The organism is Serratia sp. NCCP-200 (assembly GCF_059697885.1).
This window is the reverse complement of sequence record NZ_BAAKUJ010000006.1, coordinates 272653-329874: the sequence shown is the minus strand read 5'-3', so window position 1 is coordinate 329874 and position 57222 is coordinate 272653. Positions and strand designations below refer to the sequence as shown.

Sequence of the window (57222 nt, the reverse complement as noted above, 5' to 3'; positions counted from 1 at the left end):
CGTTGCAGCGTCTCTTGGCGGGAGGCAGTTTCAAGCTGTGCCTGCTGTAAAGACTGTTCCAGCAGACGCATGTCGGTTTCATGTTGCGCGCCGTGCTGTTGCGCACGCAGGCTGGCGATCAGCCACCCCAGCAGTAAACCTATCGCTACGCCACCAATACCGTAAACCAAACTGGTATCCACCCTGCCTCCTGTCATGCATGCACTTGCGGCGCGTTTTACGCCTGTTGCCTGCCACGTTAAAGGGAGCCTGTATGGATGTCCAGTCTGTTTTTATGTGTAAGTGAGCACGGTAACCAAGGCATTACCGTGCAGATAAGGCGGATTAAAACAGTTTGAAGCGATATTCGGCGATAAACTCGCCGGACAACGAGTGGGAGGTCTGGGAATGCCCATCCACCAGTATCGGCGTTTTATTGCTGTTCTTATAAGACCAGCCCGGCCCAGCCATGGCGAATACCGTCAGGTTTTTCAGCTTGGGATGGGAGGGAGCCCAACGGCCAAAGACGTTGATCTCACCGGTACGCACCGCAGCACCTTGGTAGCTGAACTGGCCAACGTTGCCCGCCAGCCCGGCGGTAAACTCAGGCGTGATGCGATACTCGGCCATGGTGGCCAACATGGTTTCGCCATCGCGCATATAGTCTTCACCGGCATAGGCCATGGAGGTAAAGGTGCCGCGTGAGTTTTTGGACATATGACGAGGATAGAAGCCAAGCTGACCGTCACCCTTCGGCGCTCGCGTATGGGCGATGCCGACCTTGACGCTCCACAGCGGCTCCTGCCATTTGGCATCCAGCGCATAGTGGTTGGCGTTATGATCGAAGTTGCGCTTGCTCAGCGCCATCTGTTTATAGTCATCCAGCGCCTGAGTGGTGTAAATCTGGCTGCCCAGGCTGAGTTTCTCATTGGCTTTGTACCCCACCCGCAAGATCTGGCGGCGTAAATAGTCCTGAGATTCCCCATAGGCCAGTTGCCCATTAAATTGTTTATTCTCATAGCCCAACTCCGCGCTGGCAAGATGGTTGATATAGCGGCCATCGTTGGTCTGCAAGCGCAGGCTGTCAGGGGAGTTACGATCCATAGAACGTTCAATATACGCGCCGCGCAAAGAGAGCCCGGCACCGGCTACGCCACCGGACCAACCCAGGTAAGTCGTAGGCGACAGGCGAGTGGAGGTGGAAATCACGCCGTAGTTACGCAACATCTGCCAGCCTGCCTGCGCATTCAGCGCCGCGCCGCCCACGTCGCCTTTCAGCTTGATATAGCGCTGGCCCACCTTGCTGTAGCCAGCAGCATTCTCTTTGCTGTTGCCGGGGCCGTTGTTGTACAGCACCCCACGAGTATTGAAGTAATCACTGGCACCCAGCTTTACCGCGCTGTAGTAATCGAGATTAACGCCGATAAAGTCCGCCAGATAGCCGGACTGATAGCCCAGCGCCAACCCTTGCCCCCAGGCGTTATGCACCTCTTTTGGATTGGCGGCATCTTCCTTGAGGTACTTCCAGTAGTTTTTCAGCGACAATTCAGCGTGGCTGTCGCTGAAAAAGGGCGAATTCAGGACGTCATCAACACTGGCCTGGGCCGCGGTTGAGAATAGCGAAATAGCGACCAGACAGCTTAAAGCAGAACGTTTCATTATTGTTATCCCCGAAAAAGGTATAGAAAATCCCTGCCGAGGCGATATGCTATCGCCCCAGATAATATCCCCGAGCCAAAAGGGTGGGTTATTTTTATTGGGTAATAATCAAGGTGCTTTATTTAGTAACGCTTTCCCTTTAGCGACATAAGTCATATCGCCAATATCGGTTACGGTATATTTTCCGTCTTTATAAGTCATCTTGACGACGGCCGCATTAGTCAGTGGCTTATTTTTGTTCGGATTATCGGTCATATCGGAAATCATCATCTGCATCGAGAGCCCGGAAGAGACCGCCAGAATGTTTTTATCCCCATTCTTCACCGCATTCTGCACCATGGTATGCAAGGCTCGTTGCATACGGGTTTTGACCTGCTGCGCACTTTCCGCCTCTTGCTTATCATCGCTTTGCGTGATGGCATCCACCATTGGGATCAGGCTGATCTTGCCTTCGCCCATTTGCTTGAACATCTCGCCACCAGAGGCCAGGCCCAGCTTCTTGGCAGCAGCGTCGGCCATCTCTGCATTAGCACGCCCTTCAAAACCGCCGAAGAACATTTCGCGCAGGTCGGTCAGTTCCGTGACCTTGGCGTCCGACTTGCCCATTTCCTTGAGGATCACCTGCATCGTTTCACGCTGGCGGCCAGCGTCGCTGGTGTAGAAGCTATCGAAAGGGATCCCCTTCAACCCGGCACCCAGATAGCGCGCGGTTTCGATCCCGGCCGGTGTCAGCGGTGAGTCAGCCCAGCCCTGCACGCGATCGTAGGTATTGAGCAGCGTTTTACCGTGGCGAGCAAAATAGATATCGACGCTGTCGCTTTGCGCGGCAGTTACGTTGAAGGCCGCAGCAGAGGAAACGGCGAGTACGGAGGCCAGTAGCCAGGTTTTAATTTTCATTAATTTTTCCTTAGTGAACAAAATAACGCCTATAGGTTAATTTTTTTAATCATCGGCAGATCATTTGCCAAAATAAGGGCGAAAAAAAACCCAAACCCATGACATTGGTTCGTCAACGGGTTTGGGTTTTGCCTGTTTATTCACAGTAACAATCCACTTATTGGGAAAATAACACTGTTAAAAAAATAAGGGAATTTAAAAACGCTGGTTAAGGATAAATTCGTGATCGAATTCTCACTGTGACGCGGAATAATTAAAATATGAGGTTATTGGCAAGGCACCGGTTCATGCCATCCACTGGGTAAACCATTTGATACCAAAGGCGCCTGGCGCCAGGATGCCGAAGGCCCAGACCATTGCCGAGGCCACATTAGCAATCTGGAACGCGGTTTGCGGCATGGCACAGATCCCCCCCACCAGCGGTACCACGGCTCGCAACGGCCCGAAGAAACGCCCAAAGAAGATGCCCAGCACGCCCCAGCGCTCAAAAAACGCATGGCCACGCACCAACAGCTGTGGATTGCGTGACAGCGGCCACATATGGGCGACGCGCCCCTGATAGTGATAGCCGACCCAATAAGAGAGCCAGTCACCAAAGAAGGCACCGGCGGCAGCGGCAGCCCAGATCGGCCAGAAGGCAATGCCGCTCTCGCCAATCAACGCCCCCAACCCCAGCAGAATAACCGTGGCAGGCAACAACAACGAGAGGAATGCCAGCGACTCGCCAAACGCCAGAAAGAAGACGATCGGCATCGCCCAGGCTTCATGCTGGCGCACTGTTTCGCTAACCCAGTTAATCACGTCATTGAGGTTCATAACCTGCTCCTTTTGAGAACGGATCCGGCCTCAAGGATACGCAGTACCCTACCTCACTGGCTAAACTCCGGTTAAACATGGCGCCGTTATTCCAGATAGAGCGCCTGCAACGTCTCGAGCTGGCTTTGCCCCAGCCCATATTCGGCCTCCAACCAACGGTTGGTGGAGCCATATTGCTCATGAATGCAACCCAACGCAGTCGCCAGGAACTCTTCACGTGCGCTGAGCACATAGGCAAACTGCGCCACCGAGGCGTCGTTCAGGCGGCTGGAGATCTGATCCAGCATGTGTTCACGGTAGCTCGCCAGCGTGGTTTCCGTCAGCAGATAATCTTCCATTACCGTAGCCTCATCCGCGCCCAGCGCCAGCAGTACCATCGCCGAACCAACTCCGGTACGGTCTTTGCCTACCGCACAGTGCTGCACAATCGCACCGCCTTCAGGCTGAGCCAGCAGCTGCGCCAGTTGGCTATAGGCGGCGTTATTGAACGGCAGGCGGCGGTACAGCTCCAGCATAAAGGCCCGGGCATCAAACTTGGCCAGCGTTTCGTCGGTGAGTTTTTCAAGGTTGGCATTCACTTCGCTGCTGAGCGGGTTGGCCGGCACGTGGTAATAGTCGGCTCCCGACCATAGCACGTCAGGTTTAGCCTGCACTTCGTCGAAGTCGCGGTAATCCAGCACCGAACGCATTGGCATCTGAGCCAGGTAGCTACAGTCGTTTTCACTCAAGCGATCCAGAGCGCCGGAACGAAACAGCAGCCCGCGTTTGATACGGCGGCCATCGGCCACGCTGTTGCCGCCTAAATCGCGGAAGTTGATGCCGCCGTCTAACGGCGCAAGTGAAGGATGGAGCAGGATCTGAGCGGTCATAAGACGTCCTTACATTGATTGTCTCGAGATATGCCGCCACATCAGCCAGCAATCGGCAAACACAGACAACAGAAGGCCAGCAGCATGACGCAGAGGGGGATAACCGTAACAGAAGGAGAAACGGGCCGTCAAACGGCCCGCTTTTAACGGGGATTACAGCAGACGGCGAGCAGCCTCAACGACGATTTGCACCGCCTGGCTTTCAGTCTTCTTCATGGTTTCCGCATTCGGGATCTCTTGCTGGGTGCGGTTAACGATCACACCGGCAACCATCCCTGCACGCAGGCCCTGGCTGGCGCACATGGTCAGCAGGGTGGCGGATTCCATTTCATAGTTCATCACGCCCATCGACTGCCACTCTTCCATCGAGCCTTTAAAGCGGCTGACCACACGGCCGGAATAGGTGTCGTAACGTTCCTGACCTGGGTAGAAGGTATCGGAAGAGGCGGTTACGCCGATATGCGTGGTAGCACCGCTGGCCTTGGCGGCTTCAACCAGCGCAGTGGTACAGGCAAAGTCCGCCACTGCCGGGAATTCCATTGGGGCAAAGTGCAAGCTGGCACCGTCGAGGCGCACAGCAGCGGTTGTCACCAGCACGTCGCCCACGTTGATATTGGCCTGAATGGCACCGGTCGTGCCGATACGCAGGAAGGTACGGATACCCAGCTGTGCCAACTCTTCAACGGCGATCGAGGTAGACGGGCCACCGATACCGGTTGAGCACACGATCACTGCCTTGCCATCCAGTTCTGCACGCCAAGAAGTAAATTCGCGGTGGGAAGCCAGGTGAACCGGGTTTTCCATCAGCTTGGCAATTTTCTCAACACGCTGCGGATCGCCAGGGACGATGGCCAATGTAGCGCCTTGCAGATCGTTTTTAGTGAGACCGAGGTGGAAAACGTCAGACTGAGACATGGGGGACTCCTCATGGATACGGTTTTTGGGAGGAACAAACAGAGATTCTACTGACAATCGCTGTTAAATTTCGTGATGATCATCACTTTGAATAAAGAAACAGAAATTCATCTACATTATTTTTGTGATTTAAATCACATAAAAAACCCTGACACGCTTAATCTCCACTCAGTTTATACCAAGTTGCTGTCTGAGCAGCCAATGCTATCCTGCGCGAAAATTCGCCATGCGATGCTAATAAGCGCTAATCTGCCTATAGTTAACTGCCGCGCTTTTTCTCTAACGCATGGAGCCTGCAATCAATGAAAACAGAACAACAAATGACGTTAAAACAGGCCAAAGGGGGATTTACCCCTGCCGTCGCACCGTTGGCCACCTCAACCATTCTGACCGATGTGCAGGATATACACGTGGGGGAAACCACCATCCCTTCGCAGGGGGACGATCTGCCAGCCTATATCGCCAAACCGGCCCATCATCAAGGGCCGTTCCCCATTGTGCTGGTCGTGCAGGAAATCTTTGGCGTGCATGAGCACATTCAGGATCTGTGCCGCCGCCTGGCCAAGCAGGGTTATCTGGCTATCGCTCCAGAACTCTATTTCCGCCAAGGCGATGCCAGAGAGTACAGCGAAATCAGCGAGCTGATGCAAAAGCTGGTCAGCAAGGTGCCTGACAGCCAGGTATTGGCCGATCTGGATCACGCTGCGCATTGGGCAACGCGCCACGGCGGCGATGCCGGCAAGTTGGCGATCACCGGTTTCTGCTGGGGCGGTCGCATCACCTGGCTGTATGCCGCGCATAATCCGCAGCTGAAAGCGGCAGTGGCCTGGTACGGTAAGCTAGTGGGGGAGAAAACCTTGAATTCGCCGAAGCATCCGGTTGATATCGCCACCGATCTTTCGGCGCCGGTACTTGGGCTATACGGTGGCCAGGATGGCAGCATTCCGCAGGAAACGGTGGAAACCATGCGCCAGGCGATCCGTGCAGCCAATGCCGATGCGGAAATCGTGGTGTATCCAGAAGCGGGTCACGCTTTCCACGCCGATTACCGGCCAAGCTATAACGCGGAGGCTTCCGCCGACGGTTGGCAGCGCATGTTGGCCTGGTTCAGCCAGCATGGCGTGGCAGGTGTGAAGTAATCGTCAGGGGCAGTGTGTCACCAATCTCCCCTCACCCCAACCCTCTCCCAATGTACAAACTGAGGATGTCATGGGCTTTTGTGTAGGGAGAGGGAGCCAGTTCGGTGCTGCGTTCAGGTACAAGAGTTAATCTATGGCAGGGTTGATGTCGAGGACGAATACCCTAATCAAATAGAGGCACTTTCGGTCCCCTCTCCCTGTGGGAGAGGGTTAGGGTGAGGGGCGTCTTATCTTAGCTCAGTGACAAAGTGCCGAACGCCCCGTGCCAATCGTGCTCGAACTTCTCAACCGCCGCCTGCACCGCCGGGGCGCTGATAAACTGCTCTGCGACATCGACCGGTAAGGTAATAGCTTCACAACCTGCCAACAGGCACTCCAGTGCCTGACGTGGAGTCTTGAAGCTGGCGGCCAGCACCTTGGCCTGCGGGGCGTGCAGTTCTAACAAGTGCTGTAACTCCTGCACGGTAGCAATGCCATTGCCACCCTGGGCATCCACGCGGTTGACGTAAGGTGCCACATACTTCGCCCCTGCCAAGGCAGAAAGCAGCCCCTGTGCTGCCCCATACACTGCCGTCCCCAGCGTTGGAACAGCCAAGCCTTGCAGGATTTTGATCGCGGCCAGCCCTTCACTCGTCACCGGTACTTTCACCACCACGCCAGGAACGCGCTGGTGAAGCATGACCGCCTCTTCAACCATCTGCTCGGCCGTGGTCGCCATCACCTGGGCAAACAGCTTCCCTTCACCACCGATGATATCGCGTAAAGCAGGCAGCACTTCCCATAGCGACGTGCGTGACGCTGCCACAATGCTCGGGTTAGTTGTCACCCCTTGCAACGGCAACACACGTGCCAGACGTTTCACCGCATTGATGTCGGCAGTATCCAGATAGAGTTCCATAGTTGCTCCTCAAGGCTAAAAATGAAGGGCGCCGCAGCGCCCAAAAATGGATTACAGTTCAAGCTCTTGTTTCAGCAACGCTTCTACCTGTTGGGCAGACACTGCGTTTACCAGTGCGTCACGGAAACCTTCATGCATGATGCGCCGCGCCAGCTTGGAGAAAATCCGCATATGCTGGTCGCCGGCGGCATGTTTATTAAGGGTCAGCATGATCACGAACTGCGCCTCTTCATCGCCCCAAACAACCGGCTGCGCCAGCTTGGCCACGCTGATGGTGGACTGTTCAATATGTTCAGATTTGGTATGCGGAATGGCAAAGCCAAAGCCCAGGCCGGTGGAGAATACCGCCTCACGCGCCCACAAATCGGCGGCAAGGTTACGTGGGTAACGGCAACGCCCGGCCAGCAGCAGGTTATCCGCCATCCCTTTGATCACCTCTTCTTTGCTGCGCCAATCTGCCCCCAGGGCAATGCATTCCGGCGTGATCAGCGGCGCATCACTTTGCTCCATACGGAACTGGGCCAGCAGGTGTTCCACTTCCAGCGAAGTACGGCAGGCCATGGCCCGGTTGAGCAGCAAACGGCATTCGCGGCTGTCCAGCTTGGCCAGGCGGGTTTTGGTGGCGGCAATGGAAGGCGCGCTCATGCTGATCTCATCCAGCCCCATACCCACCAGCAGTGGCAACACCGAACCTTTCGCCCCCAGCTCGCCACACAGGCCGATCCATTTGCCATGTCGGTGCACTTCACGCACCGCATGATCCAACCCACGCAGGAACGCCGGGTTCAGGCTGTTGTAGTGCTTGATGACCTTGGCATTATCACGATCCACCGCCAGCAGGTACTGCGTCAGATCGTTGCTGCCGATACTGAAGAAGTCGATCTCCTCACAACACTGGTCGATGATAAACAGCACCGAAGGTACTTCCAGCATGATGCCGAGCGGGATTTTTTCGTCGAACGGGATCTGCCCGGCACGCAGCGATTGCTTCACTTCGGCCAGTTGATCCTTCACCCACAGGATCTCTTCCATTGAGGAGATCATCGGGATCATGATCTTCAGCGGACCGTGTGCCGAAGCACGCAGGATCGAGCGTAGCTGGGTGCGGAACAGCGGCAGGAATTCCTGATAGATACGCACCGCCCGGTAACCGAGGAACGGGTTGTTTTCGGCCGGGATGTTCAGATAATCCACCGGCTTGTCGCCGCCGATATCCATGGTACGCACGATGATCGTCTTGCCTGCTGCGGCTTCCACTGCCTGGCAGTAAATGTTGTATAGCTCATCTTCAGAAGGCGCTGTCAGGCGATCCATATACAGCATTTCGGTACGGAACAGGCCTACTGCCTCTGCACCGTTGCTGAAGGCCGCCTCCGCTTCTACCGCATGGGCGATATTGGCGGCAACTTCCATCCGCACACCGTCGGCCGTACGCCCCGGTTGATCAAGATAGGCGCTTTGCTGGCTGCGGATCTGCTCGCTCAACCACTGCTCCTGCTGATAATAGCGACGAACCGGTTCGCTGAGATCGCAGGCCACCAGCCCAAGATCGCCGTCGATCTGCACCGATTGATTCAAATATGGCAGCATTGCGGCGGCATCAACGCCAACCAGGGTTGGAATGTTAAAGGAGCGCGCCAGGATCACCGTATGCGAGGTGCTACCACCGCTGCCCAGCAACAGGCCTTTCAAATAACGCTTGTCCAGCTCCAGGAATTGGCTAGGGGTCAGCTCATCGGTGATGCAGATGCTGTCAACGCTCAGCGCCTGCTGCGCCGGGAAGCTCTGCTCGCCATAAATTTGCTGTAACAGCTGGAAGCTGACATCACGAATATCCAGTTCGCGCTCGCGCAGATAGGCACTGGCAGACTGTGCCAGTTGCTGGCTGAAGTGGGCTGCAGTGGCCACAATGGCAGCGGCACAACTTTCCCCTGCCAGCACGCCATCAAGCAGGTGCTGGCGGAATGCGCCGTCACGTAGCAAGGAGCGATGCGCTTCCAGCACCGCCGTAGTGGTGCCGTTACCGCCCATCAGTTGCAGATCCAGCGCCTTGCCAAAGCGCGTCAACCCTTCGGCCAACTGCTGCTGCTCCTGTTCAACAGATTGCGTAGGCGGCAACGTCAGGGCGTTTAAATCCACCCGCGCCAGATGCACCAGTTTCCCATTGGCGGTGCCTTGGTTGACGGAGCGAGCGCGTACCAACGTTGGGTTCAGGTTAGCCAGAGACTGCGGGATAGGCTCCTGCTCCGCCTGGTCATTCACCTGTGGCAGCGCTTCGTCGCAGTGCGGGAATTCATGTTGGATAAACTGGCTCAGGCGCTCAAACGCCGCCTGTTCATCTTCCCCTTCGATGGTGATGCGGCATTCATCACCCAGCAAAGTATCGGTCCCGATCAGTGACAGCACGCTTTTGCCGTCGCCACGCAGGCCGCTACGCGAGTTGTGCCATTCAAAGCGGGAACGGAAACCGTTGCACAGGGTTTCGATATGGCTGGCTGGGCGGGCATGTACCCCGTTGGGCAGCGCGCAGGTAAACGTCACTATTTTCGCCATCACTCTTTCCTCATACCAAAAGCAGCGGTGAACAACACCGGTTTGCCACAAGGATAAAAGCGCAGCGCGGCCCAGAGCTATCGGATAAAAATGTCAAACACTGGACAAATGTATCCTGACGGCATAAATGCGATGCCGCTCACAAAGCCCGTTGCCACAAGCCCGGTTTATTCTGTCGCACACTTTGAGTTAGATCGCACTTTTCTCCTGACAATACAAAAATCCAGTAAATGGCAATTTTATCCACTGTTGATAGTACCGCCAGATGCCTATTGTGATAGCCAACAACCTTTATCCATCAGGGGTCATTCCCCGGTGGTTTTATCTCAGAAGCACGCTGGTTGCGGCCAGGGAGTGAACGATGAAAGAGCTACTCAATATTCTAAGAAACACACGCCAGCACTTGATGACCGGCGTCTCCCATATGATCCCGTTTGTGGTCGCCGGCGGCATTTTGCTGGCTATCTCCGTGATGCTGTATGGCAAAGGGGCTGTCCCCGATGCGGCGACGGACCCTAACCTGAAAAAACTGTTTGATATCGGCGTGGCCGGATTGACGTTGATGGTGCCTTTCCTGGCGGCCTATATCGGCTACTCCATCTCGGATCGCTCCGCGCTGGCTCCCTCGGCGATTGGGGCCTGGGTAGGCGCATCCTTCGGGGCTGGTTTCTTCGGGGCGATCATCGCTGGCCTGCTGGGCGGGATTATTGTGTTCTATCTCAAGAAGATCCCGGTGCCGAAGATCCTGCGCTCGGTGATGCCGATCTTCGTGATCCCAATCATCGGCACTCTGCTTACCGCTGGCATCATGATGTGGGGCCTGGGCGAACCGGTTGGCGCGCTGACCAACGGCCTGACCCACTGGCTGCAAGGTATGCAGCAGGGCAGCATCGTCGTGCTGGCCATCATCATGGGCCTGATGTTGGCGTTTGACATGGGCGGCCCGGTTAACAAGGTGGCCTACGCCTTTATGCTGATCTGCGTCGCTCAGGGCGTGTATTCGGTGGTCGCCATCGCTGCCGTTGCCATCGCCACCCCACCGCTCGGCCTGGGATTCGCCACGCTGATTGGCCGCAAATACTACACCCCGGAAGAGCGCGAAGCGGGTAAAGCTGCACTGCTGATGGGCTGCGTCGGCGTTACCGAAGGGGCTATCCCGTTCGCCGCTGCCGATCCGCTGCGCGTGATCCCCTCCATCATGATTGGTTCTGCCTGCGCCGCCGTGACGGCCGCGTTGGTGGGGGCACAGTGCTACGCCGGTTGGGGTGGTCTGATTGTGCTGCCAGTCGTTGAAGGCAAGCTGGGCTACGTAGCCGCGCTGCTGGTGGGCATGGTGGTCACCGCCCTGCTGGTTAACCTGCTGAAAAGCTTTGCTGCCAAGAAACAGGCTACTAAAGTCGCCCAGGATGATCTGGACTTGGATTTCGAAATTAACTGAATAAATACGCCTGCAAGCTGCCGCTAATCACAGTGCAGCTTGCAAGACACGCATACCATTTTGAGGAGTTTTCCATGACCATGATTATCGCTGTAACCGCTTGTCCATCTGGCGTTGCCCATACCTACATGGCTGCCGAGGCCATCGAGCGTTCCGCCAAAGCCCAAGGCTGGCAGTGCAAAGTTGAAACCCAAGGCTCCATCGGCCTGGAAAACGAACTGACGGCCGAAGACGTGGCAGCCGCCGACGTGGTGATCCTGACCAAGGATATCGGCATCAAGTTTGAAGAACGTTTTAAAGGGAAAACCGTGGTACGCGTGGCCATCAGCGACGCGGTAAAACGAGCCGATGCCATCATGGAGAAGATTGCCGCCCATTTAGCGCAAAAGGCTTAACCGCACAGCCAGCCCGGCACGACGTGCCGGGTTTTCCCGCCCCCACTACCGCACAAAAGGAAAATGTGATGATCTCCCGGATCGAACGTCTAAAAGCCGCCCTGTTCTCCGCTCCGCGTGAAATTTCACTCGAACGCGCACTGCTCTATACCGCCAGCCACCGGCAGACCGAGGGAGACCCCACCATCATCCGCCGTGCCAAGGCAACCGCCTATATTCTCGATCACGTGGCAATCACCCTGCGGGAAGACGAACTGATTGCCGGTAACCGTACGGTGAAGCCGCGGGCCGGGATCGTGTCGCCAGAGATGGACCCTTACTGGCTGCTGAAAGAACTGGATGCTTTCCCAACCCGTCCGCAGGATCGCTTTGCCATTTCCGAAGCGGACAAGCAGGTGTATCGCGAGCAGCTTTACCCTTATTGGGAAAAACGTTCGATGAAGGATTTCATCAACGGCCAGATGTCAGAGGAGGTTAAAACCGCTACCCAGACCCAGATTTTCAGCGTCAACCAGACGGACAAGGGCCAGGGGCATATCATCATCGATTATCCGCGCCTGCTGAATAACGGCCTGGATAGCCTGCTAGCCGAACTGCAAAGTCATGCTGATCAGCAGCCAGACAACGCGTTTTATGCTGCAGCATTGTTGCTGTTACAAGCCTCACAGCGCCATATCCTGCGCTATGCCAGCCTGGCACGCCAAATGGCGGAGCAATGTAGCGATGAGACTCGCCGCACCGAGCTGCTGCGCATCGCCGAGATCTCCAGCCACAACGCCCACCACAAGCCGCAGGATTTCTACCAGGCGTGCCAGCTGTTCTGGTATATGAACATCATTTTGCAGTATGAATCCAACGCCAGCTCACTGTCGCTGGGCCGCTTCGATCAATATATGCTGCCGTTTTATCAAGCCTCCCTCAATCAGGGGCAGGATCCGGCGTTCCTGAAGGAGCTGTTGGAAAGCCTGTGGGTGAAATGCAACGACATCGTGCTGCTGCGCTCTACTTCCAGTGCTCGTTATTTCGCAGGGTTCCCTACCGGCTATACCATCTTGCTGGGCGGCCTGACGGAAACCGGCCGCAGCGCGGTCAACGTGCTGTCTTTCCTGTGCCTGGATGCCTACCAGAATATCCGCCTGCCACAGCCGAACCTGGGCGTGCGGGTCAATGAGTTCATCGATCGGCCATTCCTGCTGAAAACCGCCGAAACCATCCGCCTCGGCACCGGTATTCCGCAAATCTTTAACGATGAGGTGGTGGTGCCAGCGTTCCTGAACCGTGGCGTCTCACTGGAAGATGCGCGTGATTATGCGGTAGTGGGCTGTGTTGAGCTGTCGATCCCAGGGCGCACCTACGGCCTGCACGACATTGCCATGTTCAACCTGCTGAAAGTGATGGAGTTGACGCTGCTGGATAACGAAGGCAACGCCAGCCTCACCTACCCACAGTTGCTGGATCACATTCGCGAAAAGATCCGCCATTACGTCCGGCTGATGGCCGAAGGCAGCAACATCTGCGATATCGGCCACCGCGACTGGGCACCGGTGCCGCTGCTGTCTTCCTTTATCGATGACTGCCTGCAAAACGGCAAAGACATCACCGAAGGCGGCGCACGCTACAACTTCTCCGGGGTACAAGGTATCGGCATCGCCAACCTGAGCGATTCGCTGTTTGCCCTGAAAGGCCTGGTGTTCGATCAACAGCGCCTGAGCTTTGATGAGCTACTGGCCACGCTGAAGGCCAACTTCGCCACGCCGGAAGGGGAAAAGATCCGCGCACGGTTGATCAACCGCTTCGACAAATACGGCAATGATATCGACGAAGTTGACCTGATCAGCGCCGATTTGCTGCGATTTTACTGCAAAGAGGTAGAACAGTACCGTAACCCGCGCGGCGGTCAATTTACACCGGGCTCTTATACCGTTTCTGCCCACGTGCCATTGGGGGCGGTGGTGGGAGCCACACCAGACGGGCGCTATGCAGGGGAACAATTGGCGGACGGCGGACTTTCGCCAATGCTCGGCCAGGATGGCCAAGGGCCGACGGCGGTGCTGAAATCGGTGAGCAAGCTGGATAACTACCTGCTCTCCAACGGTACGCTGCTAAACGTAAAATTCACCCCAAGCACGCTGGAAGGCCAGCAAGGGCTGAACAAACTGGCTGATTTCCTCGGAGCCTTTACCAAGCTCAAGCTACAGCACGTGCAGTTCAACGTAGTGAATGCCGAAACGCTGAAGGAAGCGCAGGCCAGGCCACAGGACTTCGCCGGGCTGGTGGTGCGTGTTGCCGGCTATAGCGCATTCTTCGTGGAGCTGTCGAAGGAGATCCAGGATGACATCATCCGCCGTACAGCGCATCAACTGTAACCTGATCACGCCCGGGTTTTCCCGGGCGACACCGGCGGAGCCAATGGCCCGGATCTTCAATATTCAGCGTTATTCGCTGAACGACGGCCACGGCATCCGCACCGTAGTGTTTTTCAAAGGCTGCCCACATAGCTGCCCTTGGTGCGCCAACCCGGAGTCGATGTCCGGCAAAATCCATCGCGTGCGGCGCGAGGCCAAATGCCTGCGCTGCCAGCCCTGCCTGAACGACGCACAGGAGTGCCCAAGCGGAGCAATGGAATTGATCGGGCAAAACATCACGCTGGAGGCGCTGTTACAGCAAATCCTCAAGGATGAGGTGTTTTATCGCACCTCCGGCGGCGGGGTGACGCTTTCCGGTGGCGAAGTGCTGATGCAGGCCGAGTTTGCCACCCAACTGTTGCAGCGCTTGCAGGCGTTGGGCATCAATACCGCCGTCGAAACCGCCGGAGATGCCTCGCAGGCCCAGGTGCTGGCCCTGGCAGAACACTGCGATCAAATCCTGTTCGACCTGAAAATCATGGATGCCGAGGCCGCCAAAAATCTGTTGAACATCAATCTGCCACGGGTGCTGGCAAACTTTACTGCGCTGGTGAAGCGCGGAGTTAACCTGATCCCTCGCCTGCCGTTAATACCCGGCTACACTTTGAGCACGGAGAATATGGCGCAGGTGCTGGCATTCCTGGCGCCTTTTGGGCTACAAGAGATCCATCTGCTGCCTTTTCATCAGTATGGCGAGGCGAAATATACCCTGCTGGGACGAGAATATGCCATGCGCGGCGTAGCGGCCCCAACGGAACTACAGATCGCTCCCTTACAGGCGATGGCGCAACAGGCGGGTTACCGGGTGATCATTGGCGGTTGAACAGCAGCAAAAGGGGCTGACATGACGATAAAACTCGTAGCGGTAACGGCTTGTATCAGTGGGGTCGCCCATACCTACATGGCTGCCGAGCGGCTGGAAAAACTGTGCGCGCAGGAGAAATGGCCGGTCAAAGTAGAAACCCAGGGTGCATTGGGGATTGAAAATTCGCTGACGGCGGACGATCTTGCCCAGGCCGACGTGGTGCTGTTGATCAGCGATATTCTGCTGGCGGAAAGTGAGCGTTTTGAGCACCACCGCTGCGTGCAGATCGGCATCAACACCTTTCTGCGCACGCCGGAGAAGGCGCTCAGTGCAGTACGCAAGGCCGCCGCGTCACCCCAGGAAACGCATATCCGCGTAGTTTAACTACGGTGTTAGCCCCCCTCACCCTAACCCTCTCCCCAAGGAGAGGGGACCGATCGAGTGTGCTTGAAATTGCAGTGACTCACCTTGGATGGGGAGTAAATAAGGGACCCAAACGGCACATCCCTGCGAAAATAACGGCTTTGTTAGATTAACTCCCACTCCTGATCGAGTGTGCTTGAAATTGCAGTGACTCACCTTGGATGGGGGTAAATAAGGGACCCAAACGGCACATCCCTGCGAAAATAACGGCTTTGTTAGATTAACTCCCACACCTGATCGAGTGTGCTTGAAATTGCAGTGACTCACCTTGGATGAGGGGACGATAGCATTTGCTGATATGGACTCTATACTTCCAAAAGCGCAAGGGCTATCAGCTCCCTCTCCCTGTGGGAGAGGGTTGGGGTGAGGGGCCCAGCTCACTGTGGTATTGACCGCGATACTCCGACGGGGAACGTTCGGTGTTCTTGCGAAACAGGCGGCAGAAATAGTTACTGTCGACAAACCCGCAGGCGTGCGCCACCTCTTTCACCTTCATGTCATAACGTTTGAGCAGGTGTTTCGCCTGCTCCAGCCGCACGTGATTGAGATATTCGTTAAACCCGATGCCACCGGCCTTCTGGAACAGATGAGAAAGGTAATTCGGTGAGATATAAAACGCCTGGGCCACCGACTCGCGGGTAAGCGGCTCGCGATAATGTTCCTCCAGGTGACCCCGCACCGCATCAAACAGCGCCTGGCTGCGCGAGGCGGTTCTCACCGAGGTGCCAAACAGATCGAGCGCATGGCTCAGCAAGCCCTTTACCAGGAAACGCGCGGTAGGCTGATCGCTCTGATGCCAGGAGAGTTCGTTAAGCGCCTGCAACATGAACGACCCCACACGCGGGCCACGGCGCGCCACGTTATCCTTACCCAGCGGCAGCATGTTTTCCCCATCCCAGCCCAGCAGGCTATAGCCGAGTTGCTGCTTACCAAACAACAGGCTGAGCGTGGTTGTCGGTTGCTGCCAACGCGGTCTGTTCCAGCCTTGCGCCGGGACAAACAACACATCCCCCGGCAGCAGTATCTGTTGTTGCCGCACTCCCTGGCTGCCCTCCCACTCCATTTCCTGCTCACCGTCCACCACCAGCTCAAGGCGTGGAAAGCCTACCTGATAAGCCAGCTCCGGGGCCGGATGTTGGTTACCGGCAAAATAAACCTGCCGGATCCCCTGCCCGTCATCGAGCAGCGGAGCCAACACGGCCACCAGCGGGTGTTTCATCGGGAATAATCCTTCAAACCAAGTGAACAACGAGACTTGATAATAACCAATAGCGGCGAGGAAAACGCGGGAGTAGAACAAGAAAAGGGCGCCGAAGCGCCCTTGGATAAAACATCGTGTTTGGATCAGACAACCTGGTCGCGCAGACGCTGAGCCGCTAATACCATGTTGGCCAGCGACTGGCGGGTTTCTGGCCAACCACGGGTTTTCAGGCCGCAGTCCGGGTTCACCCACAGGCGTTCCGCCGGGATATTCTGTGCCGCTTTACGCAGCAGCGCTTCGATCCATTCCACGCTTGGCACGTTCGGCGAGTGGATGTCGTAGACGCCTGGTCCGATTTCATTTGGATAATCGAACTCTTTGAACGCTTCCAGCAGATCCATATCGGAACGAGAGGTTTCGATGGTGATCACATCGGCATCCAGCGCCGCGATAGAATCCATGATGTCGTTGAACTCGCAATAACACATGTGGGTGTGGATCTGGGTATCATCCTGCGCCACGGCGGCGTTCAGTTTGAAGGCATCCACCGCCCAGTCGAGGTACGCAGCCCAATCGGACTGGCGCAGCGGCAGGCCTTCGCGCAGTGCAGGCTCGTCGATCTGGATGATACCGATACCGGCCTTCTCCAAGTCTTCCACTTCGTCACGCAGTGCCAGCGCAATCTGCTTGGCGATCACTTCACGGGTCACATCTTCACGTGGGAAGGACCAGCAAAGAATGGTCACCGGGCCGGTCAACATGCCTTTTACCGGCTTGTCGGTCAGCGACTGCGCAAACTTGGCCCACTCTACGGTGATGGCTTCCGGGCGGCTGATATCGCCAATAATCACCGGTGGTTTCACGCAGCGGGAACCGTAGCTCTGTACCCAACCGTTTTGGGTGAACACGAAGCCGTCCAGGTTTTCGCCGAAGTATTCCACCATGTCGTTACGCTCGGCTTCGCCGTGCACCAGCACGTCCAGCCCCAGGCGTTCCTGCTCGGCGATGGCCTGCTTGATATGTTCGCCGATGCTGGTGCGGTAGTTGCTACCATCTAGGCGGCCCTGCTTGAAGTCCAGACGCAGGCCGCGAATTTCGGTGGTCTGCGGGAAGGAGCCGATGGTGGTGGTTGGCCAGGCTGGCAGGTTGAAGCGATCGCGCTGAGCCTGGGCACGTTGTTCATAAGGGCGCTGACGTTCACTGTCTTTGGCAGTGATGGCCGCCAGGCGTTTTTCAACCTGTGCATTATGCACGCGGCTGGATTGGCGGCGGGCGCGGATTGGGGCGCTGTAGGCATCCAGTTTGGCTTGTTTATCTGCCCCTGGTGCATTCAGCGCTGAACTCAACAGCGCCAGCTCGGCACATTTTTGCAGCGCAAAGGCGAACCAGCTTTTCACTTCTTCGTCCAGGCGGCTTTCCACGCTCAGATCGATCGGGCTGTGCAGCAGCGAGCACGAGGTGCCGATCCACAGCGGGCGGCTACCAACCAGCGGCTGCAGGCGTTCAAACCAACTGCTCACATCAGCACGCCAGACGTTACGGCCATTGATCACCCCAAGCGACAACACCCACTCTTTCGGCAATGCGTTGTTCAGGGCAGCAGCATCATCTTTGCCTGCGACCAGATCCACATGCAGCCCCTGCACCGGTAGTTCGCGGATGATGTCGAGGTTATGACCAATGCTGTCGAAATAGGTGGTCAGCAGCAGTTTGACCTGGCCTTGCAGCGCGGTATAAGCCGGTTTGAAGGCCTCCAACCAGGCTTTAGGCAGTTCCAGCACCAGCGCAGGTTCGTCGATCTGTACCCACTCGATGCCGCGTTTGGCCAGCTCCGCCAGCACTTGCTGGTAGACCGGCAGGATATCGTTCAGCAGTGACAGACGGTCGAACTGCTCACCCTTCACCTTGCCCAGCCACAGATAGGTTACCGGGCCCAACAACACCGGTTTAATTTTGTGGCCCAGCGCCAACGCTTCGTCAACTTCATCCAGCAATTGGGTCCAGCCCAGTTTGAACTGCTGGCCTTTAGTAAACTCAGGCACCATGTAGTGATAGTTGGTGTTAAACCATTTGGTCATTTCCGCCGCCGCCGCAGGCTCACCGGTCGGTGCGCGGCCACGGCCAATACGGAACAGGGTATCGAGATCGATCGAGCCATCTTTATTTTGGTGACGCGCCGGGACGTTGCCCAGCAGCAGGCTGGTGGTCAGCACGTGATCGTACCAGGCGAAATCGCCAACCGGCACCAAATCCACCCCGGCCTGCTGTTGTTGTTGCCAGTGGCGAGCGCGCAGCTCGCGGCCAACCGCCAACAGCTCTTCCTGTGTTGAATTACCTGCCCAGTAACTTTCCTGCGCTTTTTTCAGTTCACGACGCAGACCAACGCGTGGAAAACCCAGTGTGTGATTTAGAATTGTCATCGTCATATTTCCCATTTAGCCGTCCAGATGTTTACACATCCATAATCCGCAGGTACTGTATGATCCACAAGCGCAATATTTTCACTGTCACTGTGAAGGACTCTCATGATCGAACTGAAACACTTACGGACCCTACAGGCTCTGCGTAATACCGGCTCCCTGGCCGCCGCTGCCGCACAGCTTCATCAGACACAGTCTGCCCTTTCGCATCAGTTCAGCGATCTGGAACAGCGTCTGGGCTTTAAGCTGTTTGTTCGTAAAAGCCAGCCGCTGCGCTTTACCGCTCAGGGGGAGATCCTGCTACAGCTGGCAGAGCAGGTATTGCCGCAGATCCAACAGGCGCTGCAGGCCTGTCACGAACCGCATCAAACCACGCTGCGCATCGCCATCGAATGCCACAGCTGTATTCAGTGGCTGACGCCGGCGTTGGACAACTTCCGCTCCTATTTCCCGCAGGTGGTGATGGATTTCAAATCCGGCGTGACGTTCGATCCGCAACCAGCCCTGCAACAAGGTGAGCTGGATCTGGTGCTGACCTCTGACATCCTGCCGCGCAGCGGGCTGCACTATTCGCCGATGTTCGACTTTGAAGTCCGGCTGATCCTGGCTCCCGATCATCCGTTGGCCAATAAGGCGCACATTGAACCGGCAGACCTGAGTGATGAAGTGCTGATGATCTACCCGGTGCAGCGCCAACGGCTGGACATCTGGCGTCATTTCCTGCAGCCGGCAGGGGTCAGCCCGGCGCTGAAAAACGTCGATAACACGCTGTTATTGATTCAAATGGTGTCAGCCCGGATGGGGATCGCCGCGTTACCGCACTGGGTGGTGGAGAGTTTTGAGCGCCAGGGGCTGGTCGTCACCAAGACGCTTGGGGATGGCCTGTGGAGCCGGTTATATGCCGCCACCCGCGATGGCGAGCAGCGCCAGACTGTCACCGAAGCCTTTATCCGCTCGGCACGTCAGCACGCCTGCGAGCATCTGCCGTTCGTGCGTGATGCCGCCCGGCCGATAGGCAGCCTGCCAGACACTAAATCCTTAGCGTCTTTAAGCTAGCGACCAGCCGCTTTCGGTGCGACCCAGCGGCGATGTACCCATAGCGAGGCGACAATCACCGAGCCACCGACAATAAAGCTGGCCCAGTGCGGCTGCTGATGCCAAACAGCAAAATTAACCAGCAGGCCCGCGGGCACATGCATATTGTTCATGATGCCCAACGTCCCTGCATCCACCTGCGTTGCCCCGTAGTTCCACATAAAGTAGCCCAATCCGGAAGCCACCACGCCCAGCCAAACCAAAATGCCCCATTGCAGGTTGGTGGTTGGCAGTTGGTTCGGATTACCCCACAGGAACCAGGCGACCACCGCTACTGCCGCCGCGCCCAGATAGAACCAGGAAAATGCCGTATGTTGCGGCAGCGGGTGTACTTCCATCAGGCGTTTGTAACCCACCATGCCGATGGCGAAGCTGATATTCGCCGCCTGCACCAGCAGCAGCCCCCACCAGAAGTGATCGCTCAGTTGGTGGTAGCGGATAATCGCCGCCCCCAGCACGGCCAGCAACGCGCTGAACAGATAGCCCCAACGCAGACGGCGGCCGCTGATCAGATCGTAAATCAGCGTGATGTACAGCGGCGTCAGCACCGTAAACAGCAGGAATTCCGACACGGTCAGATAGAGAAAGGCACGGAAACTGATCAGATACATGATGCCAAGCTGGAAGGCACCCACCAGCATATACAGCAGGATCACTTTCAGCTTGATGTTGCGCCAGCGCAGGAACGGCAGAAACACCAGCGCAGCCAGCCCAACGCGCATCAGCACCGAGAACCAGCTGTCGACATTGCCTGCCAGGTATTCGCCGATCAGGCTAAAAGAAAACGCCCACAAAATGGTGGTAATAACCAGAAGCAGCACGACAAGTTCACCCTAAAAGATCCGAAAGGGCGATTGTAGCGGAAGCAGAACAACAATGTGGCGCAAAGGAGGTTTACGTTTGAATGTAAAATAAACTAACGGCAATTTCGCCTGACTACGTTAGGCTTAAGACTATCGGGAGAACCGGAGGTAAACATGAAACGTCACCTTATTATCACCGCCCTGCTGTGGCTACCTTGGCTGGCTGCGGCGGAAAACGGGATCACTACGCTCAGCCAGCAACAACACATGCTGAACCAGCGCGACCAGCAGGGGCAGCAACAGCGCATGCTGAACAACCAGCAGATGGAGCAGCGCCAGCAGCAGGGTTATCAACTCAAGGTCAAACAGCCCAAAATGCTGCCCTATAACGGCAATAACAATCCGATGCAGCCACAGATGAACACTGGCAAGATGCTGCAAAACGGCAATCAGCCGGTTAATCCCTTTAACCAGACTGCTCCGGTAATACCGCAGGCACCGCTCCCGGCTACACCCTTACCCCCATAACGGTGAGGATTAACGGGGTGGTGATTGCCGCCAGCGCAGTGGACATCACCAGGCTGGTAGCGGCAGGGCCCGTTAGAACGTTAAATTGCCGTGACATCAGGTAGACGTTCACCCCCACCGCCATGGAGCCTAGCAGAACCACCACACGGGTTTCCATCGGAGGTAAATCCATTGACCAAGCCAGCAGCCAGACTACCATCGGCTGGACGATCAGCTTGAGAAAGCAGATGGCGCTGCTCAGTTGCCAGCCTTCGCTGATACGGTATTCCGCCAGCCCCATACCGAGCACCACCAGCGACAGCGGAGCCGCCACCTGGCCCAGCATGCTGACCGGTTGATCGACAAACACCGGCAGTGGCAGCCCGGTCAGGCTGAACAGCGTGCCAGACAGGATGCCGATAATCAGCGGGTTGGTCAGCACGCTGCGCGCCGTTTTGATAAAGCCTTGCAGCGTGGGGGAGCCATTACGTGCCCATTCGATGGAGATGGTCACTAGCGTCCACAGAATCAGGCCGTTGAATACCAGTACCAGAGCCACTGATGGGATGGCCTCCTCGCCTAGCATCACCGTGGCGATCGGCAGGCCAAGCATGACGTTATTGGAGAAAATGCCGCCCAGAGCGAATACCGACCCCGAAACGCCGTCCAGCTTGAAGATCCGCCGTGCGGCAATGCGGCCGATTACGAAGACGATCAGGCAACTGCCGAAGAAGGCGATCAGCAGGCGGGCGTCCACTGCCGGACGTTGTGAGAAATCGCACATCATGCGAAACAGCATGGCGGGCAGGGCGAGGGAAAACACGAAGCGGGTCATGCCATCGGTGATGGTCGCTGGCCATTTCCCCCAGCGGATAAGGCCATATCCCAGCACGATCAGCACAAATAACGGCAAAGACAGCACTATCTGGTGCCACAGCGAAACAATAAAGGCAGGCATCGTATCCCTTCCGATGGCGCGGCGGCAACGGGCTGACGTCGCTATGTTCTGGTTTAGTCAAAGTGAATGGCCCTCACCCTAACCCTCTCCCACAGGGAGAGGGGACCGATCGAGCTCGCTGATACTCCGGAGAAACTCAGGCTAATCCAGTATACAGACACACTCCCTCGCCCTTAGGGAGAGAGAACCGATCGAGCTCGCTGATACCCCGGAGAAATTCAGGCTAATCCAGTGTACCGACTGCCATCAGAATCCGATCTAACTCTCTGAAATCCCGGAATAAACTCGGGCTAACACAGTACTCTAACTGGCTCCCTCTCCCTGTGGGAGAGGGTTGGGGTGAGGGGTCATCTTTATCTACTAAATTAACCGCTCAAAAATCCGGACCAATCAAATCTATCCGGTCGGTGCAAATACAGTCAACGCCCCAATTCAACAATAAGCGCGCCCGCTCCGGCTGATTGACGGTGTACACCAGAATACGCAGCCCGGCATCTTTCAACGCCGCGACACGTTCAGCGGTCAGTTCTTTATGATTAATATGCAGCGAGACACAGCCCAGGCGCTCGGTCAGCTCCCGCCAATTGTCATCCCACTTGTCCAGCAACAGGCCGCGCGGCAGTTCTGGAGCGGTCTGCTGTGCCGCCGCCAGGGCTTCCACCGAGAACGAAGAAAGCAGCGGATCGGTTTGCCCTTGCCACAACATGCTGGCGGCAAAGGCCACCACCCGGCCGGTTTCCTCGTCGCTGCCGGTGGTTGGCTTGATTTCAATATTGGCCATCATGCCGTGCTGCTTACAGCGCTCCGCCACGTCCGACAGCAGCGGCAAACGCTCCCCTTTAAAGGCCGAGCTGTACCAGTCACCGGCATCCAGTTCGACCAGCTTCTCCCATGGCAGTTCGCCCGCCACGCCCCAGCCGTTGCTAGTGCGTTCAAGCGTGTCATCATGCAGCAGGAAAATCTGCCCGTCCTGCGCCAGTTTGGCGTCAAACTCGATCATCTTGTGGCCATGACGCGCGCCGACATCAATCGCGGCCAGGGTATTTTCCGGTGCCAGAGAACCGCCGCCGCGATGGGCGACAATATGGGGATAAGGCCAGGCTGTAGTCATCAATCCATCCGTGTTCCGCTGTGGGTAGCAAAAAAGTGCAGCGCCGACGCAGGCAGCTGTAAATACAGGGTACTGCCCGCAGACGGCAAGGTTTCATGGCTCAGGCGAACGATCACGCCTGAACTCCCCCATTGGCCGTGTGCCAGATTATCGGCACCGAGCAGTTCCAACGTTTGCAGCTCTAGCGGGATCCCGCCCTGCTCGCGCGTACTCAGTTGAATATGCTCCGGTCGGATACCCAACGTCAACTCCTGTCCGCCCCACTGTGGCCGAGGCTCTGGCAGATCCAGTGCCATGCCACCGGTCAGTTGCAGTTGTTTGCCGTCCACACTCAGCGTGCCAGGCAACAAGTTCATCGCCGGGGAACCGATAAAGCTGGCGACAAACAGCGTCGCCGGACGTTGATAAACCTCACTTGGCGTACCAATCTGCTCCGCCACACCTTTATTCATCACGATCACCCGCTGCGCCAGCGTCATCGCCTCTACCTGATCGTGGGTAACATACAGGCTGGTGGTTTTCAGGCGGCGATGCAGCTGCTGCAATTCCAGGCGCATCTGGACACGCAATTTGGCGTCCAGGTTGGAGAGCGGCTCATCAAACAGAAACACCGCCGGTTCGCGCACAATCGCGCGCCCCATCGCCACCCGCTGGCGCTGGCCACCGGAAAGCTCACGCGGTTTGCGTTGCAACAGCGGTTCCAACTCGAGAATACGCGCGGCCTCTTCTACCCGCTGACGGATGTGCTGTTTGCCAAAGCCACGGATTTTTAGGCCATAGGCCATGTTGTCGTACACGCTCATATGCGGATACAGCGCGTAGTTCTGGAACACCATGGCGATGCCGCGATCTTTCGGCTCCAGATCGGTCACGCGCTGACTATCAATATAGATATCCCCGCTGGTGGTGCGCTCCAGCCCGGCCACCATCCGCAGCAGCGTCGATTTGCCACAGCCGGAGGGGCCAACCATCACAATAAATTCGCCGTCAGCCACGTCGAGATCGATCTGCTTGATCACCGGCGTTTTGCCGTCGTAAGACTTGGTGACTGCCTGTAGTTTTAAACCTGCCATATTCGTTACTTCTCGCTATCAACCAGACCGCGCACAAACCAGCGCTGCATCAGAAGAACCACCGCCAACGGCGGGATCAAAGTCAACATCATTGCCGCCATCACCTGATTCCACTGGGTCGGCGCGCCGGAGGTGGAAATCATGCTGCGGATCCCCGCCACCGCCGTGCTCATCGAGGCGTCACTGGTGACCAGGATCGGCCAAAGATACTGATTCCAGCCGTAAATAAAGGTGATGACAAACAGCGCCGCCAGATTGGTTTTCGACAGCGGCAGCACGATGTCCCAAAAGAAGCGCATCGGCCCGGCTCCGTCGATACGGGCAGCCTCCAGCAGCTCATCCGGCAGGGTCATAAAGAACTGACGCAGCAGGAAGGTGGCCGTGGCCGATGCCATCAGCGGCAGCGTGAGCCCGGTGTAGCTATCCAGCAGGTTGAGGTTGGAGATCACTTCCACCGTAGGGAAGATACGCACCTCGACCGGCAGCATCAGCGTCATGAAGATCAGCCAGAAGAACAGGCTGCGCAGCGGAAAACGGAAATAGACGATGGCATAGGCGGACAACACCGAGACCACGATCTTGCCGCAGGTGATCGCCAGCGCCATGATCACGCTGTTAAGCAGCAGCATCGAGAACGGCACCTTGAGGGTGCCCACCCCGCCCTGCCAGATATGGCGGATGTTGTCCCACAGGTGCCCGCCAGGGACCAGCGTCATAGGCACCTGAAACACCTGCTGATCGTCCAGAGTGGCGGCCACAAAGGCCACATATAGCGGAAACAGCACCACCAGCACGCCAACAATCAGCATCGTATGGCTGAAGATATCCAGCCCGCGTCGGTTCTCAATCATTGGTAACGCACCTTACGTTCGACAAAGCGGAACTGAATCACCGTCAGGCCAATCACCAGCAGCATCAGCACCACCGACTGCGCCGCCGAGCTGGACAGATCCAGACCGGCAAAGCCTTCACGATAGATTTTGTACACCAGCGTGGTGGTCGACTGTACCGGCCCACCGCCAGTAGCGGCGTCGATCACCGGGAAGGTGTCGAAGAAGGCATACACCAGGTTGACCACCAGCAGGAAGAAGCTCACCGGCGTGATCAGCGGCAACACCAGGTTGAAGAAACGCCGTACTGGACCAGCCCCGTCGATCGCCGCCGCTTCCACCAGAGAACGCGGGATGGATTGCAATGCGGCCAGGAAAAACAGGAAGTTATAGCTGATCTGCTGCCACACCGACGCCAACACCACCAGGAACATCGCCTGGCCGCTGTTTTGCGCATGGTTCCAGTCATAGCCGAAACCGGCAAGCACATGGGTGATCAGGCCCATGCCGGGGCTGAACAGGAAGATCCACAGCACCGCCGCTACCGCAGGGGCAACCGCATAGGGCAGGATCATCAAGGTCTGATAGAAACGGCTGCCGCGCAGCACATAGTCGACCAGCGCGGCAAAGAACAGCGATACCAGCAGGCCAACACCGGCCACCAGGAAGCTGAACAACAGCGTGGTGTAGAAAGAGTCCAGATAATACGGGTCCTGGAACAGCTGTGTGAAGTTGTCCAACCCGACAAACTGGCTGGAAAGGCCGAACGGATCGACGCTTTGTACCGAGTACCACAGCGCCTGACCGGCAGGCCACAGGAAGAACACGACGGTGATCAGCAGCTGTGGCAGCACCAACACATAGGGCAGCCAGCTACAGCCGAAGCCGGGACGGGATGATGACATAGGGTTAACCGTTAAATGGGGATGAGGGGCGGTATAAGCCCCTCACCCCAGCCCTCTCCCAAAGGGAGAGGGAGTGGATCGATGTCGTTTGGCAAAAGAACGCCCAATCTGACGCTTACTTGGTGGAAGCCTCGAAGCGGCGCAGCAACACGTCACCACGCTGTACCGCAGCATCCAGCGCCTGCTGCGGGGTTTTCTTGTCAGTCCACACGCTTTCCAGCTCTTCATCCACCACGGTACGGATCTGCGGCATATTGCCCAGACGCAGCCCTTTGGTGAACGCCAACGGTGGCTTGTTCAGCATCTGGCGAGTAGCCACATCGGCCCCTGGGTTTTTGTCGTAGAAGCCCTGTTGCTTGGTCATATCAAAAGCGGCAGTGGTGATCGGCAGGTAGCCGGTCTTTTGATGCCATTCGGCGGCAATTTCAGGCTGGGCCAGATATTGCAGGAACTCCGCCACGCCTTTGTAGGTCGCCGCGTCTTTGCCGTTCATCACCCACAGGCTGGCCCCGCCGATAATGGCGTTCTGCGGTGCATTTTTGGCGTCAGCATCGTAAGGCATCATGCCCACGCCGAAGTCAAACTTGGCGTATTTGCGGATGCTGGCCAGCGAGCCGGAAGAGGCGGTCGCCATGGCGCAGTCGCCGTTGTAGAACTTCTCGGTAGGTTCGTCCTTGCGGCCGAAGTAGGTGAAGTCGCCCTTCTTGTTCATGTCTTGCAGGAACTGAATATGCTTCACCTGCAGCGGCTGGTTGAACTCCAGCTTGGCACTGGTGCCACCAAAGCCGTTGTTTTCACTGGCGAACGGCACGCCATGCCAGGCGCTGAAGTTCTCCAGTTGGATCCAGCCTAACCAACCGCTGGTGTAGCCGCACTTCATGCCAGCCGCGCGCAGTTTGGCGGCATCAGCCGCCAATTCCTGCCAGGTTTTCGGTGGCTGATCCGGGTTCAAGCCCGCTTTCTTGAAGGCGTCTTTGTTGTAATACAGCACCGGGGTGGAGCTGTTGAAAGGCTGGGACAGCAGATGGCCGCTCTTGTTATCGGTGTAGTAACCGGCCACGGTCGGTACAAACACCGATTCGTCGAACTTGATGCCCGACTCCTGGAATACCTGATACACCGGTTTGATCGCCTTGCTCGCCATCATGGTGGCGGTGCCCACTTCATAGACTTGCAGGATCGCCGGTGCCTTGCCGGAACGGTAAGCAGCAATGCCCGCCGCCAGGCTCTGTTCGTAGTTGCCTTTATAAACCGGGACGATCTTCACATCGCTGTGAGTTTGGTTGAAACGGTCCGCCAGAGAATCCACTTCGGTGCCCAGTTCCCCTTCCATCGAATGCCAGAAGGGGATCTCGGTGGCAGCTATTGCATGGCCGCTGACCGCCAGGGCCAAGGTAACGCACAACGTGGTTTTTTTAATCGCGTGAGCAAACATGCCTAACTCCTGAAAAAGCGGGTGTGATCAAAACGCGTGAGCGAAAAGAAACAGTTTTTGTTCGGATGCTAAACATGCCATGCGCGGATGACAGTAAAATAACTCTGGCGTGACAGCTAGATGACAGCGAGGTGAAGTGCAGATGGCGGTTTGATGTCGGCGGTAGGGAATTCTCCCCACCGCCGCAGAGAGATTACAGCGAGCGACGCAGGCGGGCGACGGCCTCTTGCATCTGTTGTTCGGTTGCCGTGGCAAACGACAGGCGGAAGGTTGAGCGATCTGGTTTGTCAGAGAAGAAGTATTCTCCCGGCACAAACACCACGCCCTGTTTCAGGGTGGTGTTCAGCCACTCGGTGGCATTGAACTGCTGACGGAAACGCGCCCACAGGAACATGCCGCCTTTCGGCATATCAAAGCTGATCACATCACCCAGTTCTTTTTCCACCAACCCGGCCAGGATCTCACCTTTGTGCTTGTAGGCCGCACGGATCTTTTCGATCTGCGCCGGTAAACGATCCAGCCCCAGATAGCATTCGACGATGCTCTGCGACAGCGCGCTGGCATGCAGATCCGCCGCCTGCTTGATGATCGCCACTTTATGCAGCAGGAACGGTGGCAAGATGGCCCAACCCAGGCGCAGGCCCGGAGCCAGGATCTTGGAGAAGGTGGAGGTGTAGATAATGTTTTCGGTATGGCCCAGCACCTGCTGCGAAACCTGATACAGCGTAGCATTACGCTCTTCGGTGAAGCGCAGCTCGCCGTACGGGTCATCCTCGATAATCAGGAAGTTATGCTCCACCGCCAGTTTCACCAACTGTTCACGGCGTGCGGCGCTCAGGGTCAGGCCGCTTGGGTTGCCGAAGTTCGGCACCACATACACCCCTTTGATCTTCTTGGTTTTCAGCAGTTCAGCCAGCTCATCCACCACCATGCCGTCGCTGTCAGAAGAAACGGACATGACGTTGGCTTCCGCCAGTTCCAGCGTTTGCAGCGCCGCCAGATAGGTCGGGCGCTCTACCACAAACACATCACCAGGGTTAATCACCGCACGCATCACCAGATCTAACGCCTGCTGGGAGCCTGCGGTCACCACGATATCTTCCGGCTTGGCATTAACGCCACGCTGTGCGCATAGGGTACAGATGCCTTCACGCAGCAGTTCGCTGCCTTCGGTCAGCCCATATTGGAAAGCACTTTTCGGTTGTTCGGTAATAGCCTGCTGGGTAGCAATGCTCAATCCTTCGAAGTCAAACAGTGCATCAGAGGGAATGCCACCCGCCAGCGAAATGACGTTTTCCATTTTGCTGTGCTTGAGCAATTCGCGGATTGCCGAGCTTTTGACCTTTACGATGCGCTGTGCGAGTAGTCCTTCTGTCTTCATTGCTTGTTCTCGTAATCGTTAAGAATAGGGGCGCCACTCAGTGCGCCCTATGTCAATTACCCATGGTTTAACCACCCAGGTATGCTGACCGCACTGCTTCGTTTGCTAATAATGCGGCCCCCGTATCTTCCAACACCACGCGGCCGTTTTCCAGCACATAACCACGATCCGCCAGTTTTAGCGCCTGGTTGGCGTTTTGTTCCACCAGGAAGATGGTCATCCCCTCTTCGCGCAGCTGTTGGATGATGTCGAAAATCTGCTGGATGATGATGGGGGCCAGCCCGAGTGAAGGCTCGTCCAACAGCAGTAACTTTGGCTGACTCATCAGCGCACGACCAATCGCCAGCATCTGCTGCTCACCGCCGGACATGGTGCCAGAGCGCTGGCTGCGGCGCTCCAGCAGGCGTGGAAACAGGGTAAACACCCGTTCGATGCGTTGGTGATACTGCTCGCGGTCGGCAAAGAAACCGCCCATCGCCAGGTTCTCTTCCACCGTCATGCGTGAGAACACCCGTCGCCCTTCCGGTACGATCGCCACGGCCTCGCGCATGATGCGCGCTGTCTGCCACTGGGTGATATCCTGATCCATCAAGGTGATAGACCCTTCACTGGCCCTTGGGTCGCCGCATAGCGTGCCGAGCAGGGTGGTTTTACCGGCACCGTTGGCGCCGATCAGGGTGACAATCTCCCCCTGTTGAATGTTCAGGCTGACCTGGTGCAGCGCCTGAATTTTGCCGTAATGGGCGGAAACCTGATTAAATGACAACATATGCTTATTCGCCCAGATAGGCCCGGATCACGTCCGGGTTATTGCGGATTTCTGCCGGTGAGCCTTGCGCCAACGGCGTTCCCTGATTCACCACGTAGATGCGATCGGAAATCCCCATCACCAGTTTCATATCGTGCTCAATCAACAGCACCGACACCTGGTGCTGGTCACGCAGCTCGACGATCAGATGATCCAGCTCATCGGTTTCTTTCGGGTTCAGGCCCGCCGCCGGTTCATCCAGCATCAATAGTTCCGGGCGCGTTACCATGCAACGGGCGATCTCCAGCCGACGCTGCTGGCCATAGGCCAGATTACCCGCCGAACGGTTAGCCATCTCCAACAGGCCCACACGCTCCAGCCACACTGCCGCACGCTCAAGCGCATCGGCTTCTGCACGGCGGAACGCCGGGGTTTTCAGCAAACCGGCAAACACGCCGCTTTTCAGATGCTGATGTTGGGCCACCAGCAGGTTTTCAATCACCGTCATTTCGCGGAACAGCCGCACGTGCTGGAAGGTGCGCACCACCCCCATGCGGGCAATGGTCTGGCCGGAAAGCCCTTCCAGATGGCGATCGCGCAGTTTGATGGTGCCACTGGTCGGGCGATAGAATCCGGTCAGGCAGTTGAACACCGTGGTCTTGCCTGCGCCGTTCGGGCCAATCAACGAAACAATCTCACCTTGGTGCAGCTCCAGCGCGACGTTGTTTACCGCCAGCAAACCACCAAAACGCATCGAAAGCCCGGCGACCGCCAGTAAAGGTTGAGTACTCATGCCTGCTCCCCCTTCACGGCTTTGATATCAGCCACTTTCAGCTTCAACTGCGGGCGTTTCATCGGCAGCAGCCCCTGCGGCCGCCAAATCATCATCAAGACCATCAGCGCCCCCAGCAGCAACATGCTGTATTCATTCAGATCGCGCATCATCTCACGGGACACTACCAGCAGGATCGCCGCCAGGATCACCGCAAACTGTGAGCCCATGCCGCCCAACACCACGATCGCCAGCACAAAGGCCGATTCCACAAAGGTGAAGGATTCCGGGCTGACAAACCCCTGACGTGCGGCAAACAGCGTGCCGGCGAAACCGGCAAAGGCGGCACTGATGGTAAAGGCGGTCAGTTTGATTTTGGTCGGGCTCAAGCCCAGTGAGCGGCAGGCGATCTCATCTTCGCGCAACGCTTCCCAGGCACGGCCCAGCGGCATGCGCAGCAGGCGGTTAATCACAAACAGCGTCAATATCACCAGCAGCAGTGCCACCAGATAGAGGAACACGATGCGGTCGCTGGGATCGTATTTCAGGCCAAAGAAGTTATGGAAGGTATCCCAGCCACCGTCGCGGGCGCTGCGGTTAAACTCCAGACCAAAAAAGGTGGGTTTCGGGATCTGGCTGATGCCGTTTGGCCCGCCGGTAATCTCGGTGTTGTTCAGCAGCAGGATGCGGACGATTTCACCAAAGCCCAGCGTGACGATCGCCAGATAGTCTCCCCGCAGGCGTAATACCGGGAAACCAAGCAGGAAGCCAAAGATGGCGGTGACAATCCCCGCCAGCGGCAGGCTTTCCCAGAATCCCAGGCCGTAATAATGGTTCAGCAATGCGTAGGTATAGGCTCCGATGGCGTAAAAGCCGCCGTATCCCAGCACCAACAGGCCGGAAAGGCCGACCACCACGTTCAGGCCCAGCCCCAGCATCACGTAGATCAGCGTCAGGGTGGCGATATCCACCGTGCCGCGCGACACCAGGAACGGCCAGACGACGGCGGCAATGATGATCGCCGCTGCCAGCACCTTCTGGCGCATGGTGGAGCCGTCAAAGCTGGGTAAGACGAACGCCGGGCCGGAGATTTTCTTCATCCCATGCTGCATCAGCGGACGCAGCAGTTGGAAGAAAAACACCACCACACAACCGATGCCAATCCACATCCAGCGCACTTCGGCAGCGCCGTGCACCACCAGCTTGGTACCGTCGAGGCTCAGTTGCATCCCCATCAGGAAGGAGGCCATGACAAACAGCACGACCGTGGCAATACAGGCGTTAAGCAGACCGAGTTTCATACTTTCTCAACCTCCGGACGCCCAAGGATGCCGGTTGGCATCACCAGCAACACCACAATCAGCAAGGCGAAGGACACCGCATCTTTGTATTCGGTGCTCAAATAGGCGGAGGTGAGCGCTTCAGCCACGCCCAACACCAGCCCGCCAATCATCGCCCCAGGAATGCTGCCAATCCCGCCCAGTACCGCCGCGGTGAAGGCTTTCATCCCGGCCATAAAGCCGATGTAAGGGTTGATCACGCCGTAGAATTGGCCGAGCAGCACGCCAGCCACCGCCGCCATCACTGCCCCGATCACGAAGGTGAGCGAAATCACCCGGTCGGTATTGATGCCCAGCAGGCTGGCCATCTTCAAATCTTCCGCACAGGCACGGCAAGCGCGGCCCATACGCGAATAACGGATAAACATCGTCAGCGCCAGCATCGCCAGGAAAGTGACGACCCAGATGATGAGCTGCATGGTGCTGATGGTCGCGGCAAAGCCGTTGCTCTCACCCAGCACCCATTGGCCGGTGACCAGGCTTGGCAGCGCCACATCACGCGACCCCTGCGTCAGGCTGACGTAGTTTTGCAGGAATATCGACATCCCGATGGCGGAAATCAGCGCAATCAGGCGCTTGGAGTTGCGCACCGGTTTGTAGGCTACCCGCTCGATGCTCCAGCCATAGGCGCTGGCAATCACGATCGACACCAGGAACGCTGCGCCGATCAGCAGCCAACCCACGTCGATACCGATCATCATCAGGGCGGCGATCACGATAAAGGAAACATAGCTGCCGATCATATAGACCTCGCCGTGGGCGAAGTTGATCATGCCGATAATGCCGTAGACCATGGTGTAACCGATGGCGATCAATGCATAGGTGCTGCCCAGCGTCACGCCGTTGAACATCTGCTGCAGAAAATAGAGAAACTGCTCTGACATACTCTGACCTTCTAAGGTGTTGTACTGGCCGACAAAGAGCGGCCCAACGGCCTGCTGGCGTTGCAGGCGCCGGGAATTCCCGGTTTGTAGATTTTGCTGTCAAGGTGGCCTCCACGCCCAAAAAACGCAGAGGCCACCTTAAACGGGCTTATTTAATCGGCGTTGATGAGCCGTCGGCATGCCATTCAAACACCCCGAACTCGAAGCCTTTCAGATCGCCTTTGTCATCCCAGCTCAGTGGCCCCATCACGGTTGCCACCGGTTGGCCGGTTTTCAGATCTTTGACGATATCTGCCGGTTCCTGGCTCCCGCTGCGCTCCATCCCGGTGACCAGCGATTGCAGTGCTGCATAGGTGGTCCAGACAAATGGCCCAGTCGGATCCAGCTTCTTGGCTTTTAATGCATCAACCACCGGTTGGTTGGCTGGCACCTGATCGTAACGTTTTGGCAGCGTCACCAGCATGCCTTCAGACGCAGCACCGGCGATGTTGGACAGCGAGGAGTTACCCACACCTTCCGGCCCCATGAAGCGGGTAGTCAAGCCCGCCTGTTTGGCCTGACGCAGGATCTGGCCCATCTCTGGGTAATAACCGCCGAAGTAGACGAAATCGACGTTCTCTTTCTTCAGACGAGCGACCAGGGTAGAGAAATCTTTATCGCCAGCGGTGATGCCTTCAAACATCACAACATCGGTCCCCTGCTTTTTCAGGCTGTCACGCACTGAACGCGCCAGGCCTTCACCGTATTGCTGCTTGTCGTGGACCACGGCGATGCGCTTGGGTTTAATCTCGTTGAGGATGTAGCTGGCGGCCGTTGGGCCCTGATCGGAATCCAGGCCAGTGGTGCGCAGGATCATCTTGTAACCACGGGTGGTCAGATCGGCGTTGGTCGCCGCCGGGGTGATCATGATCACGCCTTCATCTTCATAGATGTCGGAGGCTGGCTGGGTCGATGAAGAGCACAGGTGGCCGATCACGTAACGAATGCCGTCATTGATGACCTTGTTGGCTACCGCTACCGCCTGTTTCGGGTCACAGGCATCGTCATACTCTACCGCCACCAGCTTATCGCCCTTGATACCGCCTTTGGCGTTGATATCGGCAATCGCCTGACGTGCACCGGTAAACTCCATATCACCATACTGCGCCACCGGGCCGGACATGGCACCCACTACGGCAATCTTGATGTCTTTTGCCACAGCGACATGGCCGATAGCCATCGCGATACAACCGGCCAGCAGCGCTTTACCCTTTGTTAATTTCATCCGCATATTCCCCATCTGTCGTTGTGAGTGTTGCTGTTGTATTTGTCACACCTAATCATTGTTTCTACCCGGCAGATTGCAAGTGACGGCCAACTGACCCTGGCTGGCAAAACGCCGGTAAATCGCTTTTATCTATAAGTAATAATGATTTAGGTAGATTCGCGACAATATTTTCTAATAAGACTTTATTTTTCATGTCATTAAACAGGAGTTTTCTTCTGCAAAGCAACTCCCAATGTCAGAAACAAGCGGTGTAAACAGCATAAAATCCGGATTAAATCTGCGCCGTTTAGCGCAAGGAACAGCGCGATGTGCTGGTTAACATGCCATTAACTAACCGTTTACTCGGAAAATGCCAGCAGCAAAAAACATTTCGCGCAGACCTCGTATAGAAAAACTTACACAACGCACTGAGCAAGATCCATTACACTGTCGACATCCCTTATCGGTGCGGAAATCCGGCATGAAACTGACCATTGAACGCTTGACCAGTTTGTCCCCTCAAGACCTTATCGACCTTGGTAAAATCTGGCCACATCAACAGCCTGAGCAGTGGCTAAGCTGGCTGGAGGAAGATAAAGCACTGTTTGCCGCCCGTTTTAACGAGCGGCTGCTGGGGGCGGTAAAAATCGAGATAGCGGGCCAGAGCGCTCAATTGCACGATCTGCTGGTACGCGAAGTGACACGCCGCCGTGGCGTGGGGCTGTATCTGATGGAAGATGCCCAACGCCAATTGCCACAGGTGCAACATTGGCAACTGGATACTGCCGGGTTGGCCGCTCGTGAACGAGGCGAGGTCGGCAACTTTATGCGTGCTTGCGGCTTCCAGGCTCAGGGCGATTGCTGGCAAAAATGAAACGTTGGATAGCTCTGATCGTCATTATGCTGCTCGCCGTCATGGCCTGGTTTGCAGGGCGCTACCAGGCAATGAATCTTCATCAGCCTTGGGATCAGCAGGCCTACGTTTGGCAAAGGGTGTGGACACCTCAACATGCCGAGGCGCTGGCTGCCAGCCGTGACCTGTTTACTACCCTGCGCGTGTTGGGTCTGCAGGTGCATCCCCGTGAGGGTTTCCGGGACATCACGGTCAATACCGCCATGCTGAAACAAGATGGCCGCCCGCTATGGTTGGTAGTGCGGATAGACGGGCAATTGATGCAGTTGGATGAGGCCACCATCTATGCACGTCTGCAACAACAGCTGCAACGCTGGCAGGCGGCTGGTTTACCGGTGATTGGTGTGGAGATCGACCATGACGCCGCCACCGTACGGCTGCCCAAATATCAACAATTTCTGCACCAACTGCGCCAACGGCTGCCCTCTTCATTACAGCTAGGCATCACCGCCCTGCCCGCCTGGATCGGATCCCCAGCGCTGCCCGGCGTACTGCAACAGGTAGACAGCTCGGTGCTTCAGGTACATGCGGTGCTCTCCCCCACCCAAGGTTTATTCGACGGCCGGTTGGCGCAGGAGTGGACACGCCAGTACGCTCGCCTTAGCCCTAAACCCTTCCGTATTGCCTTGCCAGCCTACGGCATGGCTCTGCTAGGGTTCGATGCCCAGGGGGCTCTGGTTGAGAGCGAAGCCTCGCAGCGCGTGGCGGGCAAGGTCCAGGAGCTGACCGTGGCACCGCAGCAGGTTGCCGATTTCTTGCAGCAGCTCGCACAACGCCCACTGCCACATCTGCGCGGCATTATCTGGTTCCGCCTGCCGCTGGAAAACGATCGCCGCGCCTGGTCGATGGCGACGCTACGGGCGGTGATCCAGCACCAGCCATTGCTCACCCACTGGCAGGTTAAATTTTTGCCGCAGCCACAGCAAAATGGGCTGTATGATTTGATGATTGAGAATCAGGGTCCAGTGGATGCTCCGTTACCGCGTGAGATCCACATTCAGGCCGAAGGTTGCCTGGCCGCCGACGCGGTAGGTCATTACCAGTTGGCAACGGCATCGGACCCCCAACGCTTTATCCGCATTAGCGGCGATCAGCTACGAGCAGGGCAATCACGCCCCTTGGGCTGGCTACGCTGCCAACAGATCACGCCAGGAGGCACCCATGTCATACCTTGATTTGCACACTGCAGGGCACCGTCGCCGTGCGCTCCCGTTAGCATCACTGATCGCTGCAGCATTGATGGTGCCGCTGAGCGGCCAAGCCTGTGGGCCAGACTTCCCCAACCGCCTGCTGGTTAATCGCAACGGCACCCTGCTGTATATGCCTGAGGGTAACTTCGCTTTCGAAGCCACCCGTCTGGTACCGGTAGACCCACAGCTGCCACGCTGGCAGGCTCCGCCCATGGCCCCGGTGACACCGCCAAAACCGATGCCGCTTTCACCCGCACAGCAGGCCATTAGCCAGATGCGTGCTACCCACACCGTTGAAGAAGCCGACGCGGTGAATGCGCAAGGGCTATCTAATGCCGCGCGCTTATATACGCTGGGGGCGGTCGCCTTTGCCGCAGAAGATCCGCGGGCGTCGCAATATTTCCAGCAGGTGTTGGCGTTGCCAGCCGCCGAGCAGGAAGCATGGGGGTTACGGGCGCAATACTCGCTCGGCCGCCTGCTGATGGACGATCATGGCACGCCGGAAAGTGAATCCGGTAGCGAGCCGGTGGTGAAACATCCGGAGAAAGCGCAGCTTGAGCAGGCCTTGGCTGCCTTCCAACAGGTGATCGACCAGGTGAAAAGTGGCACCGCCGATCCCGATCAACTGGCACTGAGTAGCCTGGGCCAACAAGCACGTATTCATTTGTGGCTCGGGGAAATCGCTCCGGCAGCACAGCTATATGCTCAGCAGGCCGCCCAAGGCGATCCCGATGGCGGTCTCTCGCTGCAATATATCTCCTCCTATCTGATCAACCCGCAGCATGTGGAGGCGTTAAAACAGGCTATTCACGATCCGTTGGTGCAGCAATTGGTCACCATTGAGCTGTTCGCCCGCAGCAGTAATCTGGAGATGTCTGGCATCATTAACGGTGAGACCGGCGCTAAACAACTTGTCGATCAGACCCTGACGTTGCTCAATGACTCGGTTAAAAGCGGTTTCACCGGTAGCGACCGGCTGGCGGCGCTGGCCTATCGTTCCGGGCAATATGCCATGGCGGCCAACCTGCTGAAAAATGCGGGAGATGGCGGTTTAGCCTGGTGGTTACGTGCCAAAATGGCCCTGCGTGAGAGTGATGTGAAAGCCGCAACCGCCGCCTATGCCAAAGCCGCAGCCGCATTCCCTACCGATGAAAGCTGGGGGGAACAGCGTAACGAAGACTTCGCAGCCGAAATGATCGTGCCGGATTGCCGAGTTGCCGGCGAGCAGGCCATTCTGGCGCTGAACCGTGGCGACTATCTGCAAGCGATGGATCTGATGTACCGCGGCAAAGAAAACTACTGGGCAGACGTGGCGGATATCGCCGAGCGAGTGCTAACGGTCGATGAACTGAAAGGCTTTGTGGATAAGCATGCACCAGCCCCCACCACGCCACTCAAGCCGGTCAAACCCGATGAATACAATGGCGAGCGGATCACCCAAAAGGTTCAACTGCGTGAATTGCTGGCACGGCGCATGATGCGCGTAGGTCGCTATGAGGAAGCGGTGAACTACTTTGCCATTCCAAACTACCGCCAGGCGGCGCAGGACTTTGCCAACCTGATGAAAGCGGCGAAGGATAAATCGGCAGATAACAGCGCGCGCGCCAAAAGCTACTATCAGGCGGCGGCGCTGTTGCGCTCGCAGGGGTTGGATTTCAGCGGCTATGAAATGACGCCGGATTACAATATTTATGGCGCGGGGTATTCCTATCTGGGGGATGCGTTCAACACCAAGGACATCAAAGACAAGAATTGGATCAGCGCGGCGGAAGCGGCACGGGCCAAGAAATCGTTGCCAGATGCAGATAACCGTTTCCTGCATTACCGCTGGCAGGCGGTGGATCTGGCGCAAAAGGCCGCCGACCTGCTACCGCCGAAAAGCCAGGCCTACGCTGCCGTGCTGTGTAATGCCGCTGGTTGGGTGATAGCCCGCGACGCCAAAACCGGCCGCGCGCTGTATCAGCGTTATATCAAGAATGGCACCCAGTTTGAGTGGGGTACCAAATTTGGCTATGACTGCCCGGCACCGGAGTTTGATCCCGCAGCCAACTAACTACAAAAACAGAAAAGCCCGGCAAGCCGGGCTTTTCGAGCGTTAAGCGCTATCGGTATCAGGCTTCGATCGCCATCTTCAGTTTCTTCATGGCGTTCTTTTCCAGCTGGCGCACACGCTCGGCAGAAACGCCGTACTGATCGGCCAGCTCCTGCAGGGTGGACTTGTTGTCGTCGTCCAACCAGCGGGCGCGAATGATATGCTGGCTGCGCTCGTCCAGACCTTCCAGCGCGTAGGCCAGTTTGTCTGCGGCGTTGCTTTCCCAGTTATCTTCTTCGATCCCTTCGGCAAAGTCCGAGCTTTTATCCTGCAGATAGAGCATTGGGGCCATGGCATGGCCGTCACGCCCTTCGTCTTCCGGCGTTGGGTCAAAGGTCATGTCCTGTGCCGCCATACGCGACTCCATCTCACGCACGTCTTTGCTGGTGACACCCAGCTCGCGCGCGACCAGCTCGACTTCGTCCTGATTGAACCAGCCCAGACGCTGCTTGGTTTTACGCAGGTTGAAGAACAGCTTGCGCTGTGCCTTAGTGGTCGCCACTTTGACGATACGCCAGTTGCGCAGCACGTATTCGTGAATTTCTGCCTTGATCCAATGCACCGCAAAGGACACCAGACGTACGCCAACCTCTGGGTTGAAGCGACGCACGGCCTTCATCAGGCCGATATTCCCTTCCTGGATAAGATCTGCCACCGGCAAACCGTACCCTGAATAGTTACGGGCAATATGAGCGACAAAGCGCAGGTGAGACAGGATGAGCTGCTTAGCTGCTTCCAGATCGCCCTGATAATGCAGCCGTTCAGCCAGTTCCCGCTCTTCCTCTGCCGTCAGCATCGGATAGGTGTTGGCTGCCCGCAGGTAGGCTTCCAAGCTGCCCTGTGGGACTAAGGCTAAAGTGCGCATTTCTTTGGTCATTCAAAACCCTCTCTTGATAAAACTGGTCATGCAGGTGATTTCACGGCGGGGAGCTATTGATCTTGCGGCAGTTGCTGTTGCAAAAGCGGGTCCACACGCCGGGCACCTAAACATTTGCTGCAGATTTGGACCGTGCTCAACCCCAAAAGTTCACCGTTTTTCACACACAGTGCACACGACAATACGTCATGCAAGCTCAGGTTGATTGGGAATTTGTGCGTTTGAGAAGAGATCGGAGATGTTGAGGTCTGGCAGCTCTTCTCCCGCAGCACGGCAACCGGGCCGCAGCAGGAGAAGAGTATACCAAAAATTCACTATTGTGGTGTAAATCGGCGTAAATGTTGCACGGTGGCCAACCAGGCGGCAATCCAGCCGATCATCGCCGAGATCAGCAGCAGCAACAGCGCCTCATCCCAACCCAGGCCATGCAGGGTAAAGGTGGTGCCAAACACCTTCGCCACGTTGGTCACTACCGACTCCAGCTTCCACACCAGCGCGCCAGACAGGGCCAGCGACAGCAGCGCGCCGAAGAAGCCGAGCATTGCACCACCGTTGAGGAATGGCCGCAGGATAAAGCCGTCGGTGGCACCGATCAGCTTCATCACGTTGATGGTATCGCGACGGCTGAAGATGCTCAGACGCACGCTGTTACCAATCACCAGGAATACCGCCACCACCATCAGTATGCCGATCATCAAGGCCACCTGGCCCACCAACCCGGTCAGCGCCGCCAGGCGGGCAAACCAACTGTCGTCCATCCTGACTTCATCCACGCCCTGCACCGCCGCCACGCGATCGCGCAGGGTGGTGAGCGTATCGGAACTCTGGAAACTCATCTGTGGCGTGACAATCGCCACGGCTGGCAGCGGGTTTTCTTCCAGCATATCCAGCGCGCCACCAAAACCAGACCAGTTGCGGAACTCGCCCCGCGCCTCTTCACGCGACAGGTAGTTCACCTTCTCCACCCCGGCCTCGGCCTTGATGGCATCCAGCACTTTGACCGCCGCGTCATCGTCGAGGGATTTATCCAGATACACCGTCAACTGTGGCGTTGGGTACCACTGTGTTGCAGCGGTACTGACGTTCTTCCAGACGATGTAGCAAACGCTCGGCAGCGTCAGGGAGATGGCGATGACCATCACGGTCAGCAGCGTTGCCAGTGGTTGGCGCAGCATATCGGCAATGGCGTTCATCCAAGCATAGCGCCACTGTTCACGCCAGCCACCACGCAGTGCCTTGCTCTTGGCGGTTTTTGCATTATTCGCCATGCTGTGCCCCCCCTACCATACGGCCCTGGCTCAGCGTCAGGATGCGGTAATTGCGCCGGGCGATCAGCCCGGTGTCGTGGGTTGCCATCAGCACCGTCACCCCAACGCGGTTAAATTCTTCAAACAGGCGCAGGATCCCTTCCGACAGGGCGTCATCCAGGTTACCGGTCGGTTCATCCGCCAACAGCACCGCTGGCTTGTTCACCACCGCGCGGGCAATGCCAACGCGCTGCTGCTCACCACCGGAGAGCTGAATGGGGAAGTTCTTCGCTTTATCCAGCAGCCCGACCTTGTCCAGCGCAGCCGAAACGCGGCGACGGATATCTTCGGTACTGGCTCCAGCGATGACCAGCGGCATCGCCACGTTGTCATACACCGTACGATCCAGCAGCAGATGGTGATCCTGGAAAATCATGCCGATCTGGCGGCGCAGGAAAGGCACCTCGCGGTTTTTCAACCGGCTGATGTCATGCCCGCCAAACCAGATATGACCGGCGCTTGGCCGCTCAATCCCACAAATCAGTTTCAGCAGGGTACTTTTCCCCGCGCCGGAATGGCCGGTCAGAAACGCCATCTCCGCCGGACGCAGATGAAAATCTACCCCCTGCAGGGCTTGCCGTCCGCCCAGATAAGCTTTACTGACCTGTTCAAAGCGAATCATCCGTATCAATCCTCTCGGGCAAAAAGTGCCTCAATAAAGTCATCAGCCTTAAACGGCCGCAAATCTTCGATGCCTTCACCAACGCCGATGTAACGGATCGGGATAGTAAACTGATCGGCAATGGAGAAGATCACCCCGCCTTTGGCGGTACCGTCCAGTTTAGTCAGCGTTATGCCGGTCAGGCCCACGGCTTCATTAAATAATTTCGCCTGGTTAACCGCATTTTGTCCGGTGCTGGCATCCAGAGTCAGCATAACCTCATGGGGGGCCTGCTCGTCCAGTTTTTTCATCACCCGCACGATCTTCTTCAGCTCTTCCATCAGGTGCGCCTTGTTCTGCAGGCGACCAGCGGTGTCGGCAATCAGCACATCGATATTGCGGGCTTTGGCCGCCTGCACCGCGTCGAAGATCACCGAAGCGGAATCGGCACCGGTATGCTGAGCGATGACCGGAATGCGGTTACGTTCGCCCCAGACTTGCAACTGCTCAACCGCTGCGGCGCGGAAAGTGTCGCCCGCGGCCAACATCACCGATTTACCTTCGGCCTGGAACTGACGCGCCAGCTTACCGATGGTGGTGGTTTTACCCACACCGTTGACGCCAACCATCAGGATCACGAACGGCGTTTTGCCGCCGACATCCAGTGGCTGATCCACCTTGGCGAGAATTTCCGCCATCTCTTCTTTCAGTTTGCCATACAGCGATTCGGCATCTTTCAATTGCTTACGGCTGGCGTGCAGAGTAAGAGACTCAATGATTTTACGAGTGGTTTCTACACCAACGTCGGCGATTAACAGTTGTTCTTCCAGCTCTTCGAACAAATCGTCGTCGATCTTCTTGCCACGGAACAGGCCGATAAAGCCGGAACCCAGATTCTGTTTGGTTTTCAGCAGGCTGCGTTTAAGACGGGCGAAGAAGCCTTCTTTGCTAGGGCGCTCTTGCTCTTGCGTTACCGCCGGAGCCAGCAGTTCAGGCTGTTCGGGTTCCGCTTCCAGCTCAGGCTCGATAACCTCTTCAATCACCTCTGGCTCAGGTTCGATAATTTCAGCAGGCACTTCGATTACCGCTTCAATCACCTCTGGCTCAGGTTCGATAATTTCAGCAGGCGCTTCGATTACCGCTTCAACCACCTCGGGTTCAGGTTCGATAATTTCAGCAGGCGCTTCGATTACCGCTTCAACCACCTCGGGCTCAGGTTCAATAATCTCGGCTGGCGCTTCAATCAGCTCGGGTTCTTCTACTTGCGCCTCAGACTGTTGCGCTACGGTGACTTCTTCGATCGCCACCGGCTCAGCATGGTGTTCGTCCAGCGGCAGGATATTTTCGGTGATAGGCTCGCCGCTCAGGCTGCTATCCAACTCCCCTGGGGTATCTTTGGTGGCGGCTGGAGCAGATCCCTGGGTAGGAAGCTTATCGTCCAGTTTGGGGGCAGCCGGGGTTTCTGCGGCCTGCTGTTCCGCCTGTTCTACGGCAGATTCAGGTTGTTGCTGCTCTTCTTCCTTCTGGCCGAAGCCCAGCCAGGAGAAAAACCCACGTTTTTTATCTTTTGCCATGTTCTGACCCTACTCCGTACCAATGGCTTGCAAATGCGAAAAATTAATTCGCCGAGTCTATCACTTTCCCTGGCACAGCAACACGCATCGGCAATGCTTTCATCGCGGTAGTTTTAACGCTCTCACCGCCTCCAGGCTGCAACTTATCCGCAATCCGGTATAGAATGGCGGTAACTTTTCGTTAACTTCGCAACTGATTAAGACTCTTTATGGCAAAACAACCACCGCGCGGCGCGCTCAAAAAACCGCAGACGGCCTCCGCTGGTCAGATCCGCATCATCGGCGGCCAATGGCGCGGGCGCAAACTGCCGGTGCCCAACAGTGAGGGGCTGCGGCCAACCACCGACCGCGTACGCGAAACCTTGTTCAACTGGTTAGCCCCGGTGATCCGTGGGGCTCGCTGTCTGGACTGCTTCGCGGGTAGCGGTGCGTTGGGGTTGGAAGCCTTATCGCGCTATGCCGAAAGCGCCACGCTGCTGGAATACGAGCGGCCAGTAGCCCAACAGCTGGGGAAAAACCTGGCGCTGTTGCAAGGCAATGGCAGCGTGGTGAATACCAACGCTTTGACCTGGTTGGCAGGTAACGGGCAACCTTTTGACGTGGTGTTTCTCGATCCCCCGTTCCGCAAAGGGTTGCTGGCCGATACCGTCACGCTGCTGGAACAACAGGGTTGGTTAGCGAACGAGGCCTGGATTTACGTCGAGGCTGAAGCCGAAAGCGCCGCCACCGATGTTCCTGCGACCTGGACACTGCACCGCGAGAAGGTCGCCGGCCAGGTAGCCTATCGCCTTTACCTCCGCACCCTTGAAGAGAAAACCGAACATGCTGATTAACCTGGGCCGTCTGCTGATGCTGTGCGTGTGGGGCTTTCTGCTCACCAACCTGTTTCACCCGTATCCCAAGCCGCTGACCTACTTCATCAACGTAGCCTTGTTCTTTATGGTGGTGATGCACGGGCTACAGCTGGTGCTACTGAAATCCACCCAGCCGAAAGATCAGCCCATCAGCCGCTGGCTGGAAACCAAGATCTTTATTTTTGGCGTGTTTGAGCTGTTGGACTGGCAGAAAAAACAGCCGCCGCTGAAGAAAAAATAGCCTTTTAGCGGGCGCAGCATGCGGCGCCCCTACGATTTCTGTGCCGTGAAGGAGATAAAGCGGGTGCCCTGTAGGCTCAGCGTGCCCTGAGCGCCTTTATCTATCTGATTATATTGCTGCTGCGGCAACGGTATTTTGATCTCGCTGCCGCCCGTCAACGGACGGAAGTACACTTCGTAACGCATATCTTCCACCACGATATTTTCCCGCTGCCGCGAACGACGATTCGGCGAGGGGAACTCCCGCTTGGCGCTGACTTCCACCTGCAATGTACGCACCGGCTGACGGTCATTATCCGCATCCTGGCGGCGTTTGTTGAGGTATTGGCGGGTCGCCAGCACCGCGATCAGCGCGATCACGGCAACAAAGAACAACGGTGGCTTACTCATTGACGGTTTTCCTCTTTTATCCGGCGGATTTCATTCACGCCTAAAACCGCGTAAACATAGCATTCGGAAGAAAGCATTGTCGAACCCACGCGCGCTGCTTACACTGAGAAAGTGACAACCTGGAGTTGGTTATCCCGGCTCCCATAATAAATAAGGAAGACATATGAGTTGGCCGTTCCTTGCCGTATTTTTTTCCGGTTGGTTGTTCGTTGATGCCTCCTATCGCGGCCCGCGCTGGCAACGCTGGGTATTTAAACCCGTCACCTTACTGCTGTTGCTGTTATTGGCCTGGCAGGCTCCGGTATTGGGCCCTGCGGGTTATCTGATCGTTTTGGGCCTGTTGGCTACGCTGGCGGGTGATGCCTTATTACTGCTGCCGCGCGAGCGGGTGCTGTACGCCATCGGTGCTTTCTTCCTCTCACACCTGCTGTATACCCTGAGCTTTGCCAGCCAGATGACCTTCAGCCTGTTCTGGCCTTTGCCGCTGGTGCTGCTGGTGATTGGCACACTGCTGCTGGCCATCATCTGGAGCCGGTTGGAAGAGATGCGCTGGCCGATCGCCACGCTGGTCGCTATGACGCTGCTGATGGTGTGGCTGGCGGGGGAACAATATTTCCTGCGCAGTACCGACTTTGGCTTCTCATTGCTGGCGGGTACCTCGCTGCTGCTGCTGGCCAATATCGTCTGGCTGCTGAACCGCTACCGCTTTACCTTCCGCGCGGCAGATGCCGTGGTCGCCTTCTGCTACTTCTCCGGGCATTTCCTCATCGTCCGCTCGCTCTATCTGTAATGGCAGGCTACGGGTCTGGGCAACCGGATCCGTAGCGCCCCTGCAACTAACAATAATTCTCATATCGCGCTTGACTCTGGAGCCAGCTCCAAGGTGTAGAGTGCTTGTTGAGAGGATATTGGATTGCCTAAAGGGGGCGCTATGCAGACTCATAAACCACATAATCACCAAGAGCATCAGCATCAAGAACATAATCACGATCACGGCTGCGGCTGTAGTCATGACCACGCCAAAACCCAGCATGGCTGTAGCAATGAAAAAACCCCGGTGGGAGCAACCGCTGCCCATGACCATCACGCGGCCCACGAGCACGGTGCCAGCTGCTGCAGTAGCGATGGCCCCGACGACCCGGATGAGGAAAGCGACAGGCTGGCTGCCGTTCCCCCTTCCGGCAGCCAGCGTTTCAGTTGGAAAGTCACCGGCATGGATTGCCCGAGCTGTGCCAAGAAAATCGAAAATGCCGTAACGTCGATCCCCGGCGTCGACAGCGCTCGCGTGCTGTTTGCCACGGAAAAACTGGTGGTGGATGCCCAATCCGACGTCAGCATGCGGATCCAGGACGCGGTAAAACAGGCTGGCTTTACCCTGTTGGGGACTAACCCGCCGGCAATAGGCGATGAACCCAAAACCTCCCGGTTTGGTGAGTACGGCCCTCTGCTGCTGCTCTCCGCACTGATGGTGCTCAGTTGGGTTCTCGACTTCTTCAACCCTCGGCTGGGCGAAATTGCCTTTATTGCCACCACCTTGGTCGGCCTGGTGCCGATTGCCAGCAAAGCCTTGCGCCTGATCCGTTCAGGCACACCGTTTGCCATAGAAACCTTGATGAGCGTTGCCGCCATCGGTGCGCTGTTTATCGGTGCCACCGCCGAAGCGGCCATGGTGCTGCTGTTGTTTATGGTGGGAGAACTGCTGGAATCCTACGCGGCCAATCGTGCACGCCGTGGCGTGAAAGCGTTGATGGAACTGGTGCCGGAAGATGCTCTGCTTATCCAGGGCAGCGTACGTAAACGCGTGCCTGTAGCCAGCCTGCGCCCCGGTGACGTAATAGAGATCGCGCCCGGTGGCCGCTTGCCTGCCGATGCCGAGTTGCTAAACCCGTTCGCCAGCTTTGACGAAAGCGCTTTAACCGGTGAATCCGTGCCGGTAGAGCGCCAACAGGGTCAGAAAGTGGCCGCTGGCAGCCTGTCCGTCGATCAGGCCGCGCAGATGAAGGTCACTTCCGAGCCGGGTAAAAATGCCATCGACCGTATCCTGCAGCTGATTGAAGAGGCCGAAGAGCGCCGCGCACCGATTGAGCGCTTCCTCGATCGCTTCAGCCGTTACTACACTCCGGCGATCATGCTGCTGGCCGTGGCAGTGATCCTCGTGCCACCGCTGCTGTTTGCCGAGCCTTGGGAAATGTGGATCTACCGGGGGCTGACCTTGCTGCTGATCGGTTGTCCGTGTGCCTTGGTCATCTCCACGCCAGCGGCCATCACCTCTGGCCTTGCGGCGGCCACGCGCCGTGGCGCGCTGATTAAAGGTGGTGCGGCATTAGAACAATTGGGCCAAGTGCAAACCATCGCGTTCGACAAAACCGGTACGCTGACCGAAGGCAAACCGACGGTGACCGATGTGCTGCCTGCAGACGGCCTCAGCGAACAGCAACTGCTGGCCATTGCAGCAGCTGTCGAGACGGGCTCACATCATCCACTGGCACAGGCGATCGTCAACCGCGCAGCGGAGAACGGGACTGCATTGCCACTGGCCGAAGGCCGCCGGGCTCTGGCAGGTATCGGGGTTGAAGGGAAGGTTGACGGTAAAACTATCCTGATCAGCGCACCGGGCAAGTTGACGGAAAGCCAGTTGAGCAGCGAATGGTGCAGCCAGGTAGAGACGCTGGAAACGGCGGGTAAAACCGCAGTGGTGGTGCTAGAGGACGGGCAGCCTATCGGTTTGCTGGCGTTGCGTGACACCTTGCGTAGCGACGCTAAACAGGCGATTGCCGAGTTGACGCAATTAGGCGTTCGTGGCGTGATGCTCACAGGTGATAACCCGCGCGCTGCGGCCGCCATTGCCAATGAATTGGGGATCGATTACCGCGCCGGGTTAATGCCGGAAGACAAAGTGAACGCGGTAACCGAGCTGAGCAAGTTGCAACCTACCGCCATGATCGGCGACGGTATCAACGATGCCCCGGCGATGAAGGCCGCCAGCATTGGCATTGCGATGGGGAGCGGTACCGACGTGGCATTGGAAACGGCGGATGCCGCGCTGACACACAACCGGTTGACCGGCGTTGCCGAGATGATCCGCATCTCCCGCGCTACCCACGCTAATATTCGCCAGAACATTACCATTGCGCTTGGGCTGAAAGCGATTTTCCTGGTCACCACCCTACTGGGGATGACTGGCCTGTGGCTGGCCGTATTGGCAGACTCTGGAGCAACCGCGCTGGTGACAGCCAACGCCTTACGGCTGCTGAAGAAACGTACATAGTAGAACATCTGTCAGGCCCGTTATGGAAATGGGCCTGACAGCCAAAGGATTATTCTGCCAGGCCCTTACGCAGCAGGTAACGATATGGGGCCTGCTCGGTTTCCTGGGCCACCAGCGTATGTTCCATAAAGCGGCAAAAACCCGGGATGTCGCGGGTGGTGGCCGGATCGTCGGCAATGATCAGCAAGGTTTTACCGTTATCCATATGGCGCACGGTTTTGCGCACCATCATGACCGGTTCCGGACAGCGCAGCCCCAGCGCGTCTAGCGTCTGGTCTGCCTGGGCAAAAATGTCAGTCATACATCTCTCTCGATCTAAAACGATCGGCGAACCCTCGCCGGATCTGATTACCCGCTAGTTTACGCCGGTAGTTTTTCTGCGCAAGATACGTTAACGTTTGCGTTAAATTTAACCATTGCATTGAATGCCCAAACGCGTACCATGTCGCCGCGCAGTTAACAATGGGTTCCCTCACCCCACACTCAAAAAGGCTACATTATGTATTCGTTTACCGATCGACAACGCTTAATCGCGTTGGTTTGGCTATCGCTATTTCACATCGCCATCATTACTTCCAGCAACTACCTGGTGCAGTTGCCGATCAGCATTTTCGGCTTTCACACCACCTGGGGTGCCTTCACTTTTCCGTTTATCTTCCTGGCCACTGACCTGACCGTACGGATCTTTGGTGCTCCGCTGGCACGCAGGATTATCCTTGCCGTGATGGTCCCGGCGCTGTTTATCTCCTATGTGATCTCCACCGTCACTTTCCAGGGTGAATGGCAGGGCTTTGCCGCCTTGACCAGCTTCAACCTGTTTGTAGCGCGTATCGCCGCCGCCAGCTTTATGGCCTACGTACTGGGCCAGATCCTGGACGTGCAGGTGTTCAACCGCCTACGTCAACGCAGTGCCTGGTGGGTTGCCCCCGCCGCGGCCATGTTCCTTGGCAATATCAGCGATACCCTGGCCTTCTTCTTTATCGCCTTCTACAAAAGCAGCGATCCCTTTATGGCCGCCAACTGGGTGGAAATCGCGCTGGTAGATTACAGCTTCAAAGTGCTGATCTGCCTGGTATTCTTCCTGCCGATGTACGGGGTGCTGCTCAATATGCTGCTCAAACGTCTGGCAGAACGCCAACCCGCCAACCGGTTGCAACTGAGTTAACCCGCCTTCTGGTTTATACTGGGCAGCCTGATTTAACGGAGGCTGCCCATGCGCTTAACCACTCGCCAAGCTACACTTGAAGAGATCTACTCTCTTTACCTCTGCATTCCAGAATTTGGCAGTCTGCACAGCCTGAAAGATTTGCAGCAACGCATCGGGGATAACCCTTCTCACGGCTTGATTGCCGAAATTGATGGCCAGGCAGCCGGTTTTAAACTCGGCTATCAAACCGCGCCGGGGGAGTTCTACAGCTGGCTGGGCGCAGTTTTACCTGATTTTCGCCGCAAGGGTGTCGCCCAAACCATGCTGGCGGAGCAAGAGCGTTGGGCACGTTCGCAAGGCTATCAGCAACTGTGGGTAAAAACCCGCAACCAGTTCCGCGCCATGCTAATAATGCTCATTAGCCACGAATATCAGATTTTCACTCTAGAAAAGAAAGGCGAAGTAGACGAGTATCGTCTATTACTTAAAAAAAACCTGTGACATCTAGCCATACGGTCAACCAACTCTATCTGCAAAGGAATAAGGAACACCAGATGCGTAAAGTAACAAAATTGATGGGTATCGGCCTGTTAGTGCTTGGCCTGGCGGCCTGTGATAGCGCCACCAAAGACACTAATGCCCCCGCAGGCAGCGCAGCAGCCAGCGTCCCAAGCGGACAACAGGTGAGTTTATTGGATGGCAAGCTGACCTTTACTCTGCCTAACGGTTTAGCCGATCAGAGCGATAAGCTGACCAACCAGCCAACTAACGTGCACATCTATGCCGACAGCAGCAACCAGCGTGCGGTGATCGTGATCGTTGCTGACAAGGCAGCGGGCGATCTGGAAACCTTGGCCAAGCGCATGGAAGAGCAGCAACACTCCCGCGATGCCAACCTGCAGGTCATTACCAATAAAGCGGTTGAAATTAACGGCACGCCAATGCGTCAACTGGATACCGTGATCACCGTAGCAGGCCAAAAAGCCTACTCTGGCGTGCTGCTCGCTATACTGCCAGACGGTAAGCAACTGACCCTGCAAATCACGCTGCCAGCGGATAACCAGCAGCAGTCTCAAAGCGTAGCGGCTGGCGTGTTCAATACGGTGAAGATCAAGCAGTAATCGCACTGGGCCAGCATGCTGGCCCGTTTAATCTGTTACGCCAATGCCTGTGCTAACAGGGTGATCGGATGTTCACAGCGCTTGCTGGTGGACATCTCGATCTGCCATTTGCAGGTTTCACAATCGGTGATCACCATATCCACTCCGCTGGCTTCAATCTGGCGAAATAGCGAGGCACCAATGCCTTGCGAGGTTTCATAGTTTTCCGACTTGAAGCCGTAAGTCCCGGCGATACCGCAGCACTGCGAGTCCAACACCACCAGTTCCAGCCCTGGGATCTGCCGCAATAACTCCAGCGTATAGGCCGTCCAGCCCATTTTCTCCATATGACACGGCGTGTGGTAAGCCACCCGCAGCGGCGTCTGTTTGAGCGGCAAGGTGCGCCCTTGGCTGAGCAGACGATAGAGATAACGCGTAGCCAGCTCAACTCGTTCACGCACCGCCGAGGTATCCACCTCCAGCAAATGCGGGTACTCGTCACGCAGGGTAAACGTGCAGCTCGACGAAGTAGCCACCACCGGTATGCCTTTGGTCAGGACCGCATCATGCAGCGATTCCGCATTCACTTTAGCCTGCTTCTTCGCCTGTGCAATAAAGCCGTTGGCGATCAGCGGTACGCCGCAGCATTTCTCCCGCTTGAGCAGCTGCACGCCGATATCCATGGCGTTAAACACCTTGATCAGGTCTTTGCCAAGCTGTGGATGGTTGTAGTTAACAAAGCAACCGTGGAAAAACGCCACCTGCTCGGCATAGCGCTGCTGCTGTTCCGCCTGCTGGCGGTACCAACGGCGGAAGGTGCCAAACGAGTATTTCGGCAGCTCACGCCGATGGTCGATCTTCAACGCCTTATCCAACAGCTTGCGTACCGGCTTCAGGCCGGTAGTCGCGTTAACGATAGGGGCAAACGGCGTCGAGAGCGTGCCCATGATGTCAGTGTGGCTGAGGATGGCATCGCGCAGCGTCGGTTTGCTTTGGCTGAAATTGGCCCGTGCGCGTTGGATAATATCGCCGATTTTAACGTCGGAGGGGCAAGCCACTTCGCAGCGCTTGCAGTTAGTGCAATACTTCAGCGCTTCGTCGTAAAGCGCCGGATCTTTCAGCCGCAGGCGCTCCCCATCAGGCCCGGCCTGCTTTGGCCCTGGATAGAGCGGGTTAGCCTTGGCGACCGGGCAATAAGTGGTGCAGACGGTGCATTTGATGCAGCTCTCGAAGCTGTTGTCTGGTAACAGACTCATGCTGAAACCTCCTGTGCCAGGATCTGTTGGGCAACGTGCAGCGCGCCGAGCAGCGAAACCCCAGCGCCACAGCCCTGCTGCAACGGATCGTAACCGCCAGCCACGGCACCGATAGCATACAGATTGGTCATCGCCTCCCCCTGTTTTAACGCCCGTAGCGCGGTATCGGTCTGAACCCCAAATTGCAGGTACGGCTGCGGAGCAAACAGATTGGCATCGCTCCAGTCGGCGCGTTCGGTTTTGCTGTAAACGTCGAGGCCAAATACCGGCTCACGAATGCCGTCAAAAGCGGCCACCAGGCCGTTGCTGAAGAAGCTGCCGCTGGCCAGTATCACCTGCTGCGCCCGCAGCGGAATATCGGTGTGATTGCGGGTATACAGACCGGTGACGCGCTGCCCGTCGAAGCTGGCACGCAACACGCTATCCCCCGGCATAAACACCCCACCCAGTTGTTGCAAGCGCTGGCGCAAGGCCTGATGCAGCCGCATGCCGAGCACGGAAGGCGGCAGCGTGGGTAACAGATAAACGGGCTTACCGACCAACCGGCGCAACGTCATCAACGGTTCATCATCCTCTAACCCCAGGCAGGCTGGCAGGAGGATGGCCTCAGCCTCTCCTGCCTGGCGCGTGATCTCCTCCGCCAACTGAGTCAGATGTTCTGGCAGATCCAGTACGCGGGCGATATTCACCGCGCGGAACTCGCTGGGATTATTACGTAGACGATCCAAAACAGGCAGATGCAAAAATGCCACCTCAGCCTTGAGACCCTGCTCTTGCATCAATGAGCTGGCCGCCATCTGCGGTTGGAAATCCAGAAAGCCTTCAATCCCCAGCATGGCGATATTCTGCCACGGCAACTTGCTGCCCAAGGGAGAGACAGGGATCGCCAGGGGGCTGAGCCAGGTGGCACGGCGGGTCCCGAGAGGGGTCACGCGTAGATGGTTTTGGCTGCTATCACCCTGCATCTGCCACCCGCAACGCTGTAGCAATTGCTCAGCCTCCGTTGCCAGCGCGGCCACCTGTGTGGCTCCCATCAGGCTATACGGATGCTGCGGAGCCTGTTGCGCCAGTTCGGGCAAGGCAGACAGAGGCGATGCCACCGGCGTACCATCGGGCAGATGGGCCAACAGATCGAGCGAGCCGGAAGAAAAATAGAGCGCGCTTTGGCCGGAACTGACTACCGCGCAGCGCTTGCCATGCTCGGCTAAACGGATAGCACAGCTCATCCCGGCCAAGCCACCACCAATCACCACCGCATCAAATTGCATCATCCGCCTCCTGCTTAGGATCGCCTTGCGCATCTAACCCACATAACCCTTGATATACCCAACTGGTGAATTCGCTCTCCCGTAGGGCATCGCCCCAGGCGATAGGCCGCACGCCTTTCCAGCGTTCATTGAGGAAATGGGACAGTTGGGTGATGGATTGCTGCGGCGTTACCACATTAAACCGCGTCAACAAACCTGCGGCACGGCAGGCACACAACTCACCCTGGCAGGTCCCCATACCCACGCGGGTACGGCGGCGCAGATCGACCAGATTGTTGACGGTCAGAGAATCCACCGCATAGCGCACCTCACCGGCGGTCACTGCTTCACACTCACACACCAGGCTGTTGTCCAGCCGGTTGCCAGAAGGGACCAGGCTGGCGCGATCGCCATGGCGGTATACCGCCGAACCCCGGATGCTGGCAGGCAGTGAAACCACGCTGCGCACCGTTTCTTCGGCGCTCTGGCGGGAACCGGGCAACGCCACTTCCGCCGTGGTGCAAGGGCTGTCGATGCCTAGCTTGGCGCAGACCAGATCGGTGGTCCATTCGGCCATCAGCCGGTAAGTCATCAACTTGCCGCCGGTAATGGTGATAAAACCTTCCAACCCATCGCGCGCCGCATGATCGAGCAGCACGATGCCACGGCTGACGTTACGCCCGGAGGGATCGTCGTCGCTGGCGACCAGTGGCCGCACGCCCGCATAGGCACGCAGAATGCGCGTTTGCGCCAGTTTCGGAGCCAGCAGCGTGCCTTCGCGGATTAATATATCCACTTCCTGTGGCGTCACGACCATGTTGTCGATCTGGTCGTAATCGATGTGGGTAGAGGTGGTGCCAATCAGCGAGATGGTGTCGCCAGGCACCAGAATGTCGGCATCCGCTGGTTTGCGGCAGCGGTTAATCACCATGTTATTGATGCGATGGCCCAGGATCAGCAACGCCCCTTTAGCAGGGAACATACGGATGCGCAGATCGGCATACTCGGCAATTTGCTGGCCCCAGATCCCGGCGGCGTTGACCACCACCTGAGCATGAATATCGTACTGCTGTGCAGCCTTGTGATCGAAAACGCGCACGCCCGTAACGCGATCGCCAGTACGTAACAAACCGGTAACCTGATGATAGGTGAGGATTTGTGCGCCATGTTCACGCGCATCAAGCATGTTGGCCGCCGTTAAGCGGAAAGGATCGACGGTGCCATCCGGCACCCTCACCGCGCCGATCAGCGCCGGGTTAGCCGCAGGTTCCAGGCGTAATGCCAGCGCGGGGTCAATAGCTTCGGCCTCAATCCCGGCGCTGCGACAGGCGGCAATAAACTGCTGCTGAAAGGCCAATGAGTCCTGAGGCAAGGTAATGAACAGGCCGTCGGTACGCTCGATGCAGTGGTGGGCAATACGCTTGAGGATGCGGTTTTCTTCAATGCATTCGCGTGCCGATTCACCGTCGGTGACCGAATAGCGCGCTCCGCTGTGCAACAACCCATGGTTGCGGCCAGTAGCGCCAGTGGCGATGTCATGCCTTTCCAGTAAAACGCAACGCAGACCGCGCCGCGCGCAGTCACGGGCAATCCCCGCGCCGGTAGCGCCGCCGCCAATGATGATCACGTCCGTTTCGGTGATTGGTGAGTTGTTGCTCATCACGCCCCCTGAGCCTGTAGTTATGGCTTTATTTAGCCACAGTCAGTAGGGTTTTTGTTTGATAAGGAACAATAACGAACAGAAAACGAAAATAATATGGCCATAAAAAGCCATGAATGTGACAAACATCACGTATTTGTGCTATTTAGCCATTCCAAAATGTTAACCGATCACTCAAAATTCGCCACAGTTTCATAAAAGTGTAACAAATGAGCCATCCATCACGGTGTGACCGGGGGGTTTTCTCTAGCATTGCGCTCGTTATGGAACATTTAACAACACTTCAGGTATCCGCAAGCTCATCTTCAGGACAGCCGTTTCCTGTTGAGGCAATAAACAGATAAAGCCATCGGAGGCGCTCATGTTGAGTATTTTTAAGCCAGCCGCACACATTTCTCGTGTGCCAGTCGACAAGGTAGACCCGCTCTACCGTAAGCTGCGCTGGCAGATTTTTATGGGGATCTTTTTTGGTTACGCCGCCTACTATCTGGTGCGTAAAAACTTCACCCTGGCGATGCCGTATCTGATCGATCAGGGCTTCAGCCGTGGTGACCTGGGCTTCGCGCTGTCAGGGATTTCCATCGCCTACGGTTTCTCCAAGTTCATCATGGGGTCGGTTTCAGACCGCTCCAACCCGCGCGTATTTCTACCCGCCGGCCTGATACTGGCCGCTGCCGTCATGCTGTTTATGGGCTTCGTGCCTTGGGCAACCTCCAGCATTGCCGTGATGTTCGTGCTGCTGTTCCTGTGTGGTTGGTTCCAAGGTATGGGCTGGCCGCCTTGTGGCCGTACCATGGTGCACTGGTGGTCGCAGAAAGAGCGTGGCGGTATCGTTTCGGTATGGAACTGTGCGCACAACGTCGGTGGCGGCCTGCCTCCACTGCTGTTCCTGCTGGGTATGGCCTGGTTTAACGACTGGCATGCGGCGCTGTATATGCCTGCCTTCGGTGCGATCCTGGTGGCCCTGATCGCCTTCGCCTTGATGCGTGACACCCCGCAATCTGTTGGTCTGCCACCGATTGAAGAATACAAAAACGACTATCCGGATGATTATACCGAAGAAGCAGAAGAAGAGCTGACAGCCAAGCAGATCTTCATGCAGTACGTGTTGCCAAACAAACTGCTGTGGTACATCGCGATCGCCAACGTGTTCGTGTATCTGCTGCGCTACGGCATCCTGGACTGGTCACCAACCTACCTGAAAGAAGTGAAACACTTCGCGCTGGATAAGTCCTCCTGGGCCTACTTCCTGTACGAATACGCCGGTATTCCAGGCACCCTGCTGTGCGGCTGGATGTCGGACAAGGTGTTTAAAGGCAACCGTGGTGCCACCGGGGTGTTCTTCATGGTGCTGGTAACCATCGCCACCATCGTTTACTGGCTGAACCCGGTAGGTAACCCTGGCATCGATATGGCCTGTATGATCACCATCGGCTTCCTGATCTATGGCCCAGTCATGCTGATCGGCCTGCACGCGCTGGAACTGGCACCGAAGAAAGCGGCAGGTACCGCCGCCGGCTTTACCGGTCTGTTCGGTTACCTGGGCGGCTCGGTCGCAGCCAGCGCCATCGTCGGCTATACCGTTGACTACTTCGGTTGGGACGGCGGCTTTATGGTGATGATCGGCGGCAGCATCGGTGCGGTGATCCTGCTGGTGCTGACCATGATCAGCGAGAAGAAACACCACGCAGAAATCGCGGCTAAACGCGGCTAAAAGCTAAGCGGGCGCAGTATGCAGCGCCCCTACCCTTTATCGTTAATCTAAGGCCGCGCTTGTGCGGCCTTTTTCTTACCTCTACAACATGGAGCTACACAGAATGCGGACTCAAACCAAAGCCCTGCTGACAGGGATCATTCTTGCCACTTCAATGCTCAGTGCCGCCCAGGCTGCGGATAAAGTCGTTATCGCTCACCGCGGTGCCAGCGGCTATCTGCCGGAGCATACGTTACCGGCCAAGGCAATGGCCTACGCGCAGGGCGCCGACTTCCTTGAGCAAGATCTGGTGATGACCAAAGACAACGAGCTGGTAGTGTTGCACGACCACTATCTGGATCGCGTCACCGACGTTGCCGAACGTTTCCCGGACCGGGCGCGTAAAGATGGCCGCTACTACGCCATCGACTTTACGCTGCCTGAGATCAAATCACTGAAGTTCACCGAAGGCTTTGATATCAAAGACGGTAAGCAGGTGCAAAGCTACCCTGGCCGCTTCCCGATGGGCAAATCCGACTTCCGCGTCCACACCTTCCAGGAAGAGATCGAGTTCGTGCAGGGGCTCAACCATTCAACCGGCAAGAACATCGGCCTCTACCCGGAAATCAAGGCCCCCTGGTTCCATCAGCAGGAAGGAAAAGACATCTCCACCAAGGTGCTGGAAGTTCTCAAGCAATACGGTTACACCAGCAAGAGCGACAACGTCTATCTGCAGTGTTTTGATGCCAACGAGCTCAAACGCATCAAGGATCAGCTGGAACCCAAGATGGGGATGGATCTGAAGCTGGTGCAGCTGATTGCCTACACCGACTGGAACGAAACCTACGAGCAGAAGGCCGATGGCAAGTGGGTCAATTATGACTACGATTGGATGTTCAAACCGGGTGCGATGAAAAAGATCGCCCAGTATGCCGATGGCATCGGGCCTGACTATCACATGCTGATCGTCGAAGAGAAATCCAAGCCGAACAAGATCGTGTTGACCGATATGGTCAAGGACGCTCACGCCAGCAATATGGCGGTACATCCTTACACCATTCGTGCCGATAAGCTGCCTAAATACGTCACCGACGTGAACCAGCTGTTCGACGCAATTTACAATCAGGCGGGCGTTGACGGCGTGTTTACCGACTTCCCGGACAAGGGCGTCCAGTTCCTGCAAAAGCAGGGGCAACATAAGTAACGACGACTCCCCCACCGGGTTATCCGGTGGGGATCAGAACCAAGTCTGCCGTAACAGCAAAGCAACCACATAAATGCCTATGCCAGAGGCTGAACCGGGATTGAAAAGCTCGATCGAGCCACTTCATTGCCAGCTTGGAGGTTGACCAATACGCTCAGTGAGCAAACTCATAAAAACGCTCAATTTGGCCGAAATTCTGGCTGCTGGGCGCAATAGATAGATCCCTTGTTCCTCGCCGCGTGGATCTGCCAGCAGGGGCAACAAACTTCCTGCCTGAATATCCGGCCCCACCACCCAGTTAGGCAAAAAAGTGATGCCTAATCCGAGTAATGCCGCTTGGCGTTGTGCCGAGAAATCATCACAGCGCAGCACCATCTTGCACTGATTCATCAGAGGTTCACTGAGGATTTGCGCCCAGCAAGCGGGTTGCTGTTTGTGATAGCGGGCGATCAACTGATGATCACGTAACTCCTGTAGGTTGGCCGGTTTCCCATTGCGAACGATATAGTCCGGGCTGGCACACATGAACCAGCGCTGTGTAGCGATGCGGTTTGCGTACAGTGAACTGTCTTTCTGCTCGCCAATACGGATGGCGGCGTCCAGCATTTCTTGTTTCGGATCGGTCTGGCGTTCGGTGAGATCCAACTCAACTACCAACCTTGGATAACGCTGGATTAGCACCGGTAAGAGCGGCAACAGATAGGTTTTA

General features: G+C 56.8%; 53 protein-coding genes (2 of these 53 cut by a window edge). 20 read left to right on the top strand and 33 right to left on the bottom strand.

Annotated features, from left to right (window positions below; genetic code table 11):
• The 6 genes from rmuC to udp form a co-directional block, all read right to left on the bottom strand.
• Positions 1 to 182: the 5' portion of a DNA recombination protein RmuC gene (rmuC, locus tag AC6HVW_RS20185; RefSeq protein ID WP_071681829.1), read on the bottom strand. Its footprint begins 1366 nt before the window's first position; 182 of the gene's 1548 nt are visible here — the first part of the coding sequence; its start codon is at positions 180 to 182; its stop codon lies beyond the left edge, outside the window.
• A 142-nt stretch (positions 183 to 324) separates the two neighbouring features.
• Entirely contained in the window at positions 325 to 1638 is a 1314-nt protein-coding gene (locus AC6HVW_RS20180) for an OprD family outer membrane porin (RefSeq protein WP_071681827.1), read from the bottom strand.
• 108 nt (positions 1639 to 1746) lie between these two features.
• A complete protein-coding gene (locus AC6HVW_RS20175; RefSeq protein WP_071681855.1) occupies positions 1747 to 2529 on the bottom strand; it encodes a histidine phosphatase family protein in 783 nt (260 codons plus the stop codon).
• A gap of 291 nt (positions 2530 to 2820) precedes the next feature.
• Positions 2821 to 3351, bottom strand: a complete 531-nt coding sequence (locus AC6HVW_RS20170; RefSeq protein ID WP_071681825.1) for a DedA family protein — start codon at positions 3349 to 3351, stop codon at positions 2821 to 2823.
• A gap of 86 nt (positions 3352 to 3437) precedes the next feature.
• A complete protein-coding gene (locus tag AC6HVW_RS20165) occupies positions 3438 to 4220 on the bottom strand; it encodes a tyrosine-protein phosphatase (protein ID WP_071681823.1) in 783 nt (260 codons plus the stop codon).
• Positions 4221 to 4373: 153 nt separating this feature from the next.
• Positions 4374 to 5135, bottom strand: a complete 762-nt coding sequence (gene udp / locus AC6HVW_RS20160) for a uridine phosphorylase (RefSeq protein WP_024531115.1) — start codon at positions 5133 to 5135, stop codon at positions 4374 to 4376.
• A gap of 302 nt (positions 5136 to 5437) precedes the next feature.
• Here udp and AC6HVW_RS20155 point away from each other — a divergent pair, with 302 nt between their 5' ends.
• A complete protein-coding gene (locus AC6HVW_RS20155; RefSeq protein WP_071681821.1) occupies positions 5438 to 6274 on the top strand; it encodes a dienelactone hydrolase family protein in 837 nt (278 codons plus the stop codon).
• 232 nt (positions 6275 to 6506) lie between these two features.
• On the opposite strand, the gene fsa is transcribed toward AC6HVW_RS20155, so the two are convergent.
• Positions 6507 to 7172, bottom strand: a complete 666-nt coding sequence (gene fsa, locus AC6HVW_RS20150) for a fructose-6-phosphate aldolase (RefSeq protein ID WP_021807968.1) — start codon at positions 7170 to 7172, stop codon at positions 6507 to 6509.
• 51 nt (positions 7173 to 7223) lie between these two features.
• The gene (gene ptsP / locus AC6HVW_RS20145; RefSeq protein ID WP_071681820.1) at positions 7224 to 9725 is read right to left on the bottom strand and encodes a phosphoenolpyruvate--protein phosphotransferase; all 2502 of its coding nucleotides are present in this window, start codon (positions 9723 to 9725) and stop codon (positions 7224 to 7226) included.
• A gap of 361 nt (positions 9726 to 10086) precedes the next feature.
• Here ptsP and AC6HVW_RS20140 point away from each other — a divergent pair, with 361 nt between their 5' ends.
• The 5 genes from AC6HVW_RS20140 (at position 10087) to AC6HVW_RS20120 (ending at position 15152) form a co-directional block, all read left to right on the top strand.
• Positions 10087 to 11163, top strand: a complete 1077-nt coding sequence (locus AC6HVW_RS20140; RefSeq protein WP_059199074.1) for a PTS fructose transporter subunit EIIC — start codon at positions 10087 to 10089, stop codon at positions 11161 to 11163.
• A gap of 74 nt (positions 11164 to 11237) precedes the next feature.
• Positions 11238 to 11558, top strand: coding sequence for a PTS fructose-like transporter subunit IIB (locus AC6HVW_RS20135; protein WP_021181481.1), 321 nt, complete (start codon positions 11238 to 11240; stop codon positions 11556 to 11558).
• Between the two features lie 68 nt (positions 11559 to 11626).
• Entirely contained in the window at positions 11627 to 13924 is a 2298-nt protein-coding gene (locus AC6HVW_RS20130; RefSeq protein ID WP_071681816.1) for a formate C-acetyltransferase, read from the top strand.
• The gene (locus AC6HVW_RS20125) at positions 13890 to 14786 is read left to right on the top strand and encodes a [formate-C-acetyltransferase]-activating enzyme (RefSeq protein WP_071681815.1); all 897 of its coding nucleotides are present in this window, start codon (positions 13890 to 13892) and stop codon (positions 14784 to 14786) included. The genes AC6HVW_RS20130 and AC6HVW_RS20125 overlap by 35 nt, the downstream gene beginning before the upstream one ends.
• Before the next feature lie 21 nt (positions 14787 to 14807).
• A complete protein-coding gene (locus AC6HVW_RS20120; protein WP_021807973.1) occupies positions 14808 to 15152 on the top strand; it encodes a PTS fructose-like transporter subunit IIB in 345 nt (114 codons plus the stop codon).
• A 370-nt stretch (positions 15153 to 15522) separates the two neighbouring features.
• Here the strand turns inward: AC6HVW_RS20120 and AC6HVW_RS20115 are convergent, their stop codons facing one another.
• A complete protein-coding gene (locus AC6HVW_RS20115; protein WP_071681813.1) occupies positions 15523 to 16410 on the bottom strand; it encodes an AraC family transcriptional regulator in 888 nt (295 codons plus the stop codon).
• 125 nt (positions 16411 to 16535) lie between these two features.
• Complete coding sequence (gene metE / locus AC6HVW_RS20110; RefSeq protein ID WP_071681811.1) at positions 16536 to 18812, bottom strand: 5-methyltetrahydropteroyltriglutamate--homocysteine S-methyltransferase; 2277 nt, start codon at positions 18810 to 18812, stop codon at positions 16536 to 16538.
• 105 nt (positions 18813 to 18917) lie between these two features.
• Between metE and metR the strand changes: the two genes are divergently transcribed.
• The gene (gene metR / locus AC6HVW_RS20105; RefSeq protein ID WP_021181487.1) at positions 18918 to 19868 is read left to right on the top strand and encodes an HTH-type transcriptional regulator MetR; all 951 of its coding nucleotides are present in this window, start codon (positions 18918 to 18920) and stop codon (positions 19866 to 19868) included.
• Here the strand turns inward: metR and AC6HVW_RS20100 are convergent.
• Entirely contained in the window at positions 19865 to 20728 is an 864-nt protein-coding gene (locus tag AC6HVW_RS20100) for a carboxylate/amino acid/amine transporter (RefSeq protein ID WP_071681810.1), read from the bottom strand. The two genes, metR and AC6HVW_RS20100, sit on opposite strands and share 4 nt — an antisense overlap.
• 156 nt (positions 20729 to 20884) lie before the next feature.
• Here AC6HVW_RS20100 and AC6HVW_RS20095 point away from each other — a divergent pair, with 156 nt between their 5' ends.
• A complete protein-coding gene (locus AC6HVW_RS20095; protein ID WP_071681808.1) occupies positions 20885 to 21238 on the top strand; it encodes a hypothetical protein in 354 nt (117 codons plus the stop codon).
• Here AC6HVW_RS20095 and AC6HVW_RS20090 read toward each other — a convergent pair.
• The 12 genes from AC6HVW_RS20090 to AC6HVW_RS20035 all read right to left on the bottom strand — a co-directional run bounded on the left by AC6HVW_RS20090 (position 21219) and on the right by AC6HVW_RS20035 (position 33918).
• Positions 21219 to 22175 (bottom strand): AEC family transporter, encoded by a 957-nt coding sequence (locus tag AC6HVW_RS20090; RefSeq protein ID WP_071681806.1) that lies wholly within the window; start codon positions 22173 to 22175, stop codon positions 21219 to 21221. The two genes, AC6HVW_RS20095 and AC6HVW_RS20090, sit on opposite strands and share 20 nt — an antisense overlap.
• 373 nt (positions 22176 to 22548) lie before the next feature.
• The gene (gene ugpQ / locus AC6HVW_RS20085) at positions 22549 to 23286 is read right to left on the bottom strand and encodes a glycerophosphodiester phosphodiesterase (RefSeq protein WP_071681804.1); all 738 of its coding nucleotides are present in this window, start codon (positions 23284 to 23286) and stop codon (positions 22549 to 22551) included.
• Positions 23286 to 24359: a sn-glycerol-3-phosphate import ATP-binding protein UgpC gene (locus AC6HVW_RS20080; RefSeq protein WP_059199087.1), complete on the bottom strand. Its 1074-nt coding sequence runs from the start codon at positions 24357 to 24359 to the stop codon at positions 23286 to 23288. Before AC6HVW_RS20080 ends, ugpQ begins: the two co-directional genes overlap by 1 nt.
• Before the next feature lie 5 nt (positions 24360 to 24364).
• A complete protein-coding gene (gene ugpE, locus AC6HVW_RS20075) occupies positions 24365 to 25210 on the bottom strand; it encodes a sn-glycerol-3-phosphate ABC transporter permease UgpE (RefSeq protein WP_021181492.1) in 846 nt (281 codons plus the stop codon).
• Positions 25207 to 26094: a sn-glycerol-3-phosphate ABC transporter permease UgpA gene (gene ugpA / locus AC6HVW_RS20070; RefSeq protein WP_021181493.1), complete on the bottom strand. Its 888-nt coding sequence runs from the start codon at positions 26092 to 26094 to the stop codon at positions 25207 to 25209. Before ugpA ends, ugpE begins: the two co-directional genes overlap by 4 nt.
• A 115-nt stretch (positions 26095 to 26209) precedes the next feature.
• Positions 26210 to 27529 carry a sn-glycerol-3-phosphate ABC transporter substrate-binding protein UgpB gene (gene ugpB, locus AC6HVW_RS20065; RefSeq protein ID WP_071681802.1) on the bottom strand — a complete coding sequence of 440 codons (1320 nt, stop codon included), beginning with the start codon at positions 27527 to 27529 and terminating at the stop codon, positions 26210 to 26212.
• Between the two features lie 193 nt (positions 27530 to 27722).
• A complete protein-coding gene (locus tag AC6HVW_RS20060) occupies positions 27723 to 28910 on the bottom strand; it encodes an aminotransferase-like domain-containing protein (protein ID WP_071681800.1) in 1188 nt (395 codons plus the stop codon).
• A 67-nt stretch (positions 28911 to 28977) separates the two neighbouring features.
• On the bottom strand, positions 28978 to 29679 hold the full coding sequence (gene livF, locus AC6HVW_RS20055; protein ID WP_021807790.1) for a high-affinity branched-chain amino acid ABC transporter ATP-binding protein LivF: 702 nt from the start codon (positions 29677 to 29679) through the stop codon (positions 28978 to 28980).
• A gap of 4 nt (positions 29680 to 29683) precedes the next feature.
• On the bottom strand, positions 29684 to 30451 hold the full coding sequence (livG, locus tag AC6HVW_RS20050; RefSeq protein ID WP_025120109.1) for a high-affinity branched-chain amino acid ABC transporter ATP-binding protein LivG: 768 nt from the start codon (positions 30449 to 30451) through the stop codon (positions 29684 to 29686).
• Positions 30448 to 31731 (bottom strand): high-affinity branched-chain amino acid ABC transporter permease LivM, encoded by a 1284-nt coding sequence (locus AC6HVW_RS20045; protein ID WP_024529578.1) that lies wholly within the window; start codon positions 31729 to 31731, stop codon positions 30448 to 30450. Before AC6HVW_RS20045 ends, livG begins: the two co-directional genes overlap by 4 nt.
• On the bottom strand, positions 31728 to 32654 hold the full coding sequence (gene livH, locus AC6HVW_RS20040) for a high-affinity branched-chain amino acid ABC transporter permease LivH (RefSeq protein ID WP_021181499.1): 927 nt from the start codon (positions 32652 to 32654) through the stop codon (positions 31728 to 31730). Before livH ends, AC6HVW_RS20045 begins: the two co-directional genes overlap by 4 nt.
• A 148-nt stretch (positions 32655 to 32802) precedes the next feature.
• Entirely contained in the window at positions 32803 to 33918 is a 1116-nt protein-coding gene (locus AC6HVW_RS20035; RefSeq protein ID WP_037376583.1) for a branched-chain amino acid ABC transporter substrate-binding protein, read from the bottom strand.
• A 463-nt stretch (positions 33919 to 34381) separates the two neighbouring features.
• Between AC6HVW_RS20035 and panM the strand changes: the two genes are divergently transcribed.
• Genes panM through AC6HVW_RS20020 form a run of 3 tightly spaced genes read left to right on the top strand, consistent with a single transcriptional unit; the run spans position 34382 to position 38056 of the window.
• On the top strand, positions 34382 to 34774 hold the full coding sequence (panM, locus tag AC6HVW_RS20030; RefSeq protein ID WP_071681798.1) for an aspartate 1-decarboxylase autocleavage activator PanM: 393 nt from the start codon (positions 34382 to 34384) through the stop codon (positions 34772 to 34774).
• Positions 34771 to 35988, top strand: a complete 1218-nt coding sequence (locus AC6HVW_RS20025; RefSeq protein ID WP_071681796.1) for a DUF3142 domain-containing protein — start codon at positions 34771 to 34773, stop codon at positions 35986 to 35988. The genes panM and AC6HVW_RS20025 overlap by 4 nt, the downstream gene beginning before the upstream one ends.
• Positions 35975 to 38056 (top strand): hypothetical protein, encoded by a 2082-nt coding sequence (locus AC6HVW_RS20020; RefSeq protein ID WP_071681794.1) that lies wholly within the window; start codon positions 35975 to 35977, stop codon positions 38054 to 38056. Before AC6HVW_RS20025 ends, AC6HVW_RS20020 begins: the two co-directional genes overlap by 14 nt.
• 58 nt (positions 38057 to 38114) lie before the next feature.
• On the opposite strand, the gene rpoH is transcribed toward AC6HVW_RS20020, so the two are convergent.
• The 4 genes from rpoH to ftsY all read right to left on the bottom strand — a co-directional run bounded on the left by rpoH (position 38115) and on the right by ftsY (position 42454).
• Positions 38115 to 38972 (bottom strand): RNA polymerase sigma factor RpoH, encoded by an 858-nt coding sequence (gene rpoH, locus AC6HVW_RS20015; RefSeq protein ID WP_021181503.1) that lies wholly within the window; start codon positions 38970 to 38972, stop codon positions 38115 to 38117.
• A gap of 314 nt (positions 38973 to 39286) precedes the next feature.
• Positions 39287 to 40240 carry a permease-like cell division protein FtsX gene (gene ftsX, locus AC6HVW_RS20010; RefSeq protein WP_021181504.1) on the bottom strand — a complete coding sequence of 318 codons (954 nt, stop codon included), beginning with the start codon at positions 40238 to 40240 and terminating at the stop codon, positions 39287 to 39289.
• Positions 40230 to 40901 (bottom strand): cell division ATP-binding protein FtsE, encoded by a 672-nt coding sequence (ftsE, locus tag AC6HVW_RS20005; RefSeq protein ID WP_021181505.1) that lies wholly within the window; start codon positions 40899 to 40901, stop codon positions 40230 to 40232. The genes ftsX and ftsE overlap by 11 nt, the downstream gene beginning before the upstream one ends.
• A 5-nt stretch (positions 40902 to 40906) precedes the next feature.
• Positions 40907 to 42454, bottom strand: coding sequence for a signal recognition particle-docking protein FtsY (gene ftsY, locus AC6HVW_RS20000; RefSeq protein WP_497569648.1), 1548 nt, complete (start codon positions 42452 to 42454; stop codon positions 40907 to 40909).
• A gap of 209 nt (positions 42455 to 42663) precedes the next feature.
• Between ftsY and rsmD the strand changes: the two genes are divergently transcribed.
• Both rsmD and AC6HVW_RS19990 read left to right on the top strand, forming a co-directional pair.
• On the top strand, positions 42664 to 43287 hold the full coding sequence (rsmD, locus tag AC6HVW_RS19995) for a 16S rRNA (guanine(966)-N(2))-methyltransferase (protein WP_021181507.1): 624 nt from the start codon (positions 42664 to 42666) through the stop codon (positions 43285 to 43287).
• The gene (locus tag AC6HVW_RS19990) at positions 43277 to 43549 is read left to right on the top strand and encodes a DUF1145 family protein (RefSeq protein WP_021181508.1); all 273 of its coding nucleotides are present in this window, start codon (positions 43277 to 43279) and stop codon (positions 43547 to 43549) included. The genes rsmD and AC6HVW_RS19990 overlap by 11 nt, the downstream gene beginning before the upstream one ends.
• Before the next feature lie 29 nt (positions 43550 to 43578).
• Here AC6HVW_RS19990 and AC6HVW_RS19985 read toward each other — a convergent pair whose 3' ends face one another.
• Positions 43579 to 43938 (bottom strand): DUF2500 domain-containing protein, encoded by a 360-nt coding sequence (locus tag AC6HVW_RS19985; RefSeq protein WP_021181509.1) that lies wholly within the window; start codon positions 43936 to 43938, stop codon positions 43579 to 43581.
• Between the two features lie 163 nt (positions 43939 to 44101).
• Here AC6HVW_RS19985 and AC6HVW_RS19980 point away from each other — a divergent pair, with 163 nt between their 5' ends.
• Both AC6HVW_RS19980 and AC6HVW_RS19975 read left to right on the top strand, forming a co-directional pair.
• On the top strand, positions 44102 to 44728 hold the full coding sequence (locus AC6HVW_RS19980) for a lysoplasmalogenase (RefSeq protein ID WP_071681788.1): 627 nt from the start codon (positions 44102 to 44104) through the stop codon (positions 44726 to 44728).
• 141 nt (positions 44729 to 44869) lie between these two features.
• Positions 44870 to 47206 (top strand): zinc/cadmium/mercury/lead-transporting ATPase, encoded by a 2337-nt coding sequence (locus tag AC6HVW_RS19975; RefSeq protein ID WP_071681786.1) that lies wholly within the window; start codon positions 44870 to 44872, stop codon positions 47204 to 47206.
• A 49-nt stretch (positions 47207 to 47255) separates the two neighbouring features.
• On the opposite strand, the gene tusA is transcribed toward AC6HVW_RS19975, so the two are convergent.
• Positions 47256 to 47507 carry a sulfurtransferase TusA gene (gene tusA, locus AC6HVW_RS19970; protein WP_021181512.1) on the bottom strand — a complete coding sequence of 84 codons (252 nt, stop codon included), beginning with the start codon at positions 47505 to 47507 and terminating at the stop codon, positions 47256 to 47258.
• 198 nt (positions 47508 to 47705) lie between these two features.
• On the opposite strand from tusA, the gene AC6HVW_RS19965 reads away from it, so the two are divergent.
• Genes AC6HVW_RS19965 through AC6HVW_RS19955 form a run of 3 tightly spaced genes read left to right on the top strand, consistent with a single transcriptional unit; the run spans position 47706 to position 49474 of the window.
• Positions 47706 to 48371: a 7-cyano-7-deazaguanine/7-aminomethyl-7-deazaguanine transporter gene (locus tag AC6HVW_RS19965; protein ID WP_021181513.1), complete on the top strand. Its 666-nt coding sequence runs from the start codon at positions 47706 to 47708 to the stop codon at positions 48369 to 48371.
• A 48-nt stretch (positions 48372 to 48419) separates the two neighbouring features.
• Complete coding sequence (locus AC6HVW_RS19960; RefSeq protein ID WP_071681784.1) at positions 48420 to 48854, top strand: GNAT family N-acetyltransferase; 435 nt, start codon at positions 48420 to 48422, stop codon at positions 48852 to 48854.
• A gap of 53 nt (positions 48855 to 48907) precedes the next feature.
• On the top strand, positions 48908 to 49474 hold the full coding sequence (locus AC6HVW_RS19955) for a DcrB family lipoprotein (RefSeq protein ID WP_497569647.1): 567 nt from the start codon (positions 48908 to 48910) through the stop codon (positions 49472 to 49474).
• A gap of 35 nt (positions 49475 to 49509) precedes the next feature.
• Here the strand turns inward: AC6HVW_RS19955 and glpC are convergent, their stop codons facing one another.
• From glpC to glpA, 3 genes are read right to left on the bottom strand one after another with little or no spacing between them, the layout of a single operon-like run.
• Positions 49510 to 50709, bottom strand: coding sequence for an anaerobic glycerol-3-phosphate dehydrogenase subunit GlpC (gene glpC, locus AC6HVW_RS19950; RefSeq protein WP_071681780.1), 1200 nt, complete (start codon positions 50707 to 50709; stop codon positions 49510 to 49512).
• Positions 50706 to 51977, bottom strand: a complete 1272-nt coding sequence (glpB, locus tag AC6HVW_RS19945) for a glycerol-3-phosphate dehydrogenase subunit GlpB (RefSeq protein ID WP_071681778.1) — start codon at positions 51975 to 51977, stop codon at positions 50706 to 50708. The genes glpC and glpB overlap by 4 nt, the downstream gene beginning before the upstream one ends.
• Positions 51967 to 53616 (bottom strand): anaerobic glycerol-3-phosphate dehydrogenase subunit A, encoded by a 1650-nt coding sequence (gene glpA, locus AC6HVW_RS19940; protein WP_071681776.1) that lies wholly within the window; start codon positions 53614 to 53616, stop codon positions 51967 to 51969. Before glpA ends, glpB begins: the two co-directional genes overlap by 11 nt.
• Before the next feature lie 361 nt (positions 53617 to 53977).
• On the opposite strand from glpA, the gene glpT reads away from it, so the two are divergent.
• A complete protein-coding gene (gene glpT, locus AC6HVW_RS19935; protein ID WP_021181519.1) occupies positions 53978 to 55330 on the top strand; it encodes a glycerol-3-phosphate transporter in 1353 nt (450 codons plus the stop codon).
• A gap of 103 nt (positions 55331 to 55433) precedes the next feature.
• Positions 55434 to 56513 (top strand): glycerophosphodiester phosphodiesterase, encoded by a 1080-nt coding sequence (gene glpQ / locus AC6HVW_RS19930; RefSeq protein WP_071681774.1) that lies wholly within the window; start codon positions 55434 to 55436, stop codon positions 56511 to 56513.
• A gap of 123 nt (positions 56514 to 56636) precedes the next feature.
• On the opposite strand, the gene AC6HVW_RS19925 is transcribed toward glpQ, so the two are convergent.
• A protein-coding gene (locus AC6HVW_RS19925; protein ID WP_071681772.1) for a LysR family transcriptional regulator crosses the window boundary here: on the bottom strand, positions 56637 to 57222 show its 3' portion. The gene runs 317 nt beyond the window's last position; 586 of the gene's 903 nt are visible here — the last part of the coding sequence; its start codon lies beyond the right edge, outside the window — the gene reads right to left on this strand; the stop codon is at positions 56637 to 56639.

Coding starts and splice junctions, on each gene's coding strand:
- AC6HVW_RS20180 (WP_071681827.1), bottom strand. CDS start 1,638: ATGAAACGTTCTGCTTTAAGCTGTCTGGTCGCTATTTCGCTATTCTCA.
- AC6HVW_RS20170 (WP_071681825.1), bottom strand. CDS start 3,351: ATGAACCTCAATGACGTGATTAACTGGGTTAGCGAAACAGTGCGCCAG.
- AC6HVW_RS20165 (WP_071681823.1), bottom strand. CDS start 4,220: ATGACCGCTCAGATCCTGCTCCATCCTTCACTTGCGCCGTTAGACGGC.
- udp (WP_024531115.1), bottom strand. CDS start 5,135: ATGTCTCAGTCTGACGTTTTCCACCTCGGTCTCACTAAAAACGATCTG.
- AC6HVW_RS20155 (WP_071681821.1), top strand. CDS start 5,438: ATGAAAACAGAACAACAAATGACGTTAAAACAGGCCAAAGGGGGATTT.
- fsa (WP_021807968.1), bottom strand. CDS start 7,172: ATGGAACTCTATCTGGATACTGCCGACATCAATGCGGTGAAACGTCTG.
- ptsP (WP_071681820.1), bottom strand. CDS start 9,725: ATGGCGAAAATAGTGACGTTTACCTGCGCGCTGCCCAACGGGGTACAT.
- AC6HVW_RS20140 (WP_059199074.1), top strand. CDS start 10,087: ATGAAAGAGCTACTCAATATTCTAAGAAACACACGCCAGCACTTGATG.
- AC6HVW_RS20135 (WP_021181481.1), top strand. CDS start 11,238: ATGACCATGATTATCGCTGTAACCGCTTGTCCATCTGGCGTTGCCCAT.
- AC6HVW_RS20130 (WP_071681816.1), top strand. CDS start 11,627: ATGATCTCCCGGATCGAACGTCTAAAAGCCGCCCTGTTCTCCGCTCCG.
- AC6HVW_RS20125 (WP_071681815.1), top strand. CDS start 13,890: ATGACATCATCCGCCGTACAGCGCATCAACTGTAACCTGATCACGCCC.
- AC6HVW_RS20120 (WP_021807973.1), top strand. CDS start 14,808: ATGACGATAAAACTCGTAGCGGTAACGGCTTGTATCAGTGGGGTCGCC.
- AC6HVW_RS20115 (WP_071681813.1), bottom strand. CDS start 16,410: ATGAAACACCCGCTGGTGGCCGTGTTGGCTCCGCTGCTCGATGACGGG.
- metE (WP_071681811.1), bottom strand. CDS start 18,812: ATGACAATTCTAAATCACACACTGGGTTTTCCACGCGTTGGTCTGCGT.
- metR (WP_021181487.1), top strand. CDS start 18,918: ATGATCGAACTGAAACACTTACGGACCCTACAGGCTCTGCGTAATACC.
- AC6HVW_RS20095 (WP_071681808.1), top strand. CDS start 20,885: ATGAAACGTCACCTTATTATCACCGCCCTGCTGTGGCTACCTTGGCTG.
- AC6HVW_RS20090 (WP_071681806.1), bottom strand. CDS start 22,175: ATGCCTGCCTTTATTGTTTCGCTGTGGCACCAGATAGTGCTGTCTTTG.
- ugpQ (WP_071681804.1), bottom strand. CDS start 23,286: ATGACTACAGCCTGGCCTTATCCCCATATTGTCGCCCATCGCGGCGGC.
- AC6HVW_RS20080 (WP_059199087.1), bottom strand. CDS start 24,359: ATGGCAGGTTTAAAACTACAGGCAGTCACCAAGTCTTACGACGGCAAA.
- ugpE (WP_021181492.1), bottom strand. CDS start 25,210: ATGATTGAGAACCGACGCGGGCTGGATATCTTCAGCCATACGATGCTG.
- ugpA (WP_021181493.1), bottom strand. CDS start 26,094: ATGTCATCATCCCGTCCCGGCTTCGGCTGTAGCTGGCTGCCCTATGTG.
- ugpB (WP_071681802.1), bottom strand. CDS start 27,529: ATGTTTGCTCACGCGATTAAAAAAACCACGTTGTGCGTTACCTTGGCC.
- AC6HVW_RS20060 (WP_071681800.1), bottom strand. CDS start 28,910: ATGAAGACAGAAGGACTACTCGCACAGCGCATCGTAAAGGTCAAAAGC.
- livF (WP_021807790.1), bottom strand. CDS start 29,679: ATGTTGTCATTTAATCAGGTTTCCGCCCATTACGGCAAAATTCAGGCG.
- livG (WP_025120109.1), bottom strand. CDS start 30,451: ATGAGTACTCAACCTTTACTGGCGGTCGCCGGGCTTTCGATGCGTTTT.
- AC6HVW_RS20045 (WP_024529578.1), bottom strand. CDS start 31,731: ATGAAACTCGGTCTGCTTAACGCCTGTATTGCCACGGTCGTGCTGTTT.
- livH (WP_021181499.1), bottom strand. CDS start 32,654: ATGTCAGAGCAGTTTCTCTATTTTCTGCAGCAGATGTTCAACGGCGTG.
- AC6HVW_RS20035 (WP_037376583.1), bottom strand. CDS start 33,918: ATGAAATTAACAAAGGGTAAAGCGCTGCTGGCCGGTTGTATCGCGATG.
- panM (WP_071681798.1), top strand. CDS start 34,382: ATGAAACTGACCATTGAACGCTTGACCAGTTTGTCCCCTCAAGACCTT.
- AC6HVW_RS20025 (WP_071681796.1), top strand. CDS start 34,771: ATGAAACGTTGGATAGCTCTGATCGTCATTATGCTGCTCGCCGTCATG.
- AC6HVW_RS20020 (WP_071681794.1), top strand. CDS start 35,975: ATGTCATACCTTGATTTGCACACTGCAGGGCACCGTCGCCGTGCGCTC.
- rpoH (WP_021181503.1), bottom strand. CDS start 38,972: ATGACCAAAGAAATGCGCACTTTAGCCTTAGTCCCACAGGGCAGCTTG.
- ftsX (WP_021181504.1), bottom strand. CDS start 40,240: ATGGCGAATAATGCAAAAACCGCCAAGAGCAAGGCACTGCGTGGTGGC.
- ftsE (WP_021181505.1), bottom strand. CDS start 40,901: ATGATTCGCTTTGAACAGGTCAGTAAAGCTTATCTGGGCGGACGGCAA.
- ftsY (WP_497569648.1), bottom strand. CDS start 42,454: ATGGCAAAAGATAAAAAACGTGGGTTTTTCTCCTGGCTGGGCTTCGGC.
- rsmD (WP_021181507.1), top strand. CDS start 42,664: ATGGCAAAACAACCACCGCGCGGCGCGCTCAAAAAACCGCAGACGGCC.
- AC6HVW_RS19990 (WP_021181508.1), top strand. CDS start 43,277: ATGCTGATTAACCTGGGCCGTCTGCTGATGCTGTGCGTGTGGGGCTTT.
- AC6HVW_RS19985 (WP_021181509.1), bottom strand. CDS start 43,938: ATGAGTAAGCCACCGTTGTTCTTTGTTGCCGTGATCGCGCTGATCGCG.
- AC6HVW_RS19980 (WP_071681788.1), top strand. CDS start 44,102: ATGAGTTGGCCGTTCCTTGCCGTATTTTTTTCCGGTTGGTTGTTCGTT.
- AC6HVW_RS19975 (WP_071681786.1), top strand. CDS start 44,870: ATGCAGACTCATAAACCACATAATCACCAAGAGCATCAGCATCAAGAA.
- tusA (WP_021181512.1), bottom strand. CDS start 47,507: ATGACTGACATTTTTGCCCAGGCAGACCAGACGCTAGACGCGCTGGGG.
- AC6HVW_RS19965 (WP_021181513.1), top strand. CDS start 47,706: ATGTATTCGTTTACCGATCGACAACGCTTAATCGCGTTGGTTTGGCTA.
- AC6HVW_RS19960 (WP_071681784.1), top strand. CDS start 48,420: ATGCGCTTAACCACTCGCCAAGCTACACTTGAAGAGATCTACTCTCTT.
- AC6HVW_RS19955 (WP_497569647.1), top strand. CDS start 48,908: ATGCGTAAAGTAACAAAATTGATGGGTATCGGCCTGTTAGTGCTTGGC.
- glpC (WP_071681780.1), bottom strand. CDS start 50,709: ATGAGTCTGTTACCAGACAACAGCTTCGAGAGCTGCATCAAATGCACC.
- glpB (WP_071681778.1), bottom strand. CDS start 51,977: ATGCAATTTGATGCGGTGGTGATTGGTGGTGGCTTGGCCGGGATGAGC.
- glpA (WP_071681776.1), bottom strand. CDS start 53,616: ATGAGCAACAACTCACCAATCACCGAAACGGACGTGATCATCATTGGC.
- glpT (WP_021181519.1), top strand. CDS start 53,978: ATGTTGAGTATTTTTAAGCCAGCCGCACACATTTCTCGTGTGCCAGTC.
- glpQ (WP_071681774.1), top strand. CDS start 55,434: ATGCGGACTCAAACCAAAGCCCTGCTGACAGGGATCATTCTTGCCACT.